Consider the following 57,671-nt stretch of genomic DNA (forward strand, 5'->3'; position numbering starts at 1 on the left):
TCTCCGACCCCTAGCCCTTAGACTTCCACAGCGCGTTCGAGAACATCAACCAGCGCCCAAGACTTGGTCTTGGCCATCGGACGAGTTTCACGAATAGTGACTTTGTCGCCGATGTGGCACTGATTGGTTTCGTCGTGCGCGTGCAGCTTAGTCGAACGCTTAACGTATTTACCGTAGATCGGGTGCTTTACGCGACGCTCGATCAGAACGGTGATGGTTTTGTCCATCTTGTCGCTGACAACACGGCCAGTCAGCGTACGGACAGTTTTTTCGGCTTCAGCCATGATCACTTACCTGCCTGCTGGTTGAGCACAGTCTTCACGCGAGCGATGTCACGCTTAACTTGCGAGAGCAGATGAGACTGCCCCAACTGGCCAGTTGCTTTCTGCATGCGCAGATTGAACTGGTCGCGCAGCAAGCCGAGCAGTTGCTCGTTCAGCTGCTGTGCGGATTTTTCACGAAGTTCATTCGCTTTCATCACATCACCGTCCGTTTAACAAAGGAGGTGGCGAGCGGCAGCTTTGCAGCAGCCAGGGCGAAAGCCTCACGCGCCAGCTCTTCAGAAACACCCTCGATTTCATACAGGACTTTGCCTGGCTGAATCTGGGCAACCCAGTACTCCACGTTACCCTTACCTTTACCCATACGAACCTCGAGAGGTTTCTTGGAAATCGGCTTGTCCGGGAATACACGGATCCAGATCTTGCCGCCACGTTTTACGTGACGGGTCAGAGCACGACGCGCTGACTCGATCTGACGAGCGGTGAGACGACCACGAGCAACAGACTTCAGCGCGAACTCGCCGAAGCTGACTTTGCTACCGCGCAGAGCCAGACCACGGTTGTGGCCGGTCATCTGCTTGCGGAACTTCGTACGCTTTGGTTGCAACATTTGGCGTACCCCTTACTTAGCAGCTTTTTTACGAGGCGCTGGTGCTTGTGGTTTCAGTTCTTCTTGGCGACCACCAATAACTTCGCCTTTGAAGATCCAAACCTTTACACCGATCACACCGTAAGTGGTGTGAGCTTCGTAGTTGGCATAGTCGATGTCGGCACGCAGGGTGTGCAGTGGCACACGACCTTCGCGATACCATTCAGTACGTGCGATTTCAGCACCGCCGAGACGACCGCTCACTTGGATTTTGATGCCTTTGGCACCAATGCGCATGGCGTTCTGTACAGCGCGCTTCATAGCGCGACGGAACATTACACGACGCTCCAGCTGCTGAGCTACGCTCTGCGCAACCAGCATACCGTCGAGCTCCGGCTTGCGGATCTCTTCGATATTGATGTGCACAGGCACACCCATTTGCTTGGTCAGGTCCTGACGCAGTTTCTCAACATCTTCACCTTTCTTCCCGATAACGATACCTGGACGAGCGGTGTGGATGGTGATGCGTGCAGTTTGGGCCGGACGATGGATATCGATACGGCTTACGGACGCGCTTTTTAGTTTGTCTTGGAGATACTCACGCACTTTCAGATCTGCGAACAAGTAGTCCGCATAAGTCCGACCGTCTGCGTACCAGACGGAGGTGTGCTCCTTGACGATTCCCAGGCGAATGCCAATGGGATGTACTTTCTGACCCATCTCTTCGACTCCGTTACTTGTCAGCAACCTTGACAGTGATATGGCAAGACCGCTTGACGATGCGATCAGCACGGCCTTTGGCACGTGGCATGATGCGCTTCAGCGAACGCCCTTCGTTGACGAAAACGGTGCTGACCTTCAGGTCATCAACGTCTGCGCCTTCGTTATGCTCGGCGTTGGCTACGGCCGACTCCAGCACTTTCTTCATGATCTCGGCGGCTTTCTTACTGCTGAAAGCCAACAGGTTGAGCGCTTCGCCCACCTTCTTCCCGCGGATCTGGTCGGCGACCAAGCGGGCTTTCTGGGCGGAGATTCGAGCGCCCGACAACTTAGCGGCTACTTCCATTTCCTTACCCCTTAACGCTTGGCTTTCTTGTCAGCCACGTGCCCGCGATAGTTGCGGGTACCGGCGAACTCGCCCAGTTTGTGGCCGACCATGTCTTCGTTAACGAGAACTGGGACGTGCTGACGACCGTTGTGTACTGCGATGGTCAGACCGACCATTTGTGGCAGGATCATCGAACGACGCGACCAGGTTTTAATTGGTTTGCGATCGTTCTTTTCCGCCGCCACTTCGATCTTCTTCAGTAGGTGAAGATCAATAAAAGGACCTTTTTTCAGAGAACGTGGCACTGTCGTATCCCTCTATTTACTTGCGACGACGGACGATCATTTTGTCGGTACGCTTATTACCACGAGTCTTCGCGCCCTTAGTCGGGAAGCCCCATGGCGATACCGGATGACGACCACCAGAGGTACGACCTTCACCACCACCATGTGGGTGGTCAACCGGGTTCATGGCAACACCACGAACGGTTGGGCGAACGCCACGCCAGCGTTTGGCACCAGCTTTACCCAGCGAACGCAGGCTGTGCTCGGAGTTCGAGACTTCACCCAGGGTCGCACGGCATTCAGCCAGGACTTTACGCATTTCACCGGAACGCAGACGCAGGGTCACGTAGACACCTTCACGAGCGATCAGCTGAGCCGAAGCACCAGCGGAACGAGCGATCTGTGCACCTTTACCTGGCTTCAATTCGATGCCGTGTACGGTAGAACCGACTGGAATGTTGCGCAGTTGCAGAGCGTTGCCTGGCTTGATTGGAGCCAGAGCGCCTGCGATCAGCTGGTCGCCAGCACTCACGCCTTTAGGGGCGATGATGTAGCGACGCTCGCCGTCTGCGTAGCACAGCAGTGCGATGTGAGCAGTACGGTTTGGATCGTATTCGATACGCTCGACAGTGGCGACGATGCCATCTTTGTCGTTGCGACGGAAATCGACCATACGGTAATGCTGCTTATGACCACCACCGATGTGACGAGTGGTAATACGGCCATTGTTGTTACGACCACCAGACTTCGATTTTTTCTCGAGCAGCGGTGCGTGAGGAGCGCCTTTATGCAGCTCCTGGTTGACCACCTTGACCACAAAACGGCGGCCAGGGGAAGTCGGTTTGCATTTAACGATTGCCATGATGCACCCCTTCCTTACTCAGCACTGCTGCTGAAATCGAGATCTTGGCCTGGCTGAAGGGAGATAACTGCCTTCTTCCAGTCATTACGCTTGCCCAGACCGCGAGCAGTGCGCTTGCTCTTACCCAGAACGTTCAGGGTAGTGACGCGCTCTACTTTCACGCTGAACAGGCTTTCGACGGCCTTCTTGATTTCCAGCTTGGTTGCATCAGTAGCAACCTTGAAAACGAACTGGCCTTTCTTGTCTGCCAGAACCGTAGCCTTCTCGGAAACGTGCGGGCCAAGCAGAACTTTAAATACGCGTTCCTGGTTCATCCCAGCAGCTCCTCGAATTTCTTCACGGCCGACACGGTGATCAACACCTTGTCGTATGCGATCAGACTAACTGGATCGGAACCTTGCACGTCACGTACATCTACGTGCGGCAGGTTGCGAGCAGCCAGGTACAGGTTCTGATCAACAGCGTCCGACACGATCAGAACGTCGGTCAGGCTCATGTTGTTCAGTTTGCCCAGCAGATCTTTGGTTTTCGGAGTTTCAACAGCGAAATCCTGAACCACGACCAGACGATCAGTACGCACCAGCTCAGCAAGGATGGAACGCATTGCTGCGCGATACATCTTCTTGTTCAGCTTCTGGGAGTGATCCTGTGGACGAGCTGCGAAAGTGGTACCGCCGCCACGCCAGATTGGGCTACGGATAGTACCGGCACGAGCACGGCCAGTACCTTTCTGACGCCATGGGCGCTTGCCGCCACCACGAACGTCGGAACGGGTCTTCTGCTGCTTGCTACCTTGACGGCCGCCGGCCATGTAGGCCACGACTGCTTGGTGAACCAGCGTCTCGTTGAATTCGCCGCCAAATGTCAGTTCGGAAACTTCGATCGCTTGAGCGTCATTTACATTTAATTGCATGTCAGCTTCCCCTTAACCGCGAGCCTTGGCTGCTGGACGTACAACCAGGTTGCCGCCAGTAGCGCCAGGAACAGCACCCTTGACCAACAACAGATTGCGTTCAGCGTCCACGCGCACTACTTCCAGGGACTGCACGGTCACGCGCTCAGCGCCCATATGACCGGACATTTTTTTGCCCTTGAATACACGACCAGGAGTCTGGCACTGGCCGATAGAGCCTGGGACGCGGTGGGATACGGAGTTACCGTGGGTGTTATCTTGCCCGCGGAAATTCCAACGCTTGATCGTACCCTGGAAGCCTTTACCCTTGGACTGACCGGTTACATCAACCAGTTGACCAGCGGCGAAGATTTCAGCGTTGATCAGATCGCCAGCCTGGTACTCGCCTTCTTCAAGGCGGAATTCCATGGTGGTGCGACCAGCGGCAACGTTCGCTTTAGCGAAGTGGCCAGCCTGAGCTGCTGTTACACGCGAAGCGCGACGCTCGCCGACAGTGACTTGCACTGCACGATAGCCATCGGTCTCTTCAGTTTTGAACTGGGTGACGCGATTCGGCTCGATCTCAATGACCGTGACCGGAATGGAGACACCTTCTTCGGTGAAAATACGGGTCATACCGCATTTACGACCGACTACACCAATAGTCATGTTGTAAACCTCATGAGTGTACGGGGCTTTCACCCGCTATGGCCGCCCATTTCAGAGCGTTACACGACCAAGACCGAGTCTTAGCCGAGGCTGATCTGCACTTCCACACCGGCCGCAAGATCAAGCTTCATCAGCGCGTCAACGGTTTTATCCGTTGGCTGGACGATGTCCAGAACACGCTTATGAGTGCGGATCTCGTACTGGTCACGCGCGTCTTTGTTGACGTGCGGGGAAACCAGAACGGTGAACCGCTCTTTACGGGTAGGCAGTGGAATTGGACCACGCACTTGAGCACCAGTACGTTTCGCGGTTTCCACGATTTCCTGGGTTGATTGGTCGATCAGGCGATGGTCAAAAGCCTTCAACCTGATACGGATTTGCTGATTTTGCATTGGATTTCAGACTCCGGCTGCTATTCCCACCGGGCGCAATACGCCCGTTAAAAGGAGGCGCAATTCTATAGACGCCCCCGATAGGTGTCAACCCAATAAAAAAGCCCCCGCTGAGCGGGGGCTTTTTCAACTCATCAAGCTGACTTTAAAAGTCTTACTCGATGATTTTGGCTACGACGCCAGCGCCGACGGTACGACCGCCTTCACGGATAGCGAAACGCAGACCATCTTCCATCGCGATGGTTTTGATCAGGGTAACAGTCATCTGAATGTTGTCACCTGGCATTACCATTTCAACGCCTTCTGGCAGCTCGCAGTTACCAGTCACGTCAGTAGTACGGAAGTAGAACTGCGGACGGTAGCCTTTGAAGAACGGAGTGTGACGACCGCCTTCTTCCTTGCTCAGAACGTAAACTTCTGCGGTGAACTTGGTGTGCGGCTTGACCGAACCTGGCTTGACCAGAACCTGGCCACGCTCAACGTCGTCACGCTTGGTACCACGCAGCAGAACGCCGCAGTTCTCGCCAGCACGACCTTCGTCGAGCAGCTTGCGGAACATTTCAACACCGGTGCAAGTAGTAACGGTGGTGTCACGCAGACCAACGATTTCCAGCGGATCCTGAACGCGAACGATACCGCGCTCGATACGACCAGTCACAACAGTACCGCGACCCGAGATCGAGAATACGTCTTCGATTGGCATCAGGAATGGCTTGTCGATCATACGAACTGGTTCTGGGATGTAGGCATCCAGAGTTTCAACCAGTTTCTTGACGGCAGTGGTGCCCATCTCGTTGTCGTCTTTGCCTTCCAGCGCCATACGAGCCGAACCGATGATGATCGGAGTGTCGTCGCCCGGGAAGTCGTAAGTCGACAGCAGGTCACGAACTTCCATCTCAACCAGTTCCAGCAGCTCAGCGTCGTCTACCAGGTCAGCCTTGTTCAGGAAGACCACGATGTACGGAACGCCAACCTGACGGGACAGCAGGATGTGCTCACGGGTTTGCGGCATCGGACCATCAGCGGCCGAGCAAACCAGGATAGCGCCGTCCATCTGAGCAGCACCGGTGATCATGTTCTTCACGTAGTCAGCGTGACCCGGGCAGTCAACGTGAGCGTAGTGACGGATCTTCGAGTTGTACTCAACGTGCGCGGTGTTGATGGTGATACCGCGAGCTTTTTCTTCTGGTGCGCTGTCGATCTTGTCGAAGTCAACGATTGCAGAACCGAAAACTTCGGAGCAAACGCGAGTCAGAGCAGCAGTCAGAGTGGTTTTACCGTGGTCAACGTGACCGATGGTGCCAACGTTGACGTGCGGTAGGGAACGATCAAATTTTTCTTTAGCCACGACAATTAACTCCTAGCCTAAAGGGGCTGAATCAGCCTTGTTTTTTGGTTACGGATTCGACGATGTGCGACGGAGCCGTATCATATTTTTTGAATTCCATAGAGTAGCTTGCGCGACCCTGGGACATGGAACGAACGTCGGTCGCATAACCGAACATCTCACCCAGTGGAACCTCGGCACGGATAACCTTGCCGGACACTGTGTCTTCCATACCCTGGATCATGCCGCGACGACGGTTAAGGTCGCCCATCACATCACCCATATAGTCTTCAGGCGTAACAACCTCTACCGCCATGATCGGCTCGAGCAACTCACCACCACCCTTCTGGGCCAGTTGCTTGGTCGCCATGGAAGCAGCCACTTTAAACGCCATCTCGTTGGAGTCGACGTCGTGGTAAGAACCATCGAACACGGTAGCCTTCAGGCCGATCAGCGGATAGCCGGCAACAACGCCGTTCTTCATCTGCTCTTCGATACCCTTCTGGATAGCCGGGATGTATTCCTTAGGAACCACACCACCTACAACTTCGTTCACGAATTGCAGACCTTCCTGACCTTCGTCAGCAGGAGCAAAACGGATCCAGCAGTGACCGAACTGGCCGCGACCACCGGACTGACGAACGAACTTGCCTTCGATTTCACAGTTCTTCGTGATGCGCTCACGATACGAAACCTGAGGCTTGCCGATGTTGGCTTCGACGTTGAACTCACGGCGCATCCGGTCAACCAGGATGTCCAGGTGCAGCTCGCCCATGCCGGAGATGATCGTCTGACCAGTCTCTTCATCAGTTTTAACGCGGAAAGACGGGTCTTCCTGAGCAAGTTTGCCCAGAGCGATACCCATTTTTTCCTGGTCATCCTTGGTCTTAGGCTCTACGGCAACCGAAATAACCGGCTCCGGGAAGTCCATGCGAACCAGGATGATTGGCTTGTCAGCGTTGCAGAGGGTTTCACCAGTGGTGACGTCCTTCATGCCGATCAGGGCCGCGATGTCACCAGCGCGTACTTCCTTGATCTCTTCACGGGCGTTTGCGTGCATTTGCACCATACGACCCACGCGCTCTTTCTTGCCTTTGACCGAGTTGATCACGCCGTCGCCGGAGTTCAACACGCCCGAGTAAACGCGGACGAAGGTCAGAGTACCCACGAATGGGTCGGTAGCGATCTTGAACGCCAGAGCCGCGAAAGGCTCGTTGTCGTCTGCATGACGCTCCATCTCTTCTTCCTCGTTATCAGGGTTGGAACCCTTGATAGCAGGAATGTCGGTCGGAGCAGGCAGGTAGTCGATAACGGCGTCGAGAACCAGGGGAACGCCCTTGTTCTTGAACGAAGAACCGCAAACGGCCAGAACGATTTCGCCGGCGATAGTACGCTGACGCAAAGCAGCCTTGATCTCTTCGATCGACAGCTCTTCGCCTTCCAGGTACTTGTTCATCAGCTCTTCGTTGGCTTCGGCGGCAGCTTCAACCATGTTGTTGCGCCACTCTTCCGCCAGCTCTTGCAGCTCGGCAGGAATGTCCTTGCGAACAGGAACCATACCTTTGTCGGAGTCGTTCCAGTAGACAGCTTGCATGTTGATCAGATCGATCTGACCCTGGAAGTTGTCTTCGGAACCGATGGCCAACTGGATCGGCACCGGAGTGTGACCCAGACGCTGCTTGATCTGACCGATCACGCGCAGGAAGTTGGCGCCGGCACGGTCCATCTTGTTTACGTAAACAAGACGTGGAACGCCGTATTTGTTGGCTTGACGCCATACGGTTTCCGACTGCGGCTCAACACCCGAAGTACCGCAGAACACAACGACAGCGCCGTCGAGTACGCGCAGGGAACGCTCAACTTCAATGGTGAAGTCAACGTGGCCCGGGGTATCGATTACGTTGAAACGGTGCTCGTGAGAGTACTGCTTCTCGGAACCTTTCCAGAAGGCGGTAATGGCAGCAGAAGTAATGGTAATACCACGCTCCTGCTCCTGAACCATCCAGTCTGTGGTCGCGGCGCCATCATGCACCTCGCCCATTTTGTGACTTTTGCCGGTGTAAAACAGTACGCGCTCGGTGGTGGTGGTTTTACCAGCATCCACGTGAGCGACGATACCGATGTTACGGTAGCGGCTAATCGGAGTAGTACGAGCCATAAAGCCCTCGCAAAATTAGTGAAGCTAAAATTAGAAGCGGTAGTGCGAGAAAGCTTTGTTAGCTTCGGCCATACGGTGCACGTCTTCACGCTTCTTAACAGCAGCACCTTTACCTTCAGCAGCATCCAGCAGTTCGCCAGCCAAACGCAGAGCCATAGACTTCTCGCCGCGCTTACGGGCGAAGTCTACCAACCAGCGCATTGCCAGAGCGTTACGACGGGAAGGACGAACCTCGACCGGAACCTGGTAAGTAGCACCACCAACGCGGCGCGACTTCACTTCGACCAGCGGAGCGATGGCGTCGAGTGCTTTTTCGAAGAGTTCCAGGGGATCGGTGCCAGCCTTACGGGCCGCAACGGTTTCCAGGGCACCATAAACGATACGCTCGGCAACGGCTTTCTTGCCGCTTTCCATAACGTGGTTCATGAATTTGGCGAGGATCTGGCTTCCGTATTTCGGATCGTCCAGAATCTCACGCTTTGCTGCTACGCGACGTCTTGGCATGATAAGCCCTCAAGCGGTCTTCAGGTTAGCTCGGGACAGATCCAGAGGATGCGTGCCCGACCTTACTCTTATCGACTCAATAAAATAAAAATCTGCAAAACGGCCGATTACTTCGGACGCTTGGTACCGTACTTCGAACGACCCTGGTTACGGCCTTTAACGCCGGAAGTATCCAAGGAGCCGCGAACGGTGTGGTAACGAACACCTGGCAAGTCTTTTACACGACCGCCGCGGATCAGTACCACGCTGTGCTCTTGCAGGTTGTGGCCTTCACCACCGATGTACGAGGAAACCTCGAAACCGTTGGTCAGACGCACACGGCATACTTTACGCAGTGCCGAGTTAGGTTTTTTCGGCGTGGTGGTGTACACACGGGTGCACACGCCACGACGTTGCGGGCAGTTCTGCAGCGCAGGCACGTCGGATTTCTCGACGATACGCTTACGCGGCTGACGTACCAGCTGGTTGATAGTTGCCATCTACTAGCTCCACTGTTGTCTTGCGACGCTATTGTCTTGCAAGAAAAGCAAAATGGCAGGAACGAATTCCCGCCAAATTTAGGGGATCAAGAGTCTAAAGAGGATCTTGATTCCAGTCAAGGCAAGGCCCCGACCTCCCCTCCCATCGAACCTTGACTTGATGTCTCGATTCGACGAACGGAGCGATCAGGGCCTCACTCTCGTTTATCGCAGAACTCAGTTACCGCTCGAGTTCAGCGCTTCGGTCAGTGCAGCTTCCACTTCACTGGCGCTTACGCGCAACGGCTTGTCGGCATCACGGCGACGCTTGCGCTCGCTGTGATAGGCAAGACCGGTACCGGCCGGGATCAGACGACCCACGACTACGTTTTCTTTCAGGCCGCGCAGGTAATCGCGCTTGCCGGTGACTGCCGCTTCGGTCAGTACGCGAGTGGTTTCCTGGAAGGAAGCCGCCGAGATGAACGATTCGGTGGACAACGACGCCTTGGTGATACCCAGCAGAACGCGAGTGAACTTGGAGACAAACTTGTCTTCCGCGCTCAGACGTTCGTTCTCGACCAGAACGTGAGTCAGTTCCATCTGGTCGCCCTTGATGAAGCTGGAATCGCCGGACTCGGAGATCTCAACTTTACGCAGCATCTGACGCAGGATGGTCTCGATGTGCTTGTCGTTGATCTTCACGCCTTGCAGACGATAAACGTCCTGGATCTCGTTGACGATGTACTTGGCCAGCGCGCTCACACCCAGCAGACGCAGGATGTCGTGCGGATCGCTTGGACCGTCGGAGATAACTTCGCCGCGGTTTACCTGTTCGCCTTCGAAGACGTTCAGGTGACGCCACTTCGGAATCAGCTCTTCGTACGGATCGCTACCGTCGTTCGGGGTAATGACCAGACGGCGCTTGCCCTTGGTCTCTTTACCGAACGCGATGGTGCCGCTGACTTCAGCCAGAATCGACGCTTCTTTCGGACGACGCGCTTCGAACAGGTCGGCAACACGCGGCAGACCACCGGTGATGTCACGGGTCTTCGAAGTTTCCTGCGGGATACGAGCGATAACATCACCGATCGCAATCTTCGCACCGTCAGCCACACCGACCAGGGCGTTGGCTGGCAGGAAGTACTGAGCGATTACGTCAGTGCCTGGCAGCAACAGATCCTTGCCGTTGTCGTCGACCATCTTCACTGCAGGACGAATTTCTTTGCCCGCTGCAGGACGATCTTTCGCGTCGAGTACTTCAATGTTGGTCATACCGGTCAATTCGTCAGTCTGACGCTTGATCGTGATGCCTTCTTCCATGCCCACGTAGGTCACGGTACCTTTCATTTCGGTAACGATCGGGTGAGTGTGCGGATCCCACTTGGCCACGATTGCGCCAGCGTCGACCTTGTCACCTTCTTTAACCGAAATCACAGCACCGTACGGCAGCTTGTAACGCTCGCGCTCACGACCGAAATCGTCAGCGATTGCCAGCTCACCGGAACGGGACACAGCAACCAGGTGACCATCCACTCGCTCGACGTGCTTCAGGTTGTGCAGACGGACGGTACCGCCATTCTTCACCTGAACGCTGTCGGCTGCGGAAGTACGGCTTGCCGCACCACCGATGTGGAACGTACGCATGGTCAGCTGGGTACCCGGCTCACCGATGGACTGGGCAGCGATAACGCCGACCGCTTCACCGATGTTCACCTGGTGACCACGAGCCAGATCACGGCCGTAGCACTTGGCGCAAATGCCATAGCGGGTTTCGCAGCTGATCGGCGAACGCACGATCACTTCGTCGATGCTGTTCAGCTCGATGAATTCGACCCACTTCTCGTCTACCAGAGTACCGGCAGGAACGATGACGTCCTCGGTGCCTGGCTTGAATACGTCACGGGCAATGACACGACCCAATACGCGCTCACCCAGCGGCTCTACAACGTCACCGCCTTCAATGTGCGGAGTCATCAGCAGACCGTGTTCAGTGCCGCAATCGATCTCGGTTACAACCAGATCCTGCGCCACGTCTACCAGACGACGAGTCAGGTAACCGGAGTTCGCAGTTTTCAACGCGGTATCCGCCAGACCTTTACGAGCACCGTGAGTCGAGATGAAGTACTGAAGTACGCTCAAACCTTCACGGAAGTTCGCAGTAATCGGCGTTTCAATGATGGAACCGTCCGGCTTGGCCATCAGACCACGCATACCGGCCAGCTGACGAATCTGTGCTGCGGAACCCCGCGCACCCGAGTCGGCCATCATGTACATCGAGTTGAAAGACTCTTGATCGACTTCGTCGCCGTGACGGTCGATGACTTTCTCTTTCGAGAGGTTGGCCATCATCGCCTTGGAAACTTCGTCGTTCGCTTTCGACCAGAGGTCGATCACTTTGTTGTACTTCTCGCCCTGGGTTACCAGGCCGGAGGCGTACTGGCTCTCGATCTCTTTCACTTCGTCGGTGGCTGCACCGATGATGCGGGCTTTTTCATCCGGGATAACGAAGTCGTTAACACCGATCGAAACGCCGGAGATGGTCGAGTAAGCGAAACCGGTGTACATCAACTGGTCAGCGAAGATCACGGTCTCTTTCAGACCAACCACGCGGTAGCACTGGTTGATCAGCTTGGAGATCGCCTTTTTCTTCATCGGCAGGTTGACGACGTCGAACGACAGACCTTTCGGCACAACCTGGAACAGCAGCGCACGGCCGACAGTGGTGTCGACGATACGGGTACCGCTCACGCTGTTGCCGTCACGGTCGTTGACGGTTTCGTTGATACGAACCTTGACCTTGGCGTGCAGTGCAGCTTCGCCGGCACGGAACACACGGTCGACTTCCTGCAGATCCGCGAACACACGACCTTCGCCCTTGGCGTTGATCGCTTCACGAGTCATGTAGTACAGACCCAATACAACGTCCTGCGACGGAACGATGATTGGCTCACCGTTGGCTGGCGACAGAATGTTGTTGGTCGACATCATCAACGCACGCGCTTCGAGCTGGGCTTCCAGTGTCAGCGGTACGTGCACGGCCATTTGGTCGCCGTCGAAGTCGGCGTTGTACGCGGCGCAGACCAGCGGGTGCAGCTGGATAGCCTTACCTTCGATCAGTACCGGTTCAAACGCCTGGATACCCAGACGGTGAAGGGTCGGTGCACGGTTGAGAAGAACCGGGTGTTCGCGAATCACTTCAGCGAGAACGTCCCAAACCTCTGGCAGTTCGCGCTCGACCATTTTCTTGGCAGCTTTGATGGTGGTCGCCAGACCACGCATTTCCAGCTTGCCGAAAATGAACGGCTTGAACAGCTCGAGAGCCATCTTCTTCGGCAGACCGCACTGGTGCAGACGCAGGGTCGGGCCTACGGTAATTACCGAACGACCGGAGTAGTCAACACGCTTACCGAGCAAGTTCTGACGGAAACGACCCTGCTTACCCTTGATCATGTCAGCCAGGGATTTCAGAGGACGCTTGTTGGAACCGGTGATAGCGCGGCCACGACGACCGTTGTCGAGCAGTGCATCGACAGCTTCCTGCAACATGCGCTTTTCGTTGCGCACGATGATGTCCGGAGCCGACAGATCCAGCAGGCGCTTCAAACGGTTGTTACGGTTGATCACTCGACGATACAGATCGTTGAGGTCGGAGGTCGCGAAACGACCGCCATCCAGCGGGACCAGTGGACGCAGATCTGGCGGCAGAACCGGCAGAACGGTCAGCACCATCCACTCTGGCAGGTTGCCGGAACCCTGGAAGGCTTCCATCAACTTCAGACGCTTGGACAGCTTCTTGATCTTGGTTTCCGAGTTGGTTTGCGGAATCTCTTCGCGCAGACGGCCAATCTCGTGCTCCAGGTCGATAGCGTGCAGCAGTTCACGGACAGCTTCAGCACCCATGCGGGCATCGAAATCGTCACCGAACTCTTCAAGCGCTTCGAAATACTGCTCGTCGTTCAGCAGCTGACCTTTTTCAAGGGTGGTCATGCCTGGATCGATAACGACATAGCTCTCGAAGTAGAGAACGCGCTCGATATCACGCAGGGTCATGTCCATCAGCAGGCCGATACGGGACGGCAGCGATTTCAGGAACCAGATGTGGGCAACCGGCGAAGCCAGTTCGATGTGCGCCATGCGCTCACGACGAACCTTGGCCAGTGCAACTTCAACGCCGCACTTCTCGCAGATCACACCACGGTGCTTCAAGCGCTTGTACTTACCGCACAGACACTCGTAATCCTTTACCGGGCCAAAGATCTTGGCGCAGAACAGGCCGTCACGCTCAGGTTTGAACGTACGGTAGTTGATGGTTTCCGGCTTTTTAACTTCACCGAACGACCACGAACGGATCATCTCCGGCGAGGCCAATCCGATACGGATGGCGTCGAACTCTTCGACTTGACCCTGGTTTTTCAGCAAATTCAGTAGGTCTTTCAAGGCCTTTCCTCCTGGCGGAGCAGAGAGCGGGCAATCCTGCCCCGCTCTCGATTCGCGTCACGTGTTATTCGGTTTCCAGATCGATATCGATGCCGAGGGAACGAATTTCCTTGATCAACACGTTGAAGGACTCGGGCATGCCCGGCTCCATACGGTGATCGCCATCCACGATGTTCTTGTACATCTTGGTACGGCCGTTCACATCGTCCGACTTCACTGTGAGCATTTCTTGCAGAGTGTAAGCAGCACCGTATGCTTCCAGTGCCCAGACCTCCATCTCCCCGAAACGCTGACCACCGAACTGCGCCTTACCACCCAGCGGCTGCTGGGTAACCAGGCTGTAAGAACCGGTAGAACGCGCGTGCATCTTGTCGTCTACCAAGTGGTTCAGCTTCAGCATGTACATGTAGCCAACGGTAACTGGACGCTCGAACTTGTTGCCGGTACGGCCGTCGGTCAGCTGCATCTGGCCGCTTTCCGGCAGGTCTGCCAGTTTCAGCATGGCCTTGATTTCGCTTTCCTTGGCGCCGTCGAACACTGGAGTGGCCATTGGAACGCCGCCACGCAGGTTGTTCGCCAGATCGAGGATTTCCTGATCGGAGAAGCTGTCCAGATCTTCGTTACGACCGCCGATCTGGTTGTAGATCTCGTCCAGGAAAGTGCGCAGTTCAGCGACTTTACGCTGCTCTTCGACCATCCGGTTGATCTTCTCGCCCAGACCTTTGGCCGCGAGGCCCAGGTGGGTTTCGAGGATCTGACCAACGTTCATACGCGAAGGTACGCCCAGCGGGTTGAGGACCACGTCGACCGGGGTGCCATTGGCATCGTGCGGCATGTCTTCAACCGGCATGATCACGGAGACCACACCCTTGTTACCGTGACGACCGGCCATCTTGTCGCCCGGCTGGATGCGGCGACGGATTGCCAGGTAAACCTTGACGATTTTCAGCACGCCTGGAGCCAGGTCATCGCCCTGCTGCAGTTTGCGCTTCTTGTCTTCGAACTTGTCGTCCAGCAGACGGCGACGATCAACGATGTAGGCCTGAGCCTTCTCGAGCTGCTCGTTCAGCGCATCTTCAGCCATGCGCAGTTTGAACCACTGGCCGTGCTCAAGACCGTCGAGTACTTCGTCGGTGATGTCCTGACCTTTCTTCAGGCCGGCGCCGCCTTCGGCCTTGTGGCCTACCAGTGCGGAACGCAGACGTTCGAAAGTCGCGCCTTCAACGATGCGGAACTCTTCGTTCAGATCCTTGCGGATCTCGTCCAGCTGGGACTTCTCGATCGACAGTGCACGAGCATCACGCTCAACGCCGTCGCGGGTGAAGACCTGTACGTCGATGACAGTACCTTTGGTGCCGGTTGGCACGCGCAGGGAGGTGTCTTTAACGTCGCTGGCTTTTTCACCGAAGATTGCACGCAGCAGTTTTTCTTCCGGAGTCAGTTGGGTCTCGCCTTTCGGAGTGACCTTACCCACCAGAATGTCGCCTGCGCCTACTTCAGCACCTACGTAAACGATACCGGCTTCGTCCAGCTTGTTCAGTGCAGCTTCACCCACGTTCGGGATGTCCGCAGTGATTTCCTCTGGGCCAAGCTTGGTGTCACGGGCCACACAGGTCAGTTCCTGAATGTGGATCGTGGTGAAACGGTCTTCCTGAACAACACGCTCGGACAGGCAGATGGAGTCTTCGAAGTTGAAGCCGTTCCATGCCATGAACGCGATGCGCATGTTCTGACCCAGTGCCAGCTCACCCATGTCGGTGGACGGGCCGTCGGCCATGATGTCGCTACGCTGAACCCGATCACCTTTACGTACCAGCGGACGCTGGTTGATGCAGGTGTTCTGGTTCGAGCGGGTGTATTTGGTCAGGTTGTAGATGTCGACACCGGCTTCACCGGTTTCAACTTCGTCATCGGCAACACGAACCACGATACGGCTGGCGTCGACGGAGTCGATCACGCCACCACGACGAGCCACGACGCAAACGCCGGAGTCACGGGCTACGTTACGCTCCATGCCGGTACCTACCAGCGGCTTGTCAGCGCGCAGAGTCGGTACAGCCTGACGCTGCATGTTCGAACCCATCAACGCACGGTTGGCGTCGTCGTGCTCGAGGAACGGAATCAGCGACGCTGCAACCGACACAACCTGCTTCGGCGAAACGTCCATCAGGGTGACGTCTTCCGGCGCCTTGACGGTGAATTCGTTCAGGTGACGTACGGCAACCAGTTCGTCGATCAGGACTTTCTGCTCGTTCATGGTCGCCGAAGCCTGCGCGATCACGTGATCGGCTTCTTCAATAGCGGACAGGAACACGATCTCGTCGGTGACCACACCCTCTTTCACCACGCGGTACGGGCTTTCCAGGAAGCCGTACTGGTTGGTGCGAGCGTACGCAGCCAGGGAGTTGATCAGGCCGATGTTCGGACCTTCCGGCGTTTCAATCGGGCAGACACGACCGTAGTGAGTCGGGTGTACGTCACGGACTTCGAAGCCTGCGCGCTCACGAGTCAGACCGCCAGGGCCGAGTGCAGAGACACGACGCTTGTGGGTGATCTCGGACAGCGGGTTGTTCTGGTCCATGAACTGCGACAGCTGGCTGGAACCGAAGAACTCTTTCACCGCCGCAGCCACTGGCTTGGCGTTGATCAGGTCTTGCGGCATCAGGCCTTCGCTTTCAGCCATCGACAGACGCTCTTTGACCGCACGCTCAACACGTACCAGGCCAACGCGGAACTGGTTCTCGGCCATTTCGCCTACGCAGCGAACACGACGGTTACCCAAGTGGTCGATGTCATCGACGATGCCTTTACCGTTACGGATGTCGACCAGAGTCTTCAGTACCGCGACGATGTCTTCCTTGCACAGCACGCCCGAACCTTCGATCTCGGTACGACCGATACGACGGTTGAACTTCATCCGGCCGACCGCAGACAGGTCATAACGCTCAGGGCTGAAGAACAGGTTGTTGAACAGGGTCTCGGCAGCGTCTTTGGTTGGCGGCTCGCCCGGACGCATCATGCGATAGATCTCGACCAGCGCTTCCAACTGGTTGCTGGTGGAGTCGATCTTCAGTGTGTCGGAGACGAACGGACCACAGTCGATGTCGTTGGTGTACAGGGTCTCGATGCGAACGACCTGGGCCTTGGCGATCTTTGCCAGGACTTCAGTGTTCAGCTCGGTGTTGCATTCGGCCAGGATTTCGCCGGTAGCCGGGTGCACGATAGCCTTGGCGGTGGTGCGGCCGAGGACGTAGTCCAGTGGCACGTCCAGCGTCTTGATACCGGCTTTCTCGATCTGGTTGATGTGGCGCGCGGTAATACGGCGGCCTTGCTCAACGATGACCTTGCCCTTCTCGTCCTGGATGTCCAGAACCGCAACTTCACCACGCAGGCGCGATGGCACCAGTTCCAGGCTGAGGGTTTCGCCGCTCAGGTGGAATACGTTGGTGGTGTAGAACGCGTCCAGCACTTCTTCGGTGGTGTAACCGAGTGCGCGCAGCAGTACCGAAGCCGGCAGTTTGCGACGACGGTCGATACGCACGAAGACGCAGTCTTTCGGGTCGAATTCGAAGTCCAGCCACGAACCGCGGTAAGGAATGATGCGAGCCGAGTACAGCAGTTTGCCGGAGCTGTGCGTCTTGCCGCGGTCGTGGTCGAAGAACACGCCCGGGGAACGGTGCAGCTGGGAAACGATAACACGCTCGGTACCGTTGATTACGAAGGTACCGTTCTCAGTCATCAGGGGGATTTCACCCATGTAGACTTCTTGCTCTTTGATGTCCTTGATCGCTTTGTTCGACGATTCTTTGTCGAAAATGATCAGGCGCACTTTTACCCGCAAAGGTACGGCGAAAGTTACACCGCGCAATACGCATTCTTTGACATCAAATGCCGGTTCGCCCAGGCGATAACCGACGTACTCCAGCGCAGCATTGCCGGAGTAGCTGATGATCGGGAAAACGGATTTGAAGGCCGCATGCAGGCCCACGTCGCGGAACTGATCTTTAGTCGCTCCCGCTTGCAAGAATTCACGATACGAATCCAGCTGGATGGCCAGGAGGTAAGGCACATCCATGACGTCCGGCAACTTGCTAAAGTCCTTGCGGATACGTTTTTTCTCAGTATATGAGTAAGCCATCAGCGTTCCCCAGCTTGGTCACCTGCTTGTTTGGCCCCTCCCGACGGGAGCAGCCAGAAAATCGTGCAAACCCCATGGTTTGCGCCACCGCATCGGGTGGTTACAGCGCCTTTATCAGCACCGACCCAGTCGGCTGCCAATAACGGAAAAAGGCCGGTGGCAAGAGCCACCAGCCATCAGCCTGTCGCTTGACGCTCGGGCTGGAGGAGCAAAGTCGATGCTTACTTCAGCTCGACTTTAGCGCCTGCTTCTTCCAGCTTCTTCTTGGCGTCTTCAGCCGCTTCTTTCGAAACGCCTTCAGCTACAACCTGAGGAGCGCCGTCTACTTTCTCTTTGGCTTCTTTCAGGCCCAGACCGGTCAGTTCACGAACTGCCTTGATCACGTTAACCTTCTTCTCGCCAGCTTCCAGCAGAACAACGTTGAACTCGGTTTGCTCTTCAACAGCAGCAGCAGCTACAGCTGGGCCAGCCGAAGCGGCAGCAGCGGTAACACCGAAGGTTTCTTCCATCGCTTTGATCAGCTCAACGATTTCCACTACGGATTTCTGGCCGATTGCTTCGATGATTTGTTCGTTAGTCAGAGACATGACTCAATTCCTGAATTGGGGGACGGCCTACGCGACCATCGAAATAAACAAAAAACGCGAGAAGTGACGAGCCTTAGGCTGCGGCAGCTTCTTTCTGGTCGCGAATTGCCGCCAGAGTACGAGCCAATTTGCTGGTTGCGCCTTGAATCACGCTCATCAGCTGAGAAATTGCTTCGTCACGGGTCGGCAGAGTTGCCAGTACGTCGATCTGATTAGCTGCGAGGAACTTGCCCTCGAACGCAGCTGCCTTGATCTCGAACTTGTCCTGACCCTTGGCAAACTCTTTGAAGATACGGGCAGCAGCGCCCGGATGTTCGTTCGAGAATGCAATCAGGGTCGGGCCGGTGAACACGTCGTTGAGAACACTGTATTGAGTGTCAGCAACAGCGCGCTTGAGCAGGGTGTTACGTACAACACGTACGTAAACGCCAGCTTCACGAGCCTCTTTACGGAGTCCGGTCATTGCGCCTACTGTTACGCCACGTGCATCAACCACGACAGCGGACAGAGCGACTTTGGCAGCCTCGTTGACTTCAGCGACGATGGCCTTCTTGTCTTCGAGATTAATTGCCACGGGTTTAACTCCTGCTTGTTACCGTTTCATTCGATCGGAACCGAATGTCGTTTTGGTGTCTGATTCGGTAAGGAACCGGGAGCACCATCTGCGTAGGCTTGAGGTTTAAGGCTTGCGCCGCCTACGGTCTTGGATAGCCCCCGCCAGGCAGGGACCCCAATCTTTCAATTGGCGCGGCAATCCGCGCCAACCTTTGTCTTACGCGTCGAGCGAGCTCTGGTCGATAACCAGACCTGGGCCCATAGTGGTGCTCAGGGTAACGCGCTTGACGTAAATACCTTTCGAGGAAGCTGGCTTGATACGCTTCAGATCAGCGATCAGGGCTTCAACGTTTTCCTTCAGCTTGACGGCGTCGAAGCCGATCTTGCCAACGGAAGTGTGGATGATGCCGTTTTTGTCGGTGCGATAACGAACCTGACCAGCCTTGGCGTTCTTGACCGCGTTGGCTACGTCTGGAGTTACGGTGCCGACTTTAGGGTTAGGCATCAGGCCACGTGGACCGAGGATCTGACCCAACTGACCTACAACGCGCATGGCATCCGGGGATGCGATCACTACGTCATAGTTCAGATCGCCGCCTTTCATTTCGGCAGCCAGGTCGTCCATACCTACACGATCAGCGCCGGCAGCCAGAGCGGCCTCAGCAGCTGGACCCTGGGTGAACACAGCAACGCGAACGGTCTTGCCAGTGCCGTGTGGCAGCACAGTAGCGCTACGAACAACCTGGTCGGATTTACGCGGGTCTACACCCAGGTTTACAGCAACGTCGAACGACTCGCTGAACTTGACAGTCGACAGCTCGGCCAGCAGAGCAGCGGCGTCTACAATGTTGTAGGCCTTGCCTGCTTCGATTTTGCCGGCGATAGCCTTTTGACGCTTGGTCAGCTTAGCCATTACACACCCTCCACGTTAAGGCCCATGCTACGAGCAGAACCGGCGATAGTACGCACGGCTGCATCCATATCAGCTGCAGTCAGATCCGCGTTTTTGGTTTTCGCGATTTCTTCCAGCTGAGCACGGGTAACAGTGCCAACCTTAACGGTGTTCGGACGAGCGGAACCGCTGGTCAGACCGGCCGCCTTCTTCAGCAGAACCGAAGCAGGGGTGGATTTGGTTTCGAAAGTGAAGCTACGGTCGCTGTAGACAGTGATGATCACTGGAGTCGGCAGACCTGGCTCAAGACCCTGAGTACGGGCGTTGAAAGCCTTGCAGAATTCCATGATGTTCACGCCGTGCTGACCCAGAGCAGGACCAACCGGTGGACTTGGGTTAGCCTGAGCGGCCTTCACTTGCAGCTTGATGTAAGCGGTAATCTTCTTGGCCATGAGGCACTCCAATTACGGGTTCGAACGCCTCGAAAGGCTCCCCGGTTACTTGCGCGTTTATCCCAGTGACGACAAAACCCCACAGCCTAAGGCTGCGGGGTTGGGATTGCTTGTCCAGTTAGACCTTCTCGACCTGACTGAACTCGAGCTCCACCGGAGTAGAGCGACCGAAAATGAGCACTGCCACTTGGATCCGGCTCTTTTCGTAGTTAACTTCTTCCACAACGCCGTTGAAATCAGCGAATGGACCGTCATTGACACGTACCGTCTCGCCCGGCTCGAACAAAGTCTTCGGCTTCGGCTTGTCGCTACCATCAGCAACGCGACGCAGAATCGCTTCTGCCTCTTTATCTGTAATTGGCGCAGGCTTGTCAGCGGTACCGCCGATAAAACCCATCACCCGAGGAGTATCCTTGACCAAGTGCCAAGTACCCTCGTTCATATCCATCTGGACCAGCACATAGCCTGGAAAGAACTTACGTTCGCTTTTGCGCTTCTGGCCGTTACGCATCTCAACCACTTCTTCAGTGGGAACCAGAATCTCGCCGAAGCCATCTTCCATGCCAGCCAGCTTTACGCGCTCGATCAGCGAGCGCATCACATGCTTCTCGTAACCCGAGTAAGCATGCACAACATACCAACGCTTAGCCACGGGACACCCTTAGCCGACAATCAAGGAAACAAGCCAGCCGAGCAGGGAATCAAGACCCCACAACAGCAACGCCATAACCAGAACAACAGCCACGACAATCAGCGTGGTCTGCGTGGTTTCTTGGCGAGTTGGCCACACGACTTTACGAATCTCGGTGCGAGCTTCCTTAACCAGTACAAAGAAAGACTTGCCCTTCGCGGTCTGCAAGCCTACAAAGGCAGCTACAGCAGCAATGGCAAGCAAAGCGAGTACACGGTACAGGATCGGCGAAGCAGCGTAATACTGATTGCCAACAACGCCAACAACTACCAAAGCGACTACTACAAGCCACTTGAGCAGATCGAAGCGAGAGCCTTGAGCTTCAGCTTTAGGAGTCATCTATGAAGATCCTGTGAAAAGAAAGCCAGACACACCGAGTGAATCTGGCAGGTCAGGAGGGAATCGAACCCCCAACCTACGGTTTTGGAGACCGTCGCTCTGCCAATTGAGCTACTGACCTAAAACAAAATCAGGCCGACCATTATGCCGGCCCGAAAAATACATTACAACCGCTTATTCGATGATTTTGGCTACGACACCAGCGCCGACGGTACGACCGCCTTCACGGATAGCGAAACGCAGACCGTCTTCCATCGCGATGGTTTTGATCAGGGTAACAGTCATCTGAATGTTGTCACCTGGCATTACCATTTCAACGCCTTCTGGCAGCTCGCAGTTACCAGTCACGTCAGTAGTACGGAAGTAGAACTGTGGACGATAGCCTTTGAAGAACGGAGTGTGACGACCACCTTCTTCCTTGCTCAGAACGTAAACTTCTGCGGTGAACTTGGTGTGCGGCTTGACCGAACCTGGCTTGACCAGAACCTGGCCACGCTCAACGTCGTCACGCTTTGTACCACGCAGCAGAACGCCGCAGTTCTCGCCAGCACGACCTTCGTCGAGCAGCTTGCGGAACATTTCAACACCGGTGCAAGTAGTAACGGTGGTGTCACGCAGACCAACGATTTCCAGCGGGTCCTGAACGCGAACGATACCGCGCTCGATACGACCAGTCACAACAGTACCGCGACCCGAGATCGAGAATACGTCTTCGATTGGCATCAGGAATGGCTTGTCGATCATACGAACTGGTTCCGGGATGTAGGCATCCAGAGTTTCAACCAGTTTCTTGACGGCAGTGGTGCCCATCTCGTTGTCGTCTTTGCCTTCCAGCGCCATACGAGCCGAACCGATGATGATCGGAGTGTCGTCGCCCGGGAAGTCGTAAGTCGACAGCAGGTCACGAACTTCCATCTCAACCAGTTCCAGCAGCTCAGCGTCGTCTACCAGGTCAGCCTTGTTCAGGAAGACCACGATGTACGGAACGCCAACCTGACGGGACAGCAGGATGTGCTCACGGGTTTGCGGCATCGGACCATCAGCGGCCGAGCAAACCAGGATAGCGCCGTCCATCTGAGCAGCACCGGTGATCATGTTTTTCACGTAGTCAGCGTGACCTGGGCAGTCAACGTGAGCGTAGTGACGGATCTTCGAGTTGTACTCAACGTGCGCGGTGTTGATGGTGATACCGCGAGCTTTTTCTTCTGGTGCACTGTCGATCTTGTCGAAGTCAACGATTGCAGAACCGAAAACTTCGGAGCAAACGCGAGTCAGAGCAGCAGTCAGAGTGGTTTTACCGTGGTCAACGTGACCAATGGTCCCAACGTTGACGTGGGGCAGGGAACGATCAAATTTTTCCTTAGCCATCGATATCACCCTCTACAGAAGAAATTAGACAAACAATATCAACCATTAAAACAAAGGCAGATATTTTCATATCTGCCTTGTTATATGGAGCTCTTGAGCGGATTTGAACCGCTGACCTCACCCTTACCAAGGGTGTGCTCTACCAACTGAGCTACAAGAGCAAAACCCTTTTGCACAACCTGCAAACTTGGAGCGGGTAGCGGGAATCGAACCCGCATCATCAGCTTGGAAGGCTGAGGTTCTACCACTAAACTATACCCGCGGAGCCTGCAGCTCACGCTTAAATCTGGTGGAGGGAGAAGGATTCGAACCTTCGAAGTCGTAGACGTCAGATTTACAGTCTGATCCCTTTGGCCGCTCGGGAACCCCTCCTAATCAGGCCGGCATTCTATACCATGCCAAACCCCTGTCAAGCATTTTCTCATTTAAAAACCTGAGGTTAGCTGCGTTGACACACTTCACTTCGAATCCCGATTAAGGTGTTCGCTGTGGAGCGGGCGCCATTCTATGCAAACTATTGAGCAGGTGCAACCCCTTCGCACAGCATTATTTTATGTTTTAACTCATTGAATTCCTTGGAAAGGTTTTGCAACTGCTGATCGCCTAACAAACGCTGGCTGTCCGGTGCAGCTGCCAGCCAGTACCCGCTTCCGGCAGCATCTTTCGGCAGGGATTGCACATTGACTTTCATCGCCACCAGACGCTGTTGCAACCTGGCAATTGAATCTTCGTCAGAAAATCCACCAAGGAACAAGCACTGCTGACGCGGCGCCACCTCGCCTCTTCGACCTTCACCTGCGGTTTCGCTCAGCAGACGGATATCCTGCTGCGAACCACGATACAGATTAAGAGGAGTTACATCTTTGGCTCGCAAGGGCGCTTCCTGCTGATGCCAGACATAGTAAAAAACATTGAGTACAACCAGCAGCAGGAACAACCAACGCATATAAACCTCAAGACAAGGGACAAGCCATCGCCAAGCCGACAAAAACCAGGTCGGGCACAACCCTGGCGTCAGGCGCGACGCCTTTAACCAACTCGGCATCCCCTCCCGTAATAAAGACGGCGAATTGCTCTCCCCAGTACGCTCGAGCCAGCTCTAATTGAGTGAGAACGAAGCCCCTCAGCATCAAAGAACAACCGCGCTCCACCGCTTCAACAGTGGTCCGTCCCGGGACGTGACTGGAAAGGGCGCGCTCTGCTGCTTCATCACCATAACGAATTTTACGGGTATGGGTGCGCAACTGGTTTCGCATCAAAGGCATACCAGGACAAATGAACCCCCCGAGATGCTCACCGTCAGCCGCGACAAAATCCGCAGTGACCGCGGTACCGAAGTCGAGAACCAGGCAAGCACTTCCGGCAGCGAGGTGGAAGCCGCCGAGCATCGCCAGCCAGCGATCAAGCCCCAGACGCTCATAGTCTTCATAGCCGTTTCGAACACCGGACATCTCGCGAGCAGGTTTCGCACACACGATAGGAATACCGAACGCGCGCTCAAGCATTTCGGTTAAAGCGCTGGTTTCCTCGTTAGTCCTGACGCTTACCAAACGACACTTGCGCAGCGAGAGCGGCTTTATGATCCGTAGACTCTCAAGCAAAGCCTGATTGGAATCTACAACCCCTTCCGAAACCAGCCCACTCGCCGACGCATCCAGCACGCGCCATTTGATAAAACTATTGCCGCAGTCAAGCTCAAGAATCATCACGCAACCTCAGGCTGAGCTCTCCACCACTAAAGACTTTTTCAACACCATCTAAAATCAAGCGCAACCCGCCTTGGTTATCAATCCCGAGCACTATCCCATCGATATGGCTGTTACCCGCGATCAACGACACGGATCGACCCTGCCACAGATGATTTTCCGCCCATTCTGCCTGCAGACTTGCGAACCCGTTGAGCTGGTGTTTATGGGTATAAGCTTTGAGTTGATTACTCAACTCAACCACCAGAGCATTGCGATCGCAGGCTTTGCCTGACTCCAGTTTTATAGAAGTCCATTGCTGGTCGACCTCATCGGCAACCTGCATATTCACGTTGATTCCTATACCCAATACAACATGACATACATCCGCCGGATCGCCGACGAGTTCGAGCAGGATGCCGGCTATTTTCTTGTTACCCACCAAAACATCGTTGGGCCACTTCAAACCGGCATTGGGCACGCCGGCGCTTCGCAAGGTCTGCATCACGGCCAAGCCAACAACAAGGCTCAACCCCTCAAGCTGACGCATGCCGCCATCTATTCGAAGAACCAGGCTGTAATAAAGATTTTCCGCAAATGGGCTCACCCACTTGCGGCCTCGACGACCACGGCCTGCCAATTGTCGCTCCGCGAGCACCAAAAACGGCGCGGGGGCGCCCTCACTGATGGAGCGCAGAGCTTCGGCATTTGTCGAGTCGACGGAGTCGAACACACGCACCGGCCATTCGGGCATCTTCCTGGTTATTTCAAGTGGATCAAGGAGCATCAGAGGCGCCGACAATTGATATCCGCGACCGCGAACTTTATGGATCGACAGGCCAAGTTCAGCTTCAAGCTGTTGTAGCTGCTTCCATACAGCACTTCGGCTAATTCCCAGGGCAACGCCCAAGTCCTGTCCGGAATGGAATCGTCCATCCTTCAGTAGGTTCAACAACGTCAGCATGCAGGTATCGCCTCATAATGAGGCCCGCATAATAGCCATGCCCCGGGCCGTTGCATAGAAATCAAGCGGACACATTTCTCGCAGGCAAAACAAAACCCCAACTGCTTTCGCAATTGGGGTTTCGGAATTTAATCTTGACGATGACCTACTCTCACATGGGGAAACCCCACACTACCATCGGCGATGCATCGTTTCACTGCTGAGTTCGGGATGGGATCAGGTGGTTCCAACGCTCTATGGTCGTCAAGAAATTCGGGTACTGACTCGGGACCAGATGGCCTCGCTTCAGCAAATTGGGTATGTGACAGCTAGGTGTTTGTGAACTTCGAACTTTCGGTTCGTTTCGTCTTCACACACCGCAATCTGGTGCCTTTTCAGGTCAGCAAATTGCTTGGGTGTTATATGGTCAAGCCTCACGGGCAATTAGTATTGGTTAGCTCAACGCCTCACAGCGCTTACACACCCAACCTATCAACGTCGTAGTCTTCGACGGCCCTTCAGGGAACTCAAGGTTCCAGTGAGATCTCATCTTGAGGCAAGTTTCCCGCTTAGATGCTTTCAGCGGTTATCTTTCCCGAACATAGCTACCCGGCAATGCCACTGGCGTGACAACCGGAACACCAGAGGTTCGTCCACTCCGGTCCTCTCGTACTAGGAGCAGCCCCTCTCAAATCTCAAACGTCCACGGCAGATAGGGACCGAACTGTCTCACGACGTTCTAAACCCAGCTCGCGTACCACTTTAAATGGCGAACAGCCATACCCTTGGGACCGGCTTCAGCCCCAGGATGTGATGAGCCGACATCGAGGTGCCAAACACCGCCGTCGATATGAACTCTTGGGCGGTATCAGCCTGTTATCCCCGGAGTACCTTTTATCCGTTGAGCGATGGCCCTTCCATACAGAACCACCGGATCACTAAGACCTACTTTCGTACCTGCTCGACGTGTCTGTCTCGCAGTCAAGCGCGCTTTTGCCTTTATACTCTACGACCGATTTCCGACCGGTCTGAGCGCACCTTCGTACTCCTCCGTTACTCTTTAGGAGGAGACCGCCCCAGTCAAACTACCCACCATACACTGTCCTCGATCCGGATAACGGACCTGAGTTAGAACCTCAAAGTTGCCAGGGTGGTATTTCAAGGATGGCTCCACGCGAACTGGCGTCCACGCTTCAAAGCCTCCCACCTATCCTACACAAGCAAATTCAAAGTCCAGTGCAAAGCTATAGTAAAGGTTCACGGGGTCTTTCCGTCTAGCCGCGGATACACTGCATCTTCACAGCGATTTCAATTTCACTGAGTCTCGGGTGGAGACAGCGCCGCCATCGTTACGCCATTCGTGCAGGTCGGAACTTACCCGACAAGGAATTTCGCTACCTTAGGACCGTTATAGTTACGGCCGCCGTTTACCGGGGCTTCGATCAAGAGCTTCGCGTTAGCTAACCCCATCAATTAACCTTCCGGCACCGGGCAGGCGTCACACCCTATACGTCCACTTTCGTGTTTGCAGAGTGCTGTGTTTTTAATAAACAGTCGCAGCGGCCTGGTATCTTCGACCGGCATGAGCTTACGGAGCAAGTCCTTCACCCTCACCGGCGCACCTTCTCCCGAAGTTACGGTGCCATTTTGCCTAGTTCCTTCACCCGAGTTCTCTCAAGCGCCTTGGTATTCTCTACCCAACCACCTGTGTCGGTTTGGGGTACGGTTCCTGGTTACCTGAAGCTTAGAAGCTTTTCTTGGAAGCATGGCATCAACCACTTCGTCACCCAAAGGGTAACTCGTCATCAGCTCTCGGCCTTAAGATCCCGGATTTACCTAAGATCTCAGCCTACCACCTTAAACTTGGACAACCAACGCCAAGCTGGCCTAGCCTTCTCCGTCCCTCCATCGCAATAACCAGAAGTACAGGAATATTAACCTGTTTTCCATCGACTACGCTTTTCAGCCTCGCCTTAGGGACCGACTAACCCTGCGTCGATTAACGTTGCGCAGGAAACCTTGGTCTTTCGGCGTGGGTGTTTTTCACACCCATTGTCGTTACTCATGTCAGCATTCGCACTTCTGATACCTCCAGCAAGCTTCTCAACTCACCTTCACAGGCTTACAGAACGCTCCTCTACCGCATCATCCTAAGATGATACCCGTAGCTTCGGTGTATGGTTTGAGCCCCGTTACATCTTCCGCGCAGGCCGACTCGACTAGTGAGCTATTACGCTTTCTTTAAAGGGTGGCTGCTTCTAAGCCAACCTCCTAGCTGTCTAAGCCTTCCCACATCGTTTCCCACTTAACCATAACTTTGGGACCTTAGCTGACGGTCTGGGTTGTTTCCCTTTTCACGACGGACGTTAGCACCCGCCGTGTGTCTCCCATGCTCGGCACTTGTAGGTATTCGGAGTTTGCATCGGTTTGGTAAGTCGGGATGACCCCCTAGCCGAAACAGTGCTCTACCCCCTACAGTGATACATGAGGCGCTACCTAAATAGCTTTCGAGGAGAACCAGCTATCTCCGAGCTTGATTAGCCTTTCACTCCGATCCACAGGTCATCCGCTAACTTTTCAACGGTAGTCGGTTCGGTCCTCCAGTCAGTGTTACCTAACCTTCAACCTGCCCATGGATAGATCGCCCGGTTTCGGGTCTATTCCCAGCGACTAGACGCCCTATTAAGACTCGCTTTCGCTACGCCTCCCCTATTCGGTTAAGCTCGCCACTGAAAATAAGTCGCTGACCCATTATACAAAAGGTACGCAGTCACAGAACAAAGTCTGCTCCCACTGCTTGTACGCATACGGTTTCAGGATCTATTTCACTCCCCTCTCCGGGGTTCTTTTCGCCTTTCCCTCACGGTACTAGTTCACTATCGGTCAGTCAGTAGTATTTAGCCTTGGAGGATGGTCCCCCCATATTCAGACAAAGTTTCTCGTGCTCCGTCCTACTCGATTTCATGACTAAGAGATTTTCGCGTACAGGGCTATCACCCACTATGGCCGCACTTTCCAGAGCGTTCCGCTAATCTCAAAGCCACTTAAGGGCTAGTCCCCGTTCGCTCGCCACTACTAAGGGAATCTCGGTTGATTTCTTTTCCTCAGGGTACTTAGATGTTTCAGTTCCCCTGGTTCGCCTCTTGCACCTATGTATTCAGTACAAGATAACCATCTTATGATGGCTGGGTTCCCCCATTCAGAGATCTCCGGATCAAAGTCTGTTTGCCGACTCCCCGAAGCTTTTCGCAGGCTACCACGTCTTTCATCGCCTCTGACTGCCAAGGCATCCACCGTATGCGCTTCTTCACTTGACCATATAACCCCAAGCAATCTGGTTATACTGTGAAGACGACATTCGCCGAAAATTCGAATTTCTCAATTAAGAGAACTCACAAATTTTACCTTAGCCTGATCCGTTACCAGTGAAAGTAACGTTCAGTCTATCTTTCTATCACATACCCAAATTTTTAAAGAACGATCTAATCAAAAGACTAGAAATCAATATTCAGCTCGAATATTCATTTCTAAACTCTCAAACTTCGAAGCAGTTTATGGTGGAGCCAAGCGGGATCGAACCGCTGACCTCCTGCGTGCAAGGCAGGCGCTCTCCCAGCTGAGCTATGGCCCCATAACAAAATTGGTGGGTCTGGGCAGATTCGAACTGCCGACCTCACCCTTATCAGGGGTGCGCTCTAACCAACTGAGCTACAGACCCAATTTCGAGCTTGTAACTGTTAGCTCAGAGCTATCAGCTTGGAGCTTAAAGCTGCTTCTATCGTCTTCTTCAATGAATCAAGCAATTCGTGTGGGAGCTCATGCAGCAGCTGATGTCGTCGATTAAGGAGGTGATCCAGCCGCAGGTTCCCCTACGGCTACCTTGTTACGACTTCACCCCAGTCATGAATCACACCGTGGTAACCGTCCTCCCGAAGGTTAGACTAGCTACTTCTGGTGCAACCCACTCCCATGGTGTGACGGGCGGTGTGTACAAGGCCCGGGAACGTATTCACCGCGACATTCTGATTCGCGATTACTAGCGATTCCGACTTCACGCAGTCGAGTTGCAGACTGCGATCCGGACTACGATCGGTTTTATGGGATTAGCTCCACCTCGCGGCTTGGCAACCCTTTGTACCGACCATTGTAGCACGTGTGTAGCCCAGGCCGTAAGGGCCATGATGACTTGACGTCATCCCCACCTTCCTCCGGTTTGTCACCGGCAGTCTCCTTAGAGTGCCCACCATTACGTGCTGGTAACTAAGGACAAGGGTTGCGCTCGTTACGGGACTTAACCCAACATCTCACGACACGAGCTGACGACAGCCATGCAGCACCTGTCTCAATGTTCCCGAAGGCACCAATCCATCTCTGGAAAGTTCATTGGATGTCAAGGCCTGGTAAGGTTCTTCGCGTTGCTTCGAATTAAACCACATGCTCCACCGCTTGTGCGGGCCCCCGTCAATTCATTTGAGTTTTAACCTTGCGGCCGTACTCCCCAGGCGGTCAACTTAATGCGTTAGCTGCGCCACTAAGAGCTCAAGGCTCCCAACGGCTAGTTGACATCGTTTACGGCGTGGACTACCAGGGTATCTAATCCTGTTTGCTCCCCACGCTTTCGCACCTCAGTGTCAGTATCAGTCCAGGTGGTCGCCTTCGCCACTGGTGTTCCTTCCTATATCTACGCATTTCACCGCTACACAGGAAATTCCACCACCCTCTACCATACTCTAGCTTGCCAGTTTTGGATGCAGTTCCCAGGTTGAGCCCGGGGATTTCACATCCAACTTAACAAACCACCTACGCGCGCTTTACGCCCAGTAATTCCGATTAACGCTTGCACCCTCTGTATTACCGCGGCTGCTGGCACAGAGTTAGCCGGTGCTTATTCTGTCGGTAACGTCAAAATTGCAGAGTATTAATCTACAACCCTTCCTCCCAACTTAAAGTGCTTTACAATCCGAAGACCTTCTTCACACACGCGGCATGGCTGGATCAGGCTTTCGCCCATTGTCCAATATTCCCCACTGCTGCCTCCCGTAGGAGTCTGGACCGTGTCTCAGTTCCAGTGTGACTGATCATCCTCTCAGACCAGTTACGGATCGTCGCCTTGGTGAGCCATTACCTCACCAACTAGCTAATCCGACCTAGGCTCATCTGATAGCGCAAGGCCCGAAGGTCCCCTGCTTTCTCCCGTAGGACGTATGCGGTATTAGCGTTCCTTTCGAAACGTTGTCCCCCACTATCAGGCAGATTCCTAGGCATTACTCACCCGTCCGCCGCTGAATCCAGGAGCAAGCTCCTCTCATCCGCTCGACTTGCATGTGTTAGGCCTGCCGCCAGCGTTCAATCTGAGCCATGATCAAACTCTTCAGTTCAAACATCTTTGGGTTTTTAAGAAACCCTAAACTTGGCTCAGCAATCGTTGGTTACATCTTTGATTTCTCGCGGAGTAACTTGTGATGCTGATAATCTTGTTGACTATCAGTCTGACTGCACAAGCACCCACACGAATTGCTTGATTCAGTTGTTAAAGAGCGGTTGGTTAAGACCTTTCGTCTCAACCGAGGCGCGCATTCTACAGCAGCCTCATTTGCTGTCAAGTGATTATTTTCAGAAGTTTTCGAAGAATTCTTCAGCAACTTCAACCACTTGCGCTTCCGATCTCTCGTTAGCGGGAGGCGAATTCTACAGCGTTAATCGCTGCTGTCAACACCTCTTTTTCTCCGCTTTCGACCGAGAAGATCGAACCGTTAAAAGAGCTACACATCACTGCTCTTTCAACTCATCCCAAGCCTCGATGATCTGAAGCAAGCCGCTGTCGAAAACCGCGTAACTCTTTGAATCTCAAGGAGTTTTCCGTTTCGACTGCGCCGGAAGTGGGGCGAATTATAGACTTCTAAAATTCGCCGTCAACCCCAATTTCAACTTTATTCAGATTTCAGCGTAATACGTGCAAAAGCCTTCTTGCCGGCCTGACAAACGTGAGTCGTGCCCAGTACATATATAAAGGAGCGATCAACCACTTCACCATCGACCCGGACTCCGCCCGCCGCCAACAGATCACGCGCCGCCGCCGAGTTCTTCACCAGGCCTGCCTTATTAAGGACGGCAGCGATCGGCATATCCTCAACCGAAGACAGCTCGATCTCAGGCAAGTCATCTGGAAGCTCGCCATCCTTCATGCGGTTGCCGGCGCCTCGGTGAGCATTCGCCGCAGCCTCTTCACCATGGAAGCGCGCAACGATCTCTTCAGCCAGCTTGATTTTGATGTCGCGAGGATTCGCTCCAGCTTCGACGTCAGCCCGGAAGGCGTTGATCTCGTCCATTGAGCGAAAGCTGAGCAACTCGAAGTAACGCCACATCAGCGCATCCGGGATGGAAACCAGCTTGCTGTACATGACGCCTGGTGCTTCCTGGATACCGACATAGTTGCCCAGCGACTTGGACATCTTCTTCACGCCATCCAAACCTTCCAGCAATGGCATCGTCAGAATGCACTGTGCCTCCTGACCATACCCACGCTGCAACTCACGCCCCATCAGCAAATTGAATTTCTGATCGGTACCGCCCAGCTCGACATCCGCGCGCAGCGCGACCGAGTCATAACCCTGAACCAGCGGATAGAGGAACTCGTGAATAGCGATTGGCTGATTAGTGGTGTAGCGCTTGTCGAAGTCATCGCGCTCGAGCATGCGAGCGACCGTGTATTGCGAAGTCAGGCGAATGAAATCCGCCGGCCCCATCTTGTCCATCCAGGTGGAGTTGAAGGCAACTTCGGTTTTCGCCGGATCAAGGATTTTGAAAACCTGAGTCTTGTAGGTCTCGGCATTTTCCAAAACCTGTTCACGCGTCAGCGGTGGACGCGTTGCGCTTTTGCCACTTGGATCGCCGATCATCCCGGTGAAGTCACCTATAAGGAAGATGACCTGGTGCCCCAGCTCCTGGAACTGGCGCAGCTTATTAATAAGCACCGTATGACCCAGATGCAGATCCGGAGCGGTTGGATCGAAACCAGCCTTGATACGCAGCGGTTGGCCGCGCTTGAGCTTCTCGACCAGCTCGGACTCGACCAACAGTTCTTCCGCACCACGTTTAATCAGCGCTAGCTGCTCTTCAACCGACTTCATAACAGACCCGCAAGGCTCAGATTCAAAGGGAACCAACCATACAAGAACGCGCACCAATTACAAGTTTTGCCCGGCGCACGGACACCAATCCACAGACCCGAGGTCTGTAGACTTGCTTCAGCGATGATTTGGTTATATTTTATACAGTTATTTCATCTTCATCATGTCATTCATCTTTTCCAATTCATCTATTTCAAAGTCAAAAATTACCTATGACCACAGAACCGTCTAAAGCGCCCCCGCTTTACCCGAAGACCCACCTGCTCGCCGCAAGTGGAATCGCCGCCCTTCTCAGCCTGGCGCTGCTGGTATTTCCCTCCAGCGATGTTGAAGCCAAAAAGACGACTCTGAGTCTTGAACTGGAAAGTCCTGCTGAACAACTGACACAAGATCAAGACGCTGCTGATGCGGCTCAAGCCACAAACGAGCCCGCAGCTTCGCCGTTCGCACAAATCGAAAACAGCGACGAAAACACCGCACAAACCGCTGAAACCGCGCCAGCACCTGTGGCGCCTGCTGAGAAACCGAAAGAGCCTGGGCACCGTGAAGTCGTGGTTTCCAAAGGCGATACACTGTCTACCCTGTTTGAAAAAGTCGGTCTGCCTGCAGCCTCCGTGCACGAAGTACTGGCAAGCGACAAGCAAGCCAAACAGTTCAGCCAGCTCAAGCGCGGCCAGAAACTCGAGTTCGAACTGAGTCCGGAAGGCCAGTTGACCAGCCTGCACAGCAAGGTCAGCGACGTTGAAACCATCACCCTGACCAAGAATGACAAGGGTTATTCGTTCAACCGAGTGACTGCCAAGCCAACTGTTCGCACTGCCTACGTCCACGGTGTCATCAACAGCTCACTGTCGCAGTCCGCAGCCCGCGCCGGTCTTTCTCACAGCCTGACCATGGACATGGCCAGTGTCTTTGGCTACGACATCGACTTCGCGCAGGACATTCGTCAGGGCGATGAATTCGATGTGATCTACGAGCAGAAAGTCATCAACGGCAAGGCCGTCGGCACCGGCCCGATCCTGTCGGCGCGCTTCACCAACCGCGGCAAGACTTACACCGCCGTTCGCTACACCAACAAACAAGGCAACAGCAGCTATTACACTGCCGATGGCAACAGCATGCGCAAGGCCTTCATCCGCACCCCTGTTGACTTCGCCCGCATCAGCTCGAAGTTTTCCATGGGCCGCAAGCACCCGATCCTCAACAAGATCCGCGCCCACAAAGGTGTCGATTACGCAGCGCCACGGGGTACGCCAATCAAGGCTGCCGGTGACGGCAAAGTGTTGCTGGCCGGTCGTCGTGGTGGCTATGGCAACACTGTGATCATTCAGCACGGCAACACTTACCGTACGCTCTATGGCCATATGCAAGGCTTTGCCAAAGGCGTGAAAACCGGTGGCAGCGTCAAGCAAGGTCAAGTCATTGGCTATATCGGCACCACCGGACTGTCCACCGGCCCGCATTTGCACTATGAGTTCCAGGTCAACGGCGTTCACGTCGATCCGCTGGGCCAGAAGCTGCCAATGGCCGACCCGATCGCCAAGTCCGAACGCGCGCGCTTCCTCGCGCAGAGCCAGCCACTGATGGCGCGCATGGATCAAGAGAAGGCCACCATGCTGGCTTCGAGCAAGCGCTAAGCCATGGCCCTGTATATCGGTGTGATGTCCGGAACCAGTCTCGACGGGCTGGACATCGCCCTGATCGAGCAGACCTCGGCGATCAAACTGATCGCCACCCACTACCTGCCAATGCCTGACTCCCTGCGCGCCGAGCTGCTTGGCTTGTGCGCCAGCGGCCCCGACGAGATCGCCCGCTCGGCGATTGCCCAGCAACACTGGGTCGAACTTGCCGCGTTGGGCATTCACACCCTCCTCGCGCAGCAACAACTCAAGCCCGAAGCAATCCGCGCTATCGGCAGCCACGGTCAGACCATTCGCCATGAGCCGGCGCGCGGGTTTACCGTGCAGATCGGTAATCCAGCCCTGCTGACTGAGTTGACCGGTATTACCGTCGTCAGCGATTTCCGCAGTCGCGATGTCGCAGCGGGTGGCCAAGGTGCGCCTCTGGTGCCAGCCTTTCATGAAGCGTTGTTTGAAGAGCGTAGCGGTAACCAGGCAGTCTTGAATGTCGGTGGATTCAGCAATCTCAGCCTGATTGAGCCGAACAAACCTGTAGCCGGTTTCGACTGCGGGCCGGGAAATGTTCTGATGGACGCCTGGATTAGCCGGCAACGGGGCGAGAACTATGACCGGGACGGCAAATGGGCTGCGACCGGCAAGGTTGAACCAGCCCTGCTCAAGGCACTGCTTAGCGACCCGTTCTTCGTGACCAAAGGCCCGAAAAGTACGGGCCGGGAAGTCTTCAATCTGCCATGGCTGGAACAGCATCTATCGCGTCTGCCGACTTTCGCTGCCGAAGACGTTCAGGCCACCCTGCTCGAACTTACGGCGCTGACCATCGTCGAGTCGCTACAAAGCGCTCAATCGGGCACTCAGGAACTGCTGGTCTGTGGCGGCGGCGCGCACAACGCCACGCTGATGAAACGTCTGGCGGACCTGCTGCCAAATACCCAAGTCGCCAGCACCGCAACTCACGGGGTTGATCCAGATTGGGTGGAAGCCATGGCCTTCGCCTGGCTCGCCCATTGCTGCCTGGAAGGCATCGCCGCCAATCGGCCAAGCGTCACCGGCGCTCGCGGCCTGCGCGTACTCGGCGCCATCTACCCGGCATAACCTTCAGAAACAAAAACGCCGCAGAACCGAAAGGCTCTGCGGCGTTTTGTTGTGTGCTGTAAAGCGCGATCAGATCGAGAACGACGACCCGCAACCACAAGTCGTGGTCGCGTTCGGGTTCTTGATCACGAAGCGCGAACCTTCCAGACCTTCCTGGTAGTCCACCTCCGCACCGGCCAGGTACTGGAAACTCATCGGATCAACCACCAGACTCACGCCTTCGCGCTCGACAATGGTGTCGTCCTCGGCAACATCTTCATCGAAGGTGAAACCGTATTGAAACCCTGAACAACCGCCGCCCGTAACAAATACGCGCAGCTTCAAGCGATCATTCCCCTCTTCATCGACCAGGCTCTTCACCTTGTGCGCAGCACCTTGGGTGAATTGCAAAGCCGTGGGGGTGAAGGATTCGACGCTCATGCTGACTATCTCCCGGCGTTACGCCGCCATAATGCGTGATGACGCGCATTATCCGCTTGTCCTAGAAAATTGGTCAACTATTAGAAAGGCAGCTGCAAGCTTCAAGCGGTGAGCTTCAAGCTTGCGGCGCCTGACCTGTGACGGCCGTTAAGGAAGCATACCGGCGTGGGACAGACCGAAGCGCTCATCCAGTCCGAACAGAATGTTCATGTTCTGCACCGCCTGGCCCGAGGCGCCCTTGACCAGATTGTCGATCACCGACAGCACGACCACCAGATCGCCATCCTGTGGACGATGCACGGCGATGCGGCAGACGTTGGCGCCGCGCACGCTACGGGTTTCCGGGTGGCTGCCGGCTGGCATGACATCGACGAACGGTTCGTTGGCATAGCGCTTTTCGAACAGTGCCTGCAGATCAACCGAGCGATCCGCTACTGTCGCGTAGAGCGTGGAGTGAATACCGCGAATCATCGGCGTCAGGTGCGGGACGAAGGTCAGGCCGACGTCCTTGCCCGCCGCGCGACGCAGGCCCTGGCGAATTTCCGGCAGATGACGATGACCTTTTACCGCATAGGCCTTCATGCTTTCCGACGTCTCGGAGTACAAAGAACCAACAGCCGCACCACGCCCGGCACCACTGACACCGGATTTGCAGTCGGCGATCAAACGCGATGCGTCGGCCAGACCTGCTTCCAGCAACGGCAGGAAACCCAATTGCGTTGCGGTCGGATAGCAACCCGGCACCGCGATCAGGCGCGCTTTCTTGATCTGCTCGCGATTGACTTCCGGCAGACCATAGACCGCTTCGTCCAGCAATTGCGGTGCGCCGTGTGGCTGGCCGTACCACTTGGCCCATTCATCAGCATCTTGCAGACGGAAGTCAGCGGACAGGTCGATGACCTTGGTGCCCGCCGCCAGCAGCTCGCCTGCCAAGGCGTGAGCCACGCCGTGTGGCGTGGCGAAGAAAACCACATCGCAGGCGCCAAGGGTTTTCACGTCCGGCACGCTGAACGCCAGCCCGTCATAGTGACCGCGCAGGTTCGGGTACATGTCAGCCACGGCCAGACCGGCCTCGGATCGGGAAGTGATGACGACCACTTCTGCCTGCGGATGCTGTGCCAACAGACGCAGCAGTTCGACACCGGTGTAACCCGTGCCGCCGACGATACCGACCTTGACCATAAACCTGCCCTCAACGAACCCACTGGAAAGCCGTCGATAATAGGGGCCGCGCGCGCCTGCGACAACCGCCAAGGTGACGCGCGGACGCTCAAGCCTCTACTATCTGGCTACCGTGAATGAGGGAATAACCAAAAATGCTCTATCTATGGCTCAAAGCGTTTCACATTGTCAGCGTCGTCTGCTGGTTTGCCGGGCTGTTTTACTTGCCGCGCCTGTTCGTTTACCACGCGCAAAGCACCGACACGATCAGCCAGGAGCGCTTCAGCGTCATGGAGCGCAAGTTGTATCGCGGCATCATGGGCCCGGCGATGATCGCCACGCTGATCTTCGGTGGCTGGCTGATCTACCTTAATCCATCAATCTTCAGCCAGGGCGGCTGGATTCACGCAAAACTGACTCTGGTCGTATTGCTGATCGGCTACCACCACATGTGCGGCGCGCAGGTAAAACGCTATGCCCGTGGCGAAAACACCCGCAGCCATGTCTTTTATCGCTGGTTCAATGAAGTGCCGGTTCTGATATTGCTGGCTATCGTAATTCTGGTCGTGGTCAAGCCGTTCTAACTTCAACCAATACAGGTCCTTGGGGGGTTCACAATGTCGCTGCCCGCTTTGCTCGAACAACGTCTGCGTCTGCCCGTAGTAGCAGCGCCGATGTTCCTGATCTCCAATCCGGAACTGGTGCTCGCCTGCTGCCGCAACGGCGTGGTCGGCAGCTTTCCGGCTCTGAACCAACGCGAAAGCAGTGGGTTCAAGGCTTGGCTGGAACAGATCGAAGCGGGCCTGGCGACGCTGGATAATCCGGCCCCTTATGCGGTGAACCTGATTGTTCACCACAGCAACCCGCGCCTTCAGCCGGATCTGGACATCTGCGTCGAGCACAAGGTGCCGATCGTTATCACCAGCCTCGGCGCGGTGAAGGAACTGGTCGACGCGGTGCACAGCTATGGCGGTCTGGTGTTTCACGACGTGACCACGCGGCGCCATGCCGAGAAAGCCGCTGAAGCCGGTGTCGACGGGCTCATTGCCGTTGCGGCCGGTGCCGGCGGGCATGCTGGTACCTGGAGCCCGTTTGCGCTGATTGCCGAGATCCGTGAGTTCTTCGACAAGACACTCTTGCTTGCAGGATGTCTGAACCACGGCCATGAGATTCTCGCCGCGCAACTGCTCGGCGCGGATTTGGCCTACTTCGGTACGCGATTTATCGGCACCACAGAAAGTCACGCGCCTGACGCCTACAAAGACATGCTGCTGACAGCCAAGGCTGCCGACATCATTCATACTCCAGCAGTGTCGGGAGTGCCGGCCAGTTTCATGCGCCAGAGCCTGGAGGCGGCCGGTTTCGACATGGCGGCACTGCAAGGCAAGGGCGAGGTGAACTTCGGCGACAAGCTCAAGCCGATCAACGATGAAGCCAAAGCCTGGAAGACCGTGTGGTCGGCGGGCCAGGGTGTTGGCCAGATTGGTGACCTGCCAAGCGTGGATCAGTTGATTGCGCGGCTCGATGCAGAATATCGTCAGGCTCAGGCGCGCGCCGCACAGCTGCCGGAACGCTGGCCGCGCTGAGCAATACCCCCGGCCAGTCGCTGTCAGACTGGCCTTGAACTGACTACTGCAAACCCAATCGCGACAAGGATGCCTCGGCCATGAGCGACACCCGTTACAAGATCGTCTTCGACGGCGCGCTGCAGCCCGGCGTCGACCTCACCACCGCCAAACTGAATCTGGCGGATCTGTTCAAAAGCGATGTGGCCGCCATCGAGCGCCTGTTCAGTGGCCGCACCGTCGCCCTCAAACGTGATCTGTCCCACAGCGATGCCCAGACGTATCTGCAGGCATTGAACAAAACCGGGATCGATGCGCGGATCGAAGCGGAAACCACCATTGAGCTGGATCTGGCGGATGTCCACGATAACCCTGCAGCGGCGGCGGAACCGGACTCGCCTTACGCCCCACCGCGCGCCAATGTCGGTGAAGCTCTGCCGCCATTCGCCACGCTCAAGCCATTCAGCGTCGAAGGCCGGATCGGTCGCCTGCGCTTTCTCGCCTGGACCATGGTCCTGAGCCTGGTGACCCTGCCCATCGTCGGTGTGTTTGCCTTGATTGCCTTGGGTCTGGTCAGTGGCGATTCAACCACCGGCCTGATCCTCGGCGGCATTCTGGCGGTCTTCCTGTTCCTCGGCTTCATGATCGTCAGCATTCTGTTCAGCGTTCAGCGCCTGCACGATATCGGCTGGTCGGGCTGGCTGTGGTTGTTGAATCTGGTGCCGTTCGTCGGCAGTTTTTTCCCGCTGGTGATGATGGTCGTACCCGGCAATGCCGGCGCCAACCGCTATGGCCCGCCACCACCGCCGAACAGCACGGCCGTCAAAGTGCTGTGCTCGTTATGGATCGTATTCTTCGCACTGATTTTTGCCGGAGGCCTTCTTGGCGGCTTCTCGGCTGTGCAGGAAGAATATGAAAGCAATCTGGAGAGCAGCTATGACAGCGGCGCGGTGACCACCGACGAAGTTGAGGTCGTCGAACCGCCAGTGATTTCCGCCGACGAGGCAGCCGAACCGGCGCAGGCCCCTGTAGACTCTGCGCAAGAATGAACAGCGCTCCCTGCCGCGACAATCGCGTCGCCGGCGCGGAGCTGTTGCGATGGAGAACTGCATGACCCGTTACGCTCTGATCACCGGTGCTTCCAGCGGCATCGGCCTGGCCATGGCCGAAGCACTGGCCCGGCGCGGCCGCAGCCTGATTCTGGTGGCACGGCAGCGTGATCAGCTGGAAAGTATCGCCATCGAGCTGACCCAGCGCTTCGATGTCGAAGTATTGTTTCGTGCCTGCGATCTCGGCGAACCGTTGCGCCTGTCGGGCTTTTTGCTGGAGCTGGAAGAAGGCGACCGGCAGATCGATCTGCTGGTCAACTGCGCCGGCATCGGCACTTGCGGGCCGTTCCTCGCGCAGGACTGGATGACTGAGCAGGACCTCATCGAGGTCAATATCCTCGCCCTCACCCGCCTCTGCCATGCGGTGGGTAACAGCATGGCGCTGCTGGGTGGCGGGCAGATTCTCAACGTCGCGTCGGTCGCCGCCTACAGTCCTGGCCCGTGGATGAGCACGTACTACGCCAGCAAAGCGTATGTGCTGCATTTTTCCGAAGCCTTGCGCGTGGAGCTCAAACAAAGCGGCGTGAAAGTTTCGGTGCTGTGCCCCGGCCCGACGCGCACACCGTTCTTCCGAACCGCACAGATGAGTAGCGAAAAGATCGAAAGCAGCCACTCGCTGATGAGTCCGGAAGAAGTGGCACTGCATGCCGTACGCGCACTGGATAAAAACCGCGCCATCATCATTCCGGGACGACGCAATCGCTGGCTGGCGTTCCTGCCGCGGCTGGGTTCGCGCTGGCTCAATCGCACCATCGTCGGCATGATCAACAAAGCTTACTGCCCCCGCTAGGAAGACAACTTCGAAGCGGTACACTCGATTCAGCCCAACTCAACGGAGAAACAGCAGTGGATACTCTGTTCACCAAGATCATCAACCGGGAAATCCCGGCGAAGATCATTTACGAGGACGACCAGGTTCTGGCCTTCCACGACATCGCCCCCCAGGCTCCGGTGCACTTTCTGGTAATCCCGAAAAAACCGGTGCGCACGCTCAACGACCTGACCGAAGACGACAAGGCGCTGGCCGGGCACATCCTGTTCACCGCGCAGCGTCTGGCGCTGGAACTGGGTTGCGAAGAGGGCTTCCGCGTGGTGATGAACTGCAATGAACTTGGTGGGCAGACTGTCTATCACATTCATATGCACGTGCTGGGTCAGCGCCAGATGAACTGGCCGCCGGGCTGATTGGCGACAACAACTGTGGGAGCGAGCCTGCTCGCGAAGGCGCCGATACATTCAACACTTCAGTATCCGATAATCCGCTTTCGCGAGCAGGCTCGCTCCCACAAAAAAGCCTGACCGCGCAGGAAGTGACCCAGCGCAAACCCTCGCCGGCCGATTCGGTTAAACTGGCCGCCGAGATTCTTCCCGGAGGTCAGCATGACTACCCAACGTCACTACTCGCCCATAGACCGTCTGCTGCTGCAAGCCGATGCCGCGATGCGCACGCTGTTGCCCTCCAGTGGTCAGCCGTACCGCCCGTCGCCGGCGATTCTGCAACCGGATACGCAGATGAGCGATGAAGACACTCGCCACGTCGCCGGCCTGATGCGTATCAACCACACTGGCGAAGTCTGCGCTCAGGCGCTGTATCAGGGGCAAGCGCTGACCGCCAAGTTGCCGCAGGTACGCGCGGCCATGGAGCACGCGGCTGAAGAAGAGATCGATCATCTGGTCTGGTGTGAGCAGCGCATCCATCAGTTGGGCAGCCACACCAGCGTGCTGAATCCACTGTTTTACGGCATGTCGTTCGGTATCGGCGCGGTCGCCGGACTGATCAGCGACAAGGTTAGCCTTGGTTTCGTTGCGGCGACCGAGCATCAGGTCTGCAAACACTTGAACGAACATCTGGAGCAATTGCCGGCCGAGGACGAGAAGTCCCGGGCGATTCTTGAGCAGATGCGCATCGATGAAGAACACCATGCGGAAAGTGCCCTGGATGCGGGCGGGTTTCGTTTTCCGGCGCCGGTCAAGTTCGGGATGAGCTTGTTGGCCAAGGTGATGACCAAGAGTACTTATCGGATCTGAGATATGTATCGCCCGACATTGCCCTATCGCTGGCAAGCCAGCTCCCACAGGGGGTTTTGTCTGAAGCATGAAAAAGGCGACCAGGAGGTCGCCTTTTTTGTTTCCGGGAATCTTAGGTCGGCATATTGCGCGCGTAGAAGATTTCCAGCATTTCGTGTTTCACACGGTCGGTCACCTGGGCACGTTGCTCGGGCGAGAGGTTGCTGGTGGCGTCGCCGAACAGGTAGTTGTCCAGTTCGAAGTTCTTCAGCAGCATTTTGGTGTGGAACAGGTTTTCCTGGTACACGTTCACGTCGGTCATCTGGTACGCGTCGCGGGTGTCTTCGGAGAGGTAGTTCTGGATCGAGTTGATCTCGTGGTCGATGAAGTGCTTGTTGCCTTCAACGTCACGGGTGAAACCGCGCACACGGTAATCCACGGTCACGATGTCCGAATCGAACTGGTGAATGAGGAAGTTGAGCGCTTTGAGCGGTGAAATGACACCACAGGTCGACACGTCGATATCCACACGGAACGTTGCAATACCGTCGTCCGGATGGATTTCCGGATAGGTGTGCACCGTGATGTGGCTCTTGTCGAGGTGGGCCAGAATAATTTCGGGCAACGGGCCCGGCGATTCTTCGATCTGGCTGTCAGTCGGGGTTACCGGCTCTTCCGAAATCAGAATCGTGACGCTGGCGCCCTGGGGTTCATAGTCCTGACTGGCGATGTTCAGGATGTTGGCACCAATGATCTCGACAACTTCTGTGAGAATCTGCGTCAGGCGTTTCGCGTTGTACTCTTGATTGATGTACTCAACGTAAGCCTGCTGGTCTTGCGGGGTTTCCGCGTAGCAGATGTCATAGATGTTGAAGCTCAAGGTCTTTGTCAGGTTATTGAACCCGTGGAGCTTGAGTTTGCTTTTCACCGTTAAAAACTCTCTATGTATGCGGCGCGGCCGCGTGATCAAGCATGCCCGTCAAGTGCGAACAACGCACCTGCGTAGGACGGTTAACACCTCTTCGCGATGGCGATTTTGGTTATCTGTTCAGGCGGATGACCCGTCGGCTGACCGATCACTGCCCTGAAAAAAGTGGCGCATTATGCAGACGTCAGCGGGGGATCGCCAGAGTCTGCACTGCTTTTATGATAGTTGAATGTCGGTTCAGCCGAGTTCGACGATTTCATAATCGTGGGTGATTGCCACGCCAGCCGCGCCGAGCATGATCGACGCCGAGCAATACTTCTCGGCCGACAGCTCGATGGCGCGCTTGACCTGAGCTTCCTTCAGGCCCCGGCCCTTGACCACGAAGTGCATGTGGATCTTGGTAAACACCTTGGGATCTTCAGTCGCACGCTCGGCATCAAGGAAGGCTTCACAGCTTTCAACAGCCTGGCGCGACTTCTTCAGGATGCTGACCACGTCGAAGTTGCTGCAACCGCCGACACCCAGCAAGAGCATTTCCATCGGGCGAACCCCGAGGTTACGGCCACCGGCATCTGGCGGGCCGTCCATTACCACGACATGACCGCTGCCGGATTCGCCGAGGAACATGGCTTCGCCAGCCCATTGGATGCGTGCCTTCATCGCCCAGACTCCACTGTAAAAAAAGGGTCGCCAGCTTAGCACAGCACTTTGTCCCGACAGGAACGACGTCCTAGGACGGATGCTTTCTGGCTGTAGGTAATTTCTCGAATTTTCGACGAAGTGTCTGGTAAGCTGGCGCCAATTCGCTGGCGCCAATTCGTCAGCCCTGTAGCGACCGCCTTCAGCGCCTCATAAAAACTCAAACATCACCGTGCAGTCTTTTCGGGATACAACCATGGTTGCTATTACCCCCACACCCAAAATCAAGAACATCGACAAGCTGTTGATGCATTGCCAGCGCCGGCGTCATGCGGCCAAGAGCAATATCATCTGCGCCGGGGATCGCTCGGACACGCTGTTTTTCATCATCAAAGGCTCGGTCACCATCCTCATCGAAGACGACGATGGTCGCGAGATGATCATCGCTTACCTGAACGCCGGGGATTTCTTCGGCGAACTGGGTCTGTTCGAGCAGGCAGGTCAGGAGCAGGAACGCAGCGCCTGGGTGCGTGCCAAAGTTGAATGCGAAACCGCCGAAATCAGCTACGCCAAGTTCCGCGAACTGTCGCAGCAGGATCCAGACATTCTTTACGCCCTCAGCGGACAAATCGCACAACGCCTGCGTAACACCACGCGCAAAGTCGGCGACCTGGCGTTTTTCGATGTCACTGGCCGAGTCGCCCGCTGCCTGCTGGAGTTGTGCAAACAACCGGACGCCATGACTCACCCGGACGGCATGCAGATCAAGGTCACCCGCCAGGAGATCGGTCGTATCGTCGGCTGTTCTCGAGAGATGGTCGGCCGCGTGCTCAAGGATCTGGAAGAACGCAACCTGGTCGATGTGAAAGGCAAGACCATGGTGGTCTTCGGCACGCGCTAGACGTAAATCTGCGCCAGCATCAAACGAAACAATTCATCGAGACGCGCCAATGCCTGTGGCGCGTTGAATTTCTCATACAGGGCAATGTGGCTTTGCGCCCTCACCCGCTGCTCCAGGCCGCAGGCTTCATTGAAGCGATTGACCGCAGCAACCATCGCTTCGCGCTCGTCATCCATCAGCATCGCACCATGCACCAGGCCAACCGGACGCTGGCCTCCCTGACTCTGGCGCCAGCGCTGGGCGGTACCGACCATCTTGCGACCGTCGAGATTGACGTTGAAACGGCCGTCGCAGAATGCGCCGTCGATTTCCCCGACCGACGAGGTGCCACCCAACTCATCCAGCAACTGACAGATCGGATCGCACAGGCGGCGGTAGCCGGTTTCGATGCGGTTCAGATCGCCTTCGCTGCGAGGCGGGGCATATACCAAGGCAATGTTGACGGTCGCAGCGGATTGCGGGACGGGCTCACCGCCGGTTTCACGCAACAGCACCGGCCAGCCAGCAGCAGCGGAAACTTCGCAGGCGTGGTCGAAATGCGGGAGACGGTTGAGGCGGCGCGGCATGACCAGCGCGCGATCGGTGGGTTGCCAGAACAGCAGGCCGAATTCGGCGTCGCCGGCGCAGACCGAGGCCAGCAAGTCCTGTTCGGCTTGCAGGCCGGATTCGATGGTCAGCGGGGTTGGCAACGACATGGTGAGCTCCGGCAGATTGAATCTCTTTAGCGGAATTTAGCGCCTCTTCGCGAGCAGGCTCGCTCCCACACTGGAATGCATTTCCCTGTGGGACCGAGCCTGCTCGCGAATGAGGTCGACTCGGTCAGTCGAGGGTCGAACCACTGATCGGCACACCACGCTCCGGAAAGAACAGGCGCTGCAATTCAATGCCTGGATTTTCCGCGCGCATGAACGCTTCGCCGACCAGGAACGAGTACACATCGCTGATTTCCATCAGCTCGACGTCGGCCCGATTGAGGATGCCGCTTTCGGTGATCACCAGGCGATCGCGCGGGATGCGCGGCAGCAGGTCGAGGGTGGTTTCCAGGCTGACGTCGAATGTGTGCAGGTTGCGGTTGTTGACCCCGACCAGCGGCGTGTCGAGGGTTTTCAACGCGCGCTCCAGTTCGTCACCGTCGTGCACTTCCACCAACACGTCGAGACCGACGCCTTTGGCCACGGCGGCCAGCTCGGCCATTTTCACGTCGTCCAGTGCGGAGACGATCAACAGCACGCAATCGGCGCCAAGCGCGCGAGCTTCAACGATCTGGTACGGATCGATCATGAAATCCTTGCGGATCACCGGCAATTTGCAGGCGGCGCGCGCCTGTTGCAGGTAGGCATCGGCGCCCTGGAAGTAGTCGATATCGGTCAGCACCGACAGACAGGTGGCCCCACCCTTTTCGTAGCTCTTGGCAATGTCTGCCGGGACGAAGTCTTCGCGGATCACGCCTTTGCTCGGCGAAGCCTTTTTGATTTCGGCAATCACGGCCGGTTGTTTCTTCTTCGCTTGCGCCAGCAACGCCTGGGCAAAACCACGGGGTGCATCGGCCGCCTTGGCCAGACTTTCCAGCTCGCTCAGGCTGACCCGAGCGCTGCGCTCGGCGACTTCCTCAACCTTGCGCGCCAGAATGTTTTCCAGAACCGTCGGTACACTCATCCTTCATTCTCCACTTTGAATACCGCGGTAAAGGCACCCAGCTCCTCGAGTTTTTCCCGAGCGAGGCCGGTGTGCAGCGCGTCGTGCGCCAGCTCCACACCTTGTTTCAGACTGCTTGCGAGGTCGGCGGCATACAGCGCCGCACCGGCATTGAGCACAATCATCTCGGCAGCTTTCTGGCCGTTTTCGGTTTTGCGCTTGCCGAGGGCATCGCGGATCAGCGCCAGCGACGCTTCCGGGCCTTCAACCGACAGGCCGTGCAGGCTCTGGCTCTTCATGCCGAGGTCTTCCGGTTCGACCCAATACTCAGTGATTTCGTTGTTCTTCAACTCGGCAACAAAAGTCGGCGCGGCGAGGCTGAATTCGTCCAGGCCGTCCTTCGAATGCACGACCAGAACGTGTTTGCTGCCCAGTCTTTGCAAGACTTCGGCCAATGGCCGGCACAGCGCCTGAGTGAATACGCCGACGACCTGATGTTTCACACCGGCCGGATTCGTAAGCGGGCCGAGCATGTTGAACAGCGTGCGCAGACCGAGTTCGCGGCGCGGGCCGGCGGCGTACTTCATCGCTTTGTGGTGAGTCTGGGCGAACATGAAACCGATGCCGACGTTGTCGATGCAGCGCGCGACCTGCACCGGGGTCAGGTTCAGATAAATGCCGGCAGCTTCCAGCAGATCGGCACTGCCGCTCTTGCCGGACACCGCGCGGTTGCCGTGCTTGGCGACGGTGCAACCGGCGGCTGCGACAACAAAGGAAGACGCGGTCGATACGTTGAAGATATTCGCACCGTCACCGCCGGTGCCAACCACATCGACTACGCCGTCGAGGGTTTTCAGCTCGACCTGATCGGCCAGCTCGCGCATCACCGACACGGCGCCGACGATTTCGTCGATGCTCTCGCTTTTCATGCGCATGGCCATCATAAACGCGCCGATCTGCGCTTCGGTGCACTGGCCGGTCATGATCTCGCGCATCACATCGCGCATTTCATCGGTGCTGAGGTCGAGGTGTTCGACGATACGGCTGAGGGCTGTCTTGATATTCATGGGAAGTCCTTAGCGCGTGCCGCCGGTTTGTTTGAGGAAATTGGCAAACAGTTCATGACCCTGCTCGGTGAGGATCGATTCGGGGTGGAACTGCACACCCTCGATGTTCAGGGTCTTGTGACGCAGGCCCATGATCTCGTCGACCGAGCCGTCGTCGTGCTGGGTCCATGCGGTCAGCTCGAGGCAATCGGGCAGGCTGTCATGCTTGACGATCAGCGAGTGGTAACGGGTAACAGTGAGCGGATGATTGAGGCCGGCGAACACGCCCTTGTCCTCGTGGAATACCGGGCTAGTCTTACCGTGCATGACTTGGCGGGCACGCACCACATCACCGCCGAAGGCCTGGCCGATGGACTGGTGGCCGAGGCAGACGCCGAGGATCGGCAGCTTGCCGGCGAAGTGCTTGATCGCATCAATGGAAACGCCCGCCTCGGTGGGCGTGCACGGCCCCGGGGAAACCACGATGCGCTCGGGATTCAGCGCTTCGATTTCGGCGATGGTCAGTTCGTCGTTGCGCACCACTTTGACCTCGGCACCCAGCTCGCCGAGGTATTGCACAACGTTGTAGGTAAAGGAGTCGTAGTTGTCGATCATCAGCAACATGGCGTTTCGAACCTCTTGAATTCTGACTTGATGACAGCCTTCAGATGACTTGCCCGCGGGTGGCTGCGCGATGTCGGACGCGCACAGGGCGCCAGCACAGCGGCATTTCAAACAGACAAGGAAGGCAAAGCGATACAGATCCGGCGGAGCCGGCAGAGAAGATTCAGGCGCGCCAACGCCAGCGGGCGTGTGCCTTGATGACTTGATCCAGAAGTTTGCTGGTGATCAACACGGGGAAGGTCTCGTTCATACGTTCCGGCACAGTAACTTAGCTGGGCGGAGCGTGCAATATGGCGGGGCCTGCGGGTTATAAAACGGCAGAAGGATTCGCGACCGATGGCAAAAGGCCGAACGTTTTTGGTACTGTCGTTTCGTTCACCTACAACAATAAATAAACGGACTTGCTCATGATCAGACAGACGTTGTTTGTACCGCTGGCCAGCTGCTTGCTCGCACTCGCCTGCGCCCAGGCCAATGCAGCGCCCAATCCTTATTCCAGTTTCATCGTCTTCGGTGACAGCCTCAACGATGCCGGCACCTTCGCCGACACGGGCGGCCCGGCGGGCTCCACCGAGCGTTACACCAACCGTACCGGGCCGGTGTATCAGGATGGCAGCGGCGAAGTTTTTTCATTGAATTCCACCCAGTTGCTTGGCGGCCGCCTGGGCTTTTCGCCCGACCAGACAGCCTCTTCCAGCTCCGCGGTGCGCGCGGAAAACGGCCAGCCCGACGGCAACAACTGGGCAGTCGGTGGTTATCGCACCGACCAGATTCTCGACTCGATCACCACCCAATCTGCCACCGGCGAACGCACCCGCGCCGGTTACCTGCCGTCGAACGGCTTCCGCGCCGACCCGAATGCGCTGTATTACATTTCCGGTGGCGGCAACGATTTCCTCCAGGGCCGCATTCTCAGCCTGCCCCAGGCCAACGCCGCAGCCGATCGACTGGCCGATAGCGTGCAAACCCTGCAGACCGCCGGCGCCAAATACGTGATGGTCTGGCTGCTGCCCGACGTGGGCCTGACACCTGCTCTGAACGGCACGCCGCTGCAAGCGTTCAGCAGCACCCTCGCCAACCAGTTCAACAGTGAGTTGGTGACGCGCCTGCAAGGCATCGACGCCGAAGTCATTCCGCTGAACATTCCGGTGCTGCTCTCGGAAGTCTTCGCCGACCCGGGGCGCTTTGGTCTGGCTACCGACCAGAACCTCACCGCGACCTGCTTCAGTGGCAATAGCTGCACGGAAAACGCCCGTTACGGGATCAACAGCGCCACGCCGGATCCGACCAAGCTGATCTACAACGATGGCGTACACCCGACCGAATCCGGGCAAAAACTGATCGCCGATTACGCCTATTCGCTCTTGGCTGCGCCGTGGGAATTGAGCCTTCTACCGGAGATGGCCCACGGCACGGTGCGCGCGCATCAGGATGAATTGCGTAACCAATGGCAGGCGGACTGGGAGAACTGGCAAGCGGTCGGCCAATGGCGTGCGATTGTCTCGGCCGGCGGACAGCGTCTGGATGTCGACAGCCAAAGCAGCGGCGCCAGCGCCGATGGCAGCGGTTACAACCTCAACGTCGGCGGCAGCTATCGCCTCAATGAGGCTTGGCGCGTGGGCGTGGCAGCCGGTTTGTACCGGCAGAATCTCGAGGCCGGGCACAACGATTCCGACTACAAACTCAACAGCTACATGGCCACCGCGTTCGCCCAGTTCCAGCAGAACCGCTGGTGGGCCGACGCGGCGCTGACCGGCGGCAAACTCGACTACGACAACCTCAAGCGCAAGTTCGACCTCGGCGCCAGCGAGGGCGCGGAGAAAGGCGATACCGACGGCAGTCTGTGGGCGTTCAGCACCCGCCTGGGCTATGACATTGCGCAACCGGGCAGCCAATGGCATCTGTCGCCGTTTGTCAGCGCCGATTACGCCAGTGTCGATGTCGACGGTTACTCGGAAAAGAGCAACCGCGCCACCGCGCTGACCTTCGATGACCAGAGCCGCGATTCGAAACGCTTGGGCCTGGGGATTCAAGGCAAGTACAACTTCACCGCGCAAACCCAGGTGTATGGCGAATACGCTCACGAGCGTGAGTACGAAGATGACGTGCAGAAGGTCAACATCGCCCTCAACACCCTGCCGGCCAATGACTTCACCCTTGAAGGCTACACACCGGCAAGTCACCTGAACCGCTTGAGCCTGGGTGTCAGTCACAAGCTGACGGCAGATCTGGCGCTGCGTGGGGGTTATACGTTTCGCAAGGATGATGACTTCAAGCAGCAGGGCCTGAATGTCGGGGTTGTGCTGGATTTCTGAGTCGTAGATGCAAAAAAAGCGGCGCCTGTCAGGGCGCCGCTTTTTTTATGCCTCAACACAAAACCCAATGTGGGAGCGAGCCTGCTCGCGAAAGCGCTGGGTCAGTCAGCATCAACGGTGACTGACACACCCTCTTCGCGAGCAGGCTCGCTCCCACATGGGAAATTGCGTGGATCAGGCGTCCGGGGTTTGCTCGGCCAGGGCCACGGCGCGGAACATCGCGCGGCGTTTGTTCAGGGTTTCTTCCCATTCCAGCGCCGGCACCGAGTCGGCGACGATGCCGCCGCCGGCCTGCACGTGCAATTCACCGTTCTTGATCACCGCCGTGCGAATGGCAATGGCGGTGTCCATGTTGCCGTTCCAGGCGAAGTAACCGACCGCACCGCCGTACACACCGCGCTTGACCGGTTCCAGTTCGTCGATGATTTCCATCGCGCGAATCTTCGGCGCGCCCGACAACGTACCCGCCGGCAGAATCGCCCGCAGTGCGTCCATCGCGGTCAGGCCCGACTTCAACTGGCCGGTGACGTTGGAGACGATGTGCATCACATTGGAATAACGCTCGATGACCATTTTCTCGGTGAGCTTCACCGAGCCGATTTCCGAAACGCGGCCGGTATCGTTGCGGCCCAGATCGATCAGCATCAAGTGCTCGGCGATTTCCTTGTCATCCGAGAGCAGGTCCTGCTCCAGCGCCACATCGGCTTCTTCGGTGGCGCCGCGTGGGCGCGTGCCGGCGATCGGGCGCACGGTGATCAGATTGTCTTCGACGCGCACCAGCACTTCCGGCGAACTGCCGACGACGTGGAAATCGCCGAAGTTGAAGAAGTACATGTACGGCGTCGGGTTGAAGCAACGCAGCGCGCGATACAGATCGATCGGCGCAGCCTTGAAGTCGATCGACATGCGCTGCGACGGCACCACCTGCATGCAGTCGCCAGCAAGGATGTATTCCTTGATGGTGTCGACGGCTTTTTCGTAATCGTCCTGAGTGAAGCTGGAACGAAACACCGGATCGGCGGATCGCTGTTTGCTGAAATCCAGGCCAAGACGCGGGGTGATCGGCTGACGCAGTTGCTCGAGCAGTTCCTGCAAACGCGCCTGACCTTGCTCGAAGGCATCGGCCTGGGCCGGGTCGGCGAGGACGATCGCATGCATCTTGCCGGCCAGGTTGTCGAACACTACAACGGCGTCGGAAACCATCAGCAGAATGTCCGGCACGCCCAGCGGATCCGGGTTCGGGCATTTGCCCAGACGCTTCTCGACATAGCGCACACAGTCGTAACCGAAGTAACCGACCAGTCCACCGTTGAAGCGCGGCAGGCCGGCGATGGTCGGCACGTTGTAGCGCGCTTTGAAGGTTTCAACGAAGGCCAGCGGGTCTTCGACGTCATGGCTTTCGGTCTCGACGCCATCAACGGTGATGCTGACGTGATGGTCATGTACGCGCAGCACGGTGCGGCACGGCAGGCCGATGATCGAGTAACGGCCCCATTTCTCGCCGCCCTGCACCGATTCGAGCAGGTAGGAGTTGGGCTGGTCGGCCAGTTTCAGGTAGATCGACAGCGGCGTGTCGAAGTCGGCCAGGGTTTCGCAGGCCAACGGGATGCGGTTATAGCCATCAGCGGCCAGACGCAGGAATTCTTCGCGATTCATAAGGTGCCTCGTGGTGTGAGGTGCAATCAGTCAGGTATGCAAACGCGCCGGCAGGGCCGGCCAGAATCAGTCAGGCGCGCCAACGCCAGCGGGCCAGGGCCTTGATGACTTTCATCCAGAGTTTGCGGGTGACCACCACGATGGCGTTTCCAGAAGGGGGTTGAACAGCGTCGGGCAACGTTATCCCACCGGCCAGATCCAGGCAACCGGGAATTAGTTTGCGCAAATCGTCGATCACCAGTGCCGGGGACTCCTCGGCAATCGGCCGGCCATGGTTGTAGCCGTAACTCAGCGCCACACACTTGACCCCCGCTGCTTTCGCCGCCTGCACATCACTGCGCGAGTCGCCGACGAACAACGATTGCGAGGCCGGAATGTTGGCCATTTTCATCACGAAAAACAGCGCCGCCGGGTCAGGCTTCTTCTGCGGCAGGGTATCGCCGCCGATGATCCACTTGAAGTAGCGGCCGATTTTCATCTGATCGAGCAGCGGCGCGACGAAGCGCTCCGGCTTGTTGGTGATCAACGCCATGGCCACGCCTTGTTTGTGCAGCCACTTGAGCGTGTCGCGCACACCGGGATAGACCACGGTCAGTTCATGGCTGGCGCCGTACGCCTCCATGAAAATCTCCAGTGCGCGCTCGGCTTCAGCGTCGTCCACTGCCGAGTGATCGATGCCACCCGCCAAGGCCCGACGCACCAGCACCGGCGCGCCATTGCCGACCCATTCGCGCACCGCTTCGATACCTGCCGGCGGACGGCCGAGGGAGAGCAGCATGGTGTCCACCGCCGCTGCCAGGTCGGGAACCGAATCGATCAGCGTGCCATCCAGATCGAACATCACCAACCGTGGCAACTGCCCCGGGAACAGCTGCTCAAAACCGCTCATGGGCGCGCCAGCGCCAGTTCGGAACGCATCTTGTCGATGACTTCCTGATAGTTCGGCGCGTTGAAAATGGCCGAGCCGGCGACGAAGGTATCGGCGCCAGCAGCGGCAATTTCGCGGATGTTGTTGACGTTGACGCCGCCGTCGATTTCCAGACGGATGTCGCGGCCCGAGGCGTCGATGATCGCCCGCGCTTCGCGCAGTTTGTCGAGGGTGCCGGGAATGAATTTCTGCCCGCCGAAGCCCGGGTTGACGCTCATCAGCAGGACCATGTCGACCTTGTCGATCACGTACTTGAGCACGTCCAGCGGGGTCGCCGGGTTGAACACCAGACCGGATTTGCAACCACCTTCGCGGATCAGTTGCAGCGAGCGATCGACGTGCAAAGTGGCTTCCGGGTGGAAGGTGATGTAAGTCGCGCCGGCTTCGATGAAGTCGCCGACGATGCGGTCCACCGGGCTGACCATCAGGTGCGCGTCGATCGGCGCGGTCACGCCGTACTTGCGCAGCGCCGCGCAGACCATCGGGCCGATCGTCAGGTTGGGCACATAGTGGTTGTCCATGACATCGAAGTGGACGAAGTCGGCGCCGGCGGCGAGAACGTTGTCCACTTCCTCGCCGAGGCGGGCGAAGTCGGCGGAGAGGATCGACGGAGCAATTACGAAGGGCTGCATGACGCACCTGTGCTGAGCTAAATCACGATGGCGCGCATTGTATACCTCAAGTTTCCACGCGCGCACCGGGACCGCGATGATTGGGTTGTGCCATGTGCCCTCAGCGCCCGCGCCTCAGTAAGCCGCGCGGTAGATCTTCTCGATGTCGCCGGCGCTGAGTTTGCGCGGGTTGTTGCGCATCAAGCGCTCGATGCCGGCGGCCTCCACGGCCATCGCCGGAATTGCTTCCTCCGGCACGCCGAAACTGCGCAGCCCGGCAGGGATTTCCACTGCCGCGCACAGGTCGGTCATGGCCTGCACGGCTTTGTCCGCGGCTTCGCTGGCGCTCAGATGCGCGGTCTTCACGCCCATGGCTTCGGCAATATCCTGCATGCGTTCGACACAGGCCATTTTGTTCCAGGTCATCACATAGGGCAGCAGCAAGGCGTTGCTGACACCGTGGGCAATGTTGAAGCGCCCGCCCAGCGGATACGCCAACGCATGCACCGCACCGACCCCGGCGTTACCGAACGCCATGCCGGCCATGAGGCTGGCGGTGGCCATGTCTTCGCGGGCTTGCAGGTTGGCGCCGTTGGCGTAGGCCTTGGGCAAGGCGCTGGCGATCAACTTGATTGCGCCAATGGCGAGGGAGTCGGTGATCGGCGAGGCGTTCACCGACAAATAGGATTCGATAGCGTGCACCAGTGCATCGACACCACTGGCGGCGGTGACACTGCGCGGACAGGTCAGGGTCATTTGCGGACTGACCAGCGCCACATCCGGTAGCAGATAGTCGCTGACGATGCCTTTCTTCAACTGCGCGACCTTGTCCGACAGGATCGCTACGTTGGTGACTTCAGAGCCGGTGCCAGCGGTGGTCGGGATGGCGATCAGCGGCGGGCCTTTGCGCGGCACCTGATCGACGCCGAACAGATCTTCCAGCGCGCCGTGATATCCGGCGTAGGCGGCGACACTTTTGGCAATATCGATGGCGCTGCCGCCCCCGAGGCCGATCAAACCGTCATGGCCGCCTTCGCGATAGGCGCGCATGCAGTCTTCGACGATGGCGATTTCCGGATCGGGCAGTACACGGTCGAATATTTCGTAGTCGCGCCCGCCGAGTTGCACCAGCGCCAGTTCGACAGTACCGGACTTGACCAGCGCGGCGTCGGTGACGATCAGCGGATTGTCGATGTCCAGACGAGTGAGTTCAGCGGCCAGTTGTTCGATGGCTGCGGCGCCGGTGATCAGTTTATGAGCGATTTTGAACTGGGACAGACTCATGGTGCGCAGCCTCTTATAGATGTGGGAGCTGGGCACAAGATTAGCTGGGGATTTGGGGTTGTCTGCTATTCAGGGTGTGAATGGTTGATCGGATAGGAAGATCAAGAGCCCCTCACCCTAACCCTCTCCGGGAGGGAGAGGAGACTGACCGGGTTGTACTCTCGAAATACATCGACCTGAATTACCGAGTCGAACTCCGGCCGCGAAAGCCACGAAGATCTGCTCCCTTCCCCCTCGCCCCCTTGGGGAGAGGGCTGGGGTGAGGGGTGGCTTTTGACCTTGATCTCAGACTTGCGCAGTACGCAGTTTCTCGCTACGCCCGCGCAGCCATTCCAGCGTCAGCAGCAGGATAACGGAGAAGGCAATCAGCAACGTCGCCGCAGCGGCAATCGTCGGGCTGAGGTTTTCGCGAATCCCGCTGAACATCTGCCGAGGCAATGTCGCCTGCTCAGGCCCGGCGAGAAACAGCGTCACCACCACTTCATCGAAAGAAGTCGCAAAGGCAAACAGCGCCCCGGAAATCACTCCCGGCGCAATCAGCGGCAAGGTCACCCGGCGGAATGCAGTCAGCGGCGATGCACCGAGACTCGCAGCAGCACGCACCAGGTTGTGATTGAAACCCTGCAACGTCGCCGACACGGTGATGATCACAAACGGCACACCCAATACCGCATGCACGACAATCAGTGAGAAGAAGCTGTTGCCCAGTCCCAGCGGCGCGAAGAACAGATAGCTGGCCACGCCGATGATCACCACCGGCACCACCATCGGCGAAATCACCAGCGCCATCACCAGCGCTTTGCCGGGGAAGTCGCCACGGGTCAGGCCGATCGCCGCCAGGGTGCCGAAGATCATCGCCAGCACCGTCGCCGCCGGGGCGACGATGATGCTGTTCTTCAGCGCGCGCATCCATTCCGCCGAGGCGAAGAAGTCGTGGTACCACTGCAGCGAGAAACCCTGCAGCGGATAGACCAGAAAACTCCCCGAGTTGAACGACAGCGGCACGATCACCAGCACCGGCAGGATCAGGAACAACAGGATCAGGCCGCAGAGAATCCGCAGGCTGTAGAACCACACCCGTTCAATGGGCGACATGTAAGGACTCAGCATCGCAAATTCCCCTTAGCTCAGGCGCAGGCGACTGGCGCCGACCAGCCAGCTGTAGATCAGATAAAGCACCACGGTCGCCAGCAACAGCAAGCCGCCGAGCGCGGTGGCCATGCCCCAGTTGATGCTGGTGTTGGTGTAGAAAGCGACGAAGTAGCTGACCATTTGGTCGTTCGGGCTGCCGAGCAGCGCCGGGGTGATGTAGTAGCCAATCGCGAGGATGAACACCAGCAGGCAGCCGGCGCCAACGCCGGCATAGGTCTGTGGGAAGTAAACCCGCCAGAAACTGGCGAACGGATGACAGCCGAGGGAAATCGCCGCGCGCATGTAGGTCGGCGAGATGCCTTTCATCACGCTGTAGATCGGCAGAATCATGAACGGCAGCAGGATGTGCACCATCGAGATGTAAACGCCGGTGCGGTTGAACACCAGTTCCAGCGGTTTATCGATGATGCCCATGGCCAGCAGCGCACTGTTGATCAAACCGCCGGATTGCAGCAGCACGATCCACGCTGCGACCCGCACCAGAATCGAGGTCCAGAACGGTAGCAACACCAGAATCATCAGCAGGTTGCTCTGCCGCGAAGGCAGGTTCGCCAGCAGATAAGCCAGTGGATAGGCGAGCAGCAGGCAGATCACGGTGATGACCAGGCCCATCCAGAAGGTGCGGGCGAAGATGTCGAGGTAGATCGCCTGATCCGGGGTGGCCGGGGCCAGTTCGCCGAGATCATCGATACGGTGATCGACTGCCGCCAGCAGGTAATACGGAGTGATGCTGCTGGTGTTGCGTTTCACCGCTTGCCAATAAGCCGGATCGCCCCAGCGCTCGTCGAGCGCTTCCAGCGCTTCCTTAAAAGAAGCCGGTTCGCTGGCGAACGGCAGCGCCCGGGCGGTTTTGGTCAGCAGGCTGCGGTAGCCGGCCAACTCCATGTTCAAACGCTTGGACAGATCGCCCAGCGTCTGGTTTTTGCGGGCTTCGGCGAGGTCTTCGCTGGCCGCCTTGTACACCGGCTCGGCGGGCAGACCACGGCCGTCCCAACTCGCGATGGCAGTGACAGTGCGCGGCATGCCGCCAACCACTTCCGGGTTGCCGACGCTTTTATAGAGCAGCGCCACGATCGGCACCAGAAACACCAGCAGCAGAAACAGCACCAGCGGCGCAATCAGTGCCTGGGCCTTCCAGCGGTTGACCCGCTCGGCGTGCTTGAGCTTCTGCTTCAAGGTGGGGCTGGCGCCCTCGTTCAGGGGAACGGCGATGGCCATGACGTACTCCGCAAATCTTTGATCGTTACAGAGGTGACGAACCACCTCTGTTGCGTTGAAACACTGCTACCTGTGGGAGCGAGCCCTCCTGTGGCAGCGAACCTTTGTGGCGAGGGGATTTATCCCCGATGGGTTGCGAAGCAGCCCCAAAACCACGCAGCTCGGTGTATCAGGAAGGTTGGAGTTTCAGGTTTACGACTGCTGCGCAGCCGATCGGGGATAAATCCCCTCACCACAAAAGCCCCCTTGCCATCTCCATACAGGTAAATAAGTGGTTATTTCGCCGCCCAGGAATTGAAGCGCTGTTCCAGTTGCTCGCCGTTGTCAGCCCAGAAGCTGACGTCGATCTGCACCTGGTTGGCGATGTTTTCCGGGGTGGTCGGCATGTCTTTCAGGACATCCTTGGCCAGCAGCGGCACGGCTTGGGTGTTGGCCGGGCCGTAAGCGATGTTTTCCGAGTAGGCCTTCTGCTGCTGCGGCTGTACCGAGAAGGCGATGAACTTCTTCGCCGCTTCCGCGCGTTTGGCGTCCAGACCTTTCGGGATGGCCCAGGCGTCGAAGTCGTAGATGCCGCCGTTCCACACCACTTTCAGGTTGGATTCTTTTTGCACGGCAGCGATGCGACCGTTGTAGGCCGAGCTCATCACTACGTCGCCGGAAGCGAGGTATTGCGGCGGTTGCGCACCGGCTTCCCACCATTGGATGCTCGGCTTCAGCTCATCAAGTTTCTTGAACGCGCGATCCTGGCCACCCTTGCTCGCCAGCTCTTTGTAGACGTCTTTCGGCGCCACACCATCGGCCATCAGCGCGAATTCGAGGGTGTACTTGGCGCCTTTGCGCAGGCCACGCTTGCCCGGGAATTTCTTGGTGTCCCAGAAATCCGCCCAACTGGTCGGCGCGGTTTTCAGCTTGTCGGCGTTGTAAGCCAGTACAGTCGACCAAACGAAGAAGCCCACGCCGCAAGGCTGAATCGCGCCTTTGACGTAGTCTTCAGTCTTGCCGAACAGCGCCGGGTCGAGTTGTTCGAACATGTCTTCGTCGCAGCCACGGGACAGTTCT

General features: G+C 56.9%; 53 protein-coding genes, 6 tRNA genes and 3 rRNA genes (1 of these 62 running past the window's edge). 10 read left to right on the forward strand and 52 right to left on the reverse strand.

The genetic code is table 11. The features are described from left to right. Positions 1-17: 17 nt before the first annotated feature. The 37 genes from rpsQ to tyrS all read right to left on the reverse strand — a co-directional run bounded on the left by rpsQ (position 18) and on the right by tyrS (position 32,681). On the reverse strand, positions 18-284 hold the full coding sequence (rpsQ, locus tag AB4N85_RS18705; RefSeq protein ID WP_003194644.1) for a 30S ribosomal protein S17: 267 nt from the start codon (positions 282-284) through the stop codon (positions 18-20). A gap of 2 nt (positions 285-286) precedes the next feature. Then, complete coding sequence (rpmC, locus tag AB4N85_RS18710; RefSeq protein ID WP_002555481.1) at positions 287-478, reverse strand: 50S ribosomal protein L29; 192 nt, start codon at positions 476-478, stop codon at positions 287-289. Beyond that, complete coding sequence (gene rplP / locus AB4N85_RS18715) at positions 478-891, reverse strand: 50S ribosomal protein L16 (protein WP_003228729.1); 414 nt, start codon at positions 889-891, stop codon at positions 478-480. The genes rpmC and rplP overlap by 1 nt, the downstream gene beginning before the upstream one ends. A gap of 12 nt (positions 892-903) precedes the next feature. Continuing rightward, entirely contained in the window at positions 904-1,590 is a 687-nt protein-coding gene (rpsC, locus tag AB4N85_RS18720) for a 30S ribosomal protein S3 (RefSeq protein WP_003176422.1), read from the reverse strand. Between the two features lie 13 nt (positions 1,591-1,603). Further along, positions 1,604-1,936: a 50S ribosomal protein L22 gene (rplV, locus tag AB4N85_RS18725; RefSeq protein ID WP_003103908.1), complete on the reverse strand. Its 333-nt coding sequence runs from the start codon at positions 1,934-1,936 to the stop codon at positions 1,604-1,606. Between the two features lie 11 nt (positions 1,937-1,947). After that, the gene (rpsS, locus tag AB4N85_RS18730) at positions 1,948-2,223 is read right to left on the reverse strand and encodes a 30S ribosomal protein S19 (RefSeq protein ID WP_011336172.1); all 276 of its coding nucleotides are present in this window, start codon (positions 2,221-2,223) and stop codon (positions 1,948-1,950) included. Between the two features lie 16 nt (positions 2,224-2,239). Further along, entirely contained in the window at positions 2,240-3,064 is an 825-nt protein-coding gene (gene rplB / locus AB4N85_RS18735; protein WP_016772943.1) for a 50S ribosomal protein L2, read from the reverse strand. A 14-nt stretch (positions 3,065-3,078) separates the two neighbouring features. Continuing rightward, the gene (rplW, locus tag AB4N85_RS18740; RefSeq protein WP_002555488.1) at positions 3,079-3,378 is read right to left on the reverse strand and encodes a 50S ribosomal protein L23; all 300 of its coding nucleotides are present in this window, start codon (positions 3,376-3,378) and stop codon (positions 3,079-3,081) included. Continuing rightward, positions 3,375-3,977 (reverse strand): 50S ribosomal protein L4, encoded by a 603-nt coding sequence (gene rplD, locus AB4N85_RS18745; RefSeq protein ID WP_003228735.1) that lies wholly within the window; start codon positions 3,975-3,977, stop codon positions 3,375-3,377. Before rplD ends, rplW begins: the two co-directional genes overlap by 4 nt. Before the next feature lie 12 nt (positions 3,978-3,989). Continuing rightward, positions 3,990-4,625, reverse strand: a complete 636-nt coding sequence (rplC, locus tag AB4N85_RS18750) for a 50S ribosomal protein L3 (RefSeq protein WP_003228738.1) — start codon at positions 4,623-4,625, stop codon at positions 3,990-3,992. Positions 4,626-4,705: 80 nt separating this feature from the next. Then, a complete protein-coding gene (gene rpsJ, locus AB4N85_RS18755) occupies positions 4,706-5,017 on the reverse strand; it encodes a 30S ribosomal protein S10 (protein WP_003186070.1) in 312 nt (103 codons plus the stop codon). Positions 5,018-5,171: 154 nt separating this feature from the next. Beyond that, positions 5,172-6,365, reverse strand: coding sequence for an elongation factor Tu (gene tuf / locus AB4N85_RS18760; RefSeq protein ID WP_064361246.1), 1,194 nt, complete (start codon positions 6,363-6,365; stop codon positions 5,172-5,174). Between the two features lie 31 nt (positions 6,366-6,396). After that, positions 6,397-8,502, reverse strand: a complete 2,106-nt coding sequence (gene fusA, locus AB4N85_RS18765; RefSeq protein WP_016772942.1) for an elongation factor G — start codon at positions 8,500-8,502, stop codon at positions 6,397-6,399. Between the two features lie 30 nt (positions 8,503-8,532). After that, positions 8,533-9,006, reverse strand: a complete 474-nt coding sequence (gene rpsG, locus AB4N85_RS18770) for a 30S ribosomal protein S7 (protein ID WP_016772941.1) — start codon at positions 9,004-9,006, stop codon at positions 8,533-8,535. A 107-nt stretch (positions 9,007-9,113) separates the two neighbouring features. Further along, positions 9,114-9,485, reverse strand: a complete 372-nt coding sequence (rpsL, locus tag AB4N85_RS18775) for a 30S ribosomal protein S12 (protein ID WP_003186084.1) — start codon at positions 9,483-9,485, stop codon at positions 9,114-9,116. Between the two features lie 216 nt (positions 9,486-9,701). Further along, positions 9,702-13,901 (reverse strand): DNA-directed RNA polymerase subunit beta', encoded by a 4,200-nt coding sequence (rpoC, locus tag AB4N85_RS18780; protein ID WP_016772940.1) that lies wholly within the window; start codon positions 13,899-13,901, stop codon positions 9,702-9,704. 64 nt (positions 13,902-13,965) lie between these two features. After that, a complete protein-coding gene (gene rpoB, locus AB4N85_RS18785; protein ID WP_016772939.1) occupies positions 13,966-18,039 on the reverse strand; it encodes a DNA-directed RNA polymerase subunit beta in 4,074 nt (1,357 codons plus the stop codon). 221 nt (positions 18,040-18,260) lie between these two features. Then, positions 18,261-18,626, reverse strand: coding sequence for a 50S ribosomal protein L7/L12 (gene rplL, locus AB4N85_RS18790; protein WP_007962228.1), 366 nt, complete (start codon positions 18,624-18,626; stop codon positions 18,261-18,263). 73 nt (positions 18,627-18,699) lie between these two features. Next, a complete protein-coding gene (gene rplJ / locus AB4N85_RS18795) occupies positions 18,700-19,200 on the reverse strand; it encodes a 50S ribosomal protein L10 (RefSeq protein WP_008081912.1) in 501 nt (166 codons plus the stop codon). 198 nt (positions 19,201-19,398) lie between these two features. Further along, the gene (gene rplA / locus AB4N85_RS18800; protein ID WP_024014523.1) at positions 19,399-20,094 is read right to left on the reverse strand and encodes a 50S ribosomal protein L1; all 696 of its coding nucleotides are present in this window, start codon (positions 20,092-20,094) and stop codon (positions 19,399-19,401) included. Next, entirely contained in the window at positions 20,094-20,525 is a 432-nt protein-coding gene (gene rplK / locus AB4N85_RS18805) for a 50S ribosomal protein L11 (protein WP_003176435.1), read from the reverse strand. Before rplK ends, rplA begins: the two co-directional genes overlap by 1 nt. 118 nt (positions 20,526-20,643) lie before the next feature. Next, positions 20,644-21,177: a transcription termination/antitermination protein NusG gene (nusG, locus tag AB4N85_RS18810; RefSeq protein ID WP_007957598.1), complete on the reverse strand. Its 534-nt coding sequence runs from the start codon at positions 21,175-21,177 to the stop codon at positions 20,644-20,646. Between the two features lie 9 nt (positions 21,178-21,186). Further along, positions 21,187-21,555: a preprotein translocase subunit SecE gene (secE, locus tag AB4N85_RS18815; protein WP_016772937.1), complete on the reverse strand. Its 369-nt coding sequence runs from the start codon at positions 21,553-21,555 to the stop codon at positions 21,187-21,189. 45 nt (positions 21,556-21,600) lie between these two features. Then, positions 21,601-21,676: transfer RNA gene (locus AB4N85_RS18820), tRNA-Trp, on the reverse strand. Between the two features lie 53 nt (positions 21,677-21,729). After that, positions 21,730-22,923: an elongation factor Tu gene (tuf, locus tag AB4N85_RS18825; RefSeq protein WP_064361246.1), complete on the reverse strand. Its 1,194-nt coding sequence runs from the start codon at positions 22,921-22,923 to the stop codon at positions 21,730-21,732. A gap of 85 nt (positions 22,924-23,008) precedes the next feature. Further along, positions 23,009-23,084, reverse strand: a tRNA-Thr gene (locus AB4N85_RS18830). 27 nt (positions 23,085-23,111) lie between these two features. Then, positions 23,112-23,185 (reverse strand) — tRNA-Gly (locus AB4N85_RS18835). A gap of 25 nt (positions 23,186-23,210) precedes the next feature. Beyond that, a tRNA-Tyr gene (locus tag AB4N85_RS18840) sits at positions 23,211-23,295 on the reverse strand. Between the two features lie 142 nt (positions 23,296-23,437). Then, positions 23,438-23,869, reverse strand: a complete 432-nt coding sequence (locus tag AB4N85_RS18845) for a hypothetical protein (RefSeq protein WP_056786907.1) — start codon at positions 23,867-23,869, stop codon at positions 23,438-23,440. A gap of 7 nt (positions 23,870-23,876) precedes the next feature. Continuing rightward, entirely contained in the window at positions 23,877-24,629 is a 753-nt protein-coding gene (locus AB4N85_RS18850) for a pantothenate kinase (RefSeq protein ID WP_095181970.1), read from the reverse strand. Next, entirely contained in the window at positions 24,619-25,572 is a 954-nt protein-coding gene (gene birA / locus AB4N85_RS18855; protein ID WP_252868374.1) for a bifunctional biotin--[acetyl-CoA-carboxylase] ligase/biotin operon repressor BirA, read from the reverse strand. Before birA ends, AB4N85_RS18850 begins: the two co-directional genes overlap by 11 nt. A gap of 132 nt (positions 25,573-25,704) precedes the next feature. Then, positions 25,705-25,820: ribosomal RNA gene (gene rrf, locus AB4N85_RS18860) — 5S ribosomal RNA — on the reverse strand. Positions 25,821-25,974: 154 nt separating this feature from the next. Beyond that, positions 25,975-28,868: ribosomal RNA gene (locus tag AB4N85_RS18865) — 23S ribosomal RNA — on the reverse strand. A gap of 238 nt (positions 28,869-29,106) precedes the next feature. Next, positions 29,107-29,182: transfer RNA gene (locus tag AB4N85_RS18870), tRNA-Ala, on the reverse strand. 10 nt (positions 29,183-29,192) lie between these two features. Then, positions 29,193-29,269 (reverse strand) — tRNA-Ile (locus AB4N85_RS18875). A gap of 123 nt (positions 29,270-29,392) precedes the next feature. After that, positions 29,393-30,929 (reverse strand): 16S ribosomal RNA (locus tag AB4N85_RS18880). Together the 16S, 23S and 5S rRNA genes with 2 tRNA genes alongside form the textbook arrangement of a ribosomal RNA operon. Positions 30,930-31,481: 552 nt before the next feature. Continuing rightward, on the reverse strand, positions 31,482-32,681 hold the full coding sequence (gene tyrS, locus AB4N85_RS18885) for a tyrosine--tRNA ligase (protein WP_016772931.1): 1,200 nt from the start codon (positions 32,679-32,681) through the stop codon (positions 31,482-31,484). 212 nt (positions 32,682-32,893) lie between these two features. Here tyrS and AB4N85_RS18890 point away from each other — a divergent pair, with 212 nt between their 5' ends. Both AB4N85_RS18890 and AB4N85_RS18895 read left to right on the forward strand, forming a co-directional pair. Continuing rightward, a complete protein-coding gene (locus AB4N85_RS18890) occupies positions 32,894-34,318 on the forward strand; it encodes a peptidoglycan DD-metalloendopeptidase family protein (RefSeq protein WP_252868375.1) in 1,425 nt (474 codons plus the stop codon). A 3-nt stretch (positions 34,319-34,321) separates the two neighbouring features. Further along, complete coding sequence (locus tag AB4N85_RS18895; protein ID WP_252868376.1) at positions 34,322-35,413, forward strand: anhydro-N-acetylmuramic acid kinase; 1,092 nt, start codon at positions 34,322-34,324, stop codon at positions 35,411-35,413. Positions 35,414-35,482: 69 nt separating this feature from the next. Here the strand turns inward: AB4N85_RS18895 and erpA are convergent, their stop codons facing one another. Together erpA and argC are read right to left on the reverse strand one after the other, a co-directional pair. After that, positions 35,483-35,833, reverse strand: a complete 351-nt coding sequence (gene erpA, locus AB4N85_RS18900; protein ID WP_003228776.1) for an iron-sulfur cluster insertion protein ErpA — start codon at positions 35,831-35,833, stop codon at positions 35,483-35,485. Between the two features lie 147 nt (positions 35,834-35,980). Beyond that, a complete protein-coding gene (gene argC / locus AB4N85_RS18905; protein ID WP_056786719.1) occupies positions 35,981-37,015 on the reverse strand; it encodes an N-acetyl-gamma-glutamyl-phosphate reductase in 1,035 nt (344 codons plus the stop codon). Between the two features lie 134 nt (positions 37,016-37,149). On the opposite strand from argC, the gene hemJ reads away from it, so the two are divergent. The 6 genes from hemJ (at position 37,150) to coq7 (ending at position 41,696) form a co-directional block, all read left to right on the forward strand. Next, a complete protein-coding gene (gene hemJ, locus AB4N85_RS18910) occupies positions 37,150-37,578 on the forward strand; it encodes a protoporphyrinogen oxidase HemJ (protein ID WP_056786716.1) in 429 nt (142 codons plus the stop codon). Positions 37,579-37,611: 33 nt separating this feature from the next. Then, positions 37,612-38,580 carry an NAD(P)H-dependent flavin oxidoreductase gene (locus tag AB4N85_RS18915; RefSeq protein ID WP_252868377.1) on the forward strand — a complete coding sequence of 323 codons (969 nt, stop codon included), beginning with the start codon at positions 37,612-37,614 and terminating at the stop codon, positions 38,578-38,580. Positions 38,581-38,660: 80 nt separating this feature from the next. Then, positions 38,661-39,608 carry a DUF805 domain-containing protein gene (locus AB4N85_RS18920; protein ID WP_460065444.1) on the forward strand — a complete coding sequence of 316 codons (948 nt, stop codon included), beginning with the start codon at positions 38,661-38,663 and terminating at the stop codon, positions 39,606-39,608. 61 nt (positions 39,609-39,669) lie between these two features. Beyond that, positions 39,670-40,458 (forward strand): SDR family NAD(P)-dependent oxidoreductase, encoded by a 789-nt coding sequence (locus tag AB4N85_RS18925; protein WP_041476677.1) that lies wholly within the window; start codon positions 39,670-39,672, stop codon positions 40,456-40,458. A gap of 56 nt (positions 40,459-40,514) precedes the next feature. Beyond that, on the forward strand, positions 40,515-40,853 hold the full coding sequence (locus AB4N85_RS18930; protein ID WP_017128660.1) for a histidine triad nucleotide-binding protein: 339 nt from the start codon (positions 40,515-40,517) through the stop codon (positions 40,851-40,853). Between the two features lie 195 nt (positions 40,854-41,048). Beyond that, on the forward strand, positions 41,049-41,696 hold the full coding sequence (gene coq7 / locus AB4N85_RS18935) for a 2-polyprenyl-3-methyl-6-methoxy-1,4-benzoquinone monooxygenase (RefSeq protein WP_252886882.1): 648 nt from the start codon (positions 41,049-41,051) through the stop codon (positions 41,694-41,696). Between the two features lie 112 nt (positions 41,697-41,808). Here coq7 and speD read toward each other — a convergent pair whose 3' ends face one another. Both speD and AB4N85_RS18945 read right to left on the reverse strand, forming a co-directional pair. Next, positions 41,809-42,603: an adenosylmethionine decarboxylase gene (gene speD / locus AB4N85_RS18940; RefSeq protein ID WP_024014530.1), complete on the reverse strand. Its 795-nt coding sequence runs from the start codon at positions 42,601-42,603 to the stop codon at positions 41,809-41,811. A 237-nt stretch (positions 42,604-42,840) separates the two neighbouring features. After that, positions 42,841-43,263, reverse strand: coding sequence for an OsmC family protein (locus AB4N85_RS18945; RefSeq protein ID WP_016772921.1), 423 nt, complete (start codon positions 43,261-43,263; stop codon positions 42,841-42,843). Positions 43,264-43,498: 235 nt separating this feature from the next. On the opposite strand from AB4N85_RS18945, the gene crp reads away from it, so the two are divergent. Beyond that, positions 43,499-44,143, forward strand: a complete 645-nt coding sequence (gene crp / locus AB4N85_RS18950) for a cAMP-activated global transcriptional regulator CRP (RefSeq protein ID WP_041476679.1) — start codon at positions 43,499-43,501, stop codon at positions 44,141-44,143. On the opposite strand, the gene AB4N85_RS18955 is transcribed toward crp, so the two are convergent. The 4 genes from AB4N85_RS18955 to AB4N85_RS18970 form a co-directional block, all read right to left on the reverse strand. Beyond that, positions 44,140-44,838 (reverse strand): lipoate--protein ligase family protein, encoded by a 699-nt coding sequence (locus AB4N85_RS18955; RefSeq protein WP_252868379.1) that lies wholly within the window; start codon positions 44,836-44,838, stop codon positions 44,140-44,142. The genes crp and AB4N85_RS18955 overlap by 4 nt on opposite strands. 124 nt (positions 44,839-44,962) lie before the next feature. After that, complete coding sequence (trpC, locus tag AB4N85_RS18960; RefSeq protein WP_041476681.1) at positions 44,963-45,799, reverse strand: indole-3-glycerol phosphate synthase TrpC; 837 nt, start codon at positions 45,797-45,799, stop codon at positions 44,963-44,965. Beyond that, entirely contained in the window at positions 45,796-46,845 is a 1,050-nt protein-coding gene (gene trpD / locus AB4N85_RS18965; protein WP_041476682.1) for an anthranilate phosphoribosyltransferase, read from the reverse strand. The genes trpC and trpD overlap by 4 nt, the downstream gene beginning before the upstream one ends. A 9-nt stretch (positions 46,846-46,854) precedes the next feature. Next, positions 46,855-47,448, reverse strand: coding sequence for an aminodeoxychorismate/anthranilate synthase component II (locus tag AB4N85_RS18970; RefSeq protein ID WP_041476683.1), 594 nt, complete (start codon positions 47,446-47,448; stop codon positions 46,855-46,857). A gap of 407 nt (positions 47,449-47,855) precedes the next feature. Between AB4N85_RS18970 and estP the strand changes: the two genes are divergently transcribed. Next, positions 47,856-49,763, forward strand: a complete 1,908-nt coding sequence (gene estP / locus AB4N85_RS18975; protein ID WP_460065451.1) for an esterase EstP — start codon at positions 47,856-47,858, stop codon at positions 49,761-49,763. A 174-nt stretch (positions 49,764-49,937) separates the two neighbouring features. Here the strand turns inward: estP and trpE are convergent, their stop codons facing one another. The 7 genes from trpE to AB4N85_RS19010 all read right to left on the reverse strand — a co-directional run. Further along, positions 49,938-51,419 (reverse strand): anthranilate synthase component I, encoded by a 1,482-nt coding sequence (gene trpE / locus AB4N85_RS18980; RefSeq protein WP_252886883.1) that lies wholly within the window; start codon positions 51,417-51,419, stop codon positions 49,938-49,940. A gap of 70 nt (positions 51,420-51,489) precedes the next feature. Continuing rightward, positions 51,490-52,308 (reverse strand): phosphoglycolate phosphatase, encoded by an 819-nt coding sequence (locus AB4N85_RS18985; protein WP_041476686.1) that lies wholly within the window; start codon positions 52,306-52,308, stop codon positions 51,490-51,492. Continuing rightward, positions 52,305-52,979 carry a ribulose-phosphate 3-epimerase gene (gene rpe / locus AB4N85_RS18990; protein WP_007918813.1) on the reverse strand — a complete coding sequence of 225 codons (675 nt, stop codon included), beginning with the start codon at positions 52,977-52,979 and terminating at the stop codon, positions 52,305-52,307. The genes AB4N85_RS18985 and rpe overlap by 4 nt, the downstream gene beginning before the upstream one ends. A 114-nt stretch (positions 52,980-53,093) precedes the next feature. Next, a complete protein-coding gene (locus AB4N85_RS18995; protein WP_056786696.1) occupies positions 53,094-54,242 on the reverse strand; it encodes an iron-containing alcohol dehydrogenase in 1,149 nt (382 codons plus the stop codon). A 285-nt stretch (positions 54,243-54,527) separates the two neighbouring features. Continuing rightward, on the reverse strand, positions 54,528-55,352 hold the full coding sequence (locus tag AB4N85_RS19000; protein ID WP_186532890.1) for an ABC transporter permease: 825 nt from the start codon (positions 55,350-55,352) through the stop codon (positions 54,528-54,530). A gap of 12 nt (positions 55,353-55,364) precedes the next feature. Further along, positions 55,365-56,612, reverse strand: coding sequence for an ABC transporter permease (locus tag AB4N85_RS19005; protein WP_460065456.1), 1,248 nt, complete (start codon positions 56,610-56,612; stop codon positions 55,365-55,367). 275 nt (positions 56,613-56,887) lie between these two features. After that, on the reverse strand, positions 56,888-57,671 hold the 3' portion of the coding sequence (locus AB4N85_RS19010; RefSeq protein ID WP_460065459.1) for an ABC transporter substrate-binding protein. 260 nt of this gene lie beyond the right edge of the window; only the last 784 of its 1,044 coding nucleotides appear in the window; its start codon lies beyond the right edge, outside the window; the stop codon is at positions 56,888-56,890.

It is taken from the genome of Pseudomonas sp. H1_G08, from assembly GCF_054681355.1.

Excerpts from the sequence above, each read along its gene's own strand:
- rpsQ (WP_003194644.1), bottom strand. The coding sequence starts at position 284 with ATGGCTGAAGCCGAAAAAACTGTCCGTACGCTGACTGGCCGTGTTGTC.
- rpmC (WP_002555481.1), bottom strand. The coding sequence starts at position 478 with ATGAAAGCGAATGAACTTCGTGAAAAATCCGCACAGCAGCTGAACGAG.
- rplP (WP_003228729.1), bottom strand. The coding sequence starts at position 891 with ATGTTGCAACCAAAGCGTACGAAGTTCCGCAAGCAGATGACCGGCCAC.
- rpsC (WP_003176422.1), bottom strand. The coding sequence starts at position 1,590 with ATGGGTCAGAAAGTACATCCCATTGGCATTCGCCTGGGAATCGTCAAG.
- rplV (WP_003103908.1), bottom strand. The coding sequence starts at position 1,936 with ATGGAAGTAGCCGCTAAGTTGTCGGGCGCTCGAATCTCCGCCCAGAAA.
- rplB (WP_016772943.1), bottom strand. The coding sequence starts at position 3,064 with ATGGCAATCGTTAAATGCAAACCGACTTCCCCTGGCCGCCGTTTTGTG.
- rplW (WP_002555488.1), bottom strand. The coding sequence starts at position 3,378 with ATGAACCAGGAACGCGTATTTAAAGTTCTGCTTGGCCCGCACGTTTCC.
- rplD (WP_003228735.1), bottom strand. The coding sequence starts at position 3,977 with ATGCAATTAAATGTAAATGACGCTCAAGCGATCGAAGTTTCCGAACTG.
- rplC (WP_003228738.1), bottom strand. The coding sequence starts at position 4,625 with ATGACTATTGGTGTAGTCGGTCGTAAATGCGGTATGACCCGTATTTTC.
- rpsJ (WP_003186070.1), bottom strand. The coding sequence starts at position 5,017 with ATGCAAAATCAGCAAATCCGTATCAGGTTGAAGGCTTTTGACCATCGC.
- fusA (WP_016772942.1), bottom strand. The coding sequence starts at position 8,502 with ATGGCTCGTACTACTCCGATTAGCCGCTACCGTAACATCGGTATCGTC.
- rpsG (WP_016772941.1), bottom strand. The coding sequence starts at position 9,006 with ATGCCAAGACGTCGCGTAGCAGCAAAGCGTGAGATTCTGGACGATCCG.
- rpsL (WP_003186084.1), bottom strand. The coding sequence starts at position 9,485 with ATGGCAACTATCAACCAGCTGGTACGTCAGCCGCGTAAGCGTATCGTC.
- rpoB (WP_016772939.1), bottom strand. The coding sequence starts at position 18,039 with ATGGCTTACTCATATACTGAGAAAAAACGTATCCGCAAGGACTTTAGC.
- rplL (WP_007962228.1), bottom strand. The coding sequence starts at position 18,626 with ATGTCTCTGACTAACGAACAAATCATCGAAGCAATCGGCCAGAAATCC.
- rplA (WP_024014523.1), bottom strand. The coding sequence starts at position 20,094 with ATGGCTAAGCTGACCAAGCGTCAAAAGGCTATCGCCGGCAAAATCGAA.
- rplK (WP_003176435.1), bottom strand. The coding sequence starts at position 20,525 with ATGGCCAAGAAGATTACCGCTTACATCAAGCTGCAAGTGAAGGCCGCT.
- secE (WP_016772937.1), bottom strand. The coding sequence starts at position 21,555 with ATGACTCCTAAAGCTGAAGCTCAAGGCTCTCGCTTCGATCTGCTCAAG.
- tuf (WP_064361246.1), bottom strand. The coding sequence starts at position 22,923 with ATGGCTAAGGAAAAATTTGATCGTTCCCTGCCCCACGTCAACGTTGGG.
- AB4N85_RS18845 (WP_056786907.1), bottom strand. The coding sequence starts at position 23,869 with ATGCGTTGGTTGTTCCTGCTGCTGGTTGTACTCAATGTTTTTTACTAT.
- AB4N85_RS18850 (WP_095181970.1), bottom strand. The coding sequence starts at position 24,629 with ATGATTCTTGAGCTTGACTGCGGCAATAGTTTTATCAAATGGCGCGTG.
- birA (WP_252868374.1), bottom strand. The coding sequence starts at position 25,572 with ATGCTGACGTTGTTGAACCTACTGAAGGATGGACGATTCCATTCCGGA.
- tyrS (WP_016772931.1), bottom strand. The coding sequence starts at position 32,681 with ATGAAGTCGGTTGAAGAGCAGCTAGCGCTGATTAAACGTGGTGCGGAA.
- AB4N85_RS18890 (WP_252868375.1), top strand. The coding sequence starts at position 32,894 with ATGACCACAGAACCGTCTAAAGCGCCCCCGCTTTACCCGAAGACCCAC.
- AB4N85_RS18895 (WP_252868376.1), top strand. The coding sequence starts at position 34,322 with ATGGCCCTGTATATCGGTGTGATGTCCGGAACCAGTCTCGACGGGCTG.
- erpA (WP_003228776.1), bottom strand. The coding sequence starts at position 35,833 with ATGAGCGTCGAATCCTTCACCCCCACGGCTTTGCAATTCACCCAAGGT.
- argC (WP_056786719.1), bottom strand. The coding sequence starts at position 37,015 with ATGGTCAAGGTCGGTATCGTCGGCGGCACGGGTTACACCGGTGTCGAA.
- hemJ (WP_056786716.1), top strand. The coding sequence starts at position 37,150 with ATGCTCTATCTATGGCTCAAAGCGTTTCACATTGTCAGCGTCGTCTGC.
- AB4N85_RS18915 (WP_252868377.1), top strand. The coding sequence starts at position 37,612 with ATGTCGCTGCCCGCTTTGCTCGAACAACGTCTGCGTCTGCCCGTAGTA.
- AB4N85_RS18920 (WP_460065444.1), top strand. The coding sequence starts at position 38,661 with ATGAGCGACACCCGTTACAAGATCGTCTTCGACGGCGCGCTGCAGCCC.
- AB4N85_RS18925 (WP_041476677.1), top strand. The coding sequence starts at position 39,670 with ATGACCCGTTACGCTCTGATCACCGGTGCTTCCAGCGGCATCGGCCTG.
- coq7 (WP_252886882.1), top strand. The coding sequence starts at position 41,049 with ATGACTACCCAACGTCACTACTCGCCCATAGACCGTCTGCTGCTGCAA.
- AB4N85_RS18945 (WP_016772921.1), bottom strand. The coding sequence starts at position 43,263 with ATGAAGGCACGCATCCAATGGGCTGGCGAAGCCATGTTCCTCGGCGAA.
- crp (WP_041476679.1), top strand. The coding sequence starts at position 43,499 with ATGGTTGCTATTACCCCCACACCCAAAATCAAGAACATCGACAAGCTG.
- AB4N85_RS18955 (WP_252868379.1), bottom strand. The coding sequence starts at position 44,838 with ATGTCGTTGCCAACCCCGCTGACCATCGAATCCGGCCTGCAAGCCGAA.
- trpC (WP_041476681.1), bottom strand. The coding sequence starts at position 45,799 with ATGAGTGTACCGACGGTTCTGGAAAACATTCTGGCGCGCAAGGTTGAG.
- trpD (WP_041476682.1), bottom strand. The coding sequence starts at position 46,845 with ATGAATATCAAGACAGCCCTCAGCCGTATCGTCGAACACCTCGACCTC.
- AB4N85_RS18970 (WP_041476683.1), bottom strand. The coding sequence starts at position 47,448 with ATGTTGCTGATGATCGACAACTACGACTCCTTTACCTACAACGTTGTG.
- estP (WP_460065451.1), top strand. The coding sequence starts at position 47,856 with ATGATCAGACAGACGTTGTTTGTACCGCTGGCCAGCTGCTTGCTCGCA.
- trpE (WP_252886883.1), bottom strand. The coding sequence starts at position 51,419 with ATGAATCGCGAAGAATTCCTGCGTCTGGCCGCTGATGGCTATAACCGC.
- AB4N85_RS18985 (WP_041476686.1), bottom strand. The coding sequence starts at position 52,308 with ATGAGCGGTTTTGAGCAGCTGTTCCCGGGGCAGTTGCCACGGTTGGTG.
- rpe (WP_007918813.1), bottom strand. The coding sequence starts at position 52,979 with ATGCAGCCCTTCGTAATTGCTCCGTCGATCCTCTCCGCCGACTTCGCC.
- AB4N85_RS18995 (WP_056786696.1), bottom strand. The coding sequence starts at position 54,242 with ATGAGTCTGTCCCAGTTCAAAATCGCTCATAAACTGATCACCGGCGCC.
- AB4N85_RS19000 (WP_186532890.1), bottom strand. The coding sequence starts at position 55,352 with ATGCTGAGTCCTTACATGTCGCCCATTGAACGGGTGTGGTTCTACAGC.
- AB4N85_RS19005 (WP_460065456.1), bottom strand. The coding sequence starts at position 56,612 with ATGGCCATCGCCGTTCCCCTGAACGAGGGCGCCAGCCCCACCTTGAAG.